Raw genomic sequence first — 55,348 nt, forward strand, 5'->3', positions numbered from 1 at the left:
GGTACTGCAGGGGGGACCCTGTGGGAGAGTAGGACGCCGCCGAACAATCATTGTGGGAAAGCCCCGCACCTTATGGTGCGGGGCTTTTCTGCGTTCTGGGCCCCTGCAGGTTCCTGTAGGGTCATGAGGCATCGTTCGTACGTTCAACAGTGGAGGCCCCCGGGTGGAGGTCCAGGAGACTCGGGTTCAGACGGACCGAATTTTCACCATCCCGAACATCCTGAGCATGGCTCGCCTTGCCGGCGTGCCCTTGTTCCTCTGGCTGATTCTGGAGGAGCACGACGGCTGGGCACTGGCCGTGCTCATGCTCAGCGGGGTCAGTGACTACCTCGACGGGAAGCTGGCGCGGCGCTGGAATCAGATCAGCAACCTCGGCCGGCTGCTGGATCCTGCCGCGGACAGGCTGTACATCCTCTCCACGCTCTTCGGCCTGACCTATCGAGACATTCTCCCGCTGTGGCTCACCGGGGCCCTGGTGGCCCGTGAGCTCATGCTGCTGGTCATGGTCTGGATCCTGCGCCGTCACGGCTATCCGCCGCCCCAGGTCAACTTCCTCGGCAAGGCCGCGACCTTCAACCTGATGTACGCCTTCCCCCTGCTGTTGCTCAGTGACGGTACGGGTTGGTTGGCCTGGATGGGGTCAGTTTTCGGATGGGCGTTCGCCGGATGGGGTACAACCCTCTACTGGTGGGCAGGAATCCTTTACGTGGTGCAAGTCCGCCGGCTTGTGAAGGCGGACGCCACGGCCGATTGAGCTCGCTCGGCGTGCGGCTGACGCGGAGGAGTTGCGGAGTCACCGTCCGAGACGGGTGAGGTCGGCGAGAACGTCGTCTCTCAAGGAGGACTCTCCCGACATGAAGGCCGTCGTGATGGCCGGTGGCGAAGGCACTCGCCTTCGCCCCATGACCTCGAGCATGCCCAAGCCGCTCCTGCCGGTGGCCAACCGGCCGATCATGGAGCACGTGCTCAGGCTGCTCAAGCGGCATGGGCTCAGCGAGACCGTTGTTACCGTCCAGTTCTTGGCGTCACTCGTCAAGAACTACTTCGGTGACGGCGAGGAGCTCGGAATGGAGCTCACCTATGCCAACGAGGAGAAGCCACTCGGCACTGCCGGCAGTGTGAAGAACGCCGAGGAGGCCCTGAAGGACGATGCCTTCCTCGTCATTTCCGGCGATGCGCTCACCGACTTCGACCTCACCGATCTCATTCGCTTCCACAAGGAGAAGGGCGCACTCGTCACGGTGTGCCTGACCCGGGTGCCGAACCCGCTGGAATTCGGCATCACCATCGTGGACGAGGAAGGCAAGGTCGAGCGCTTCCTCGAAAAGCCGACGTGGGGACAGGTGTTCTCGGACACCGTCAACACCGGTATCTACGTGATGGAGCCCGAGGTCTTCAATTACGTGGACCCGGATGTCCCGGTCGACTGGTCCGGCGACGTCTTCCCGCAGCTGATGAAGGAAGGCCGGCCCATCTTCGGCTATGTCGCCGAGGGCTACTGGGAAGACGTCGGCACGCACGAGAGCTACGTCAAGGCGCAGGCCGACGTACTCGAAGGCAAGGTCCAGGTCGAGATGGACGGCTTCGAGATCTCGCCCGGAGTGTGGATCGCCGAAGGCGCCGAGGTGAGCCCCGACGCCGTGCTGCGCGGGCCGCTCTACATCGGGGACTACGCCAAGGTCGAGGCCGGCGTGGAGATCCGCGAGCACACCGTCGTCGGGTCGAACGTCGTCGTGAAGAGCGGGGCCTTCCTGCACAAGGCGGTCATCCACGACAACGTCTACATCGGGCCCCACAGCAATCTGCGCGGTTGCGTCATCGGCAAGAACACCGACATCATGCGGGCCGCCCGGATCGAGGACGGGGCCGTCATCGGCGACGAGTGTCTGGTCGGTGAGGAATCGATCATCCAGGGGAACGTGCGCGTCTACCCCTTCAAGACGATCGAGGCCGGCGCCTTCGTCAACACGTCGGTGATCTGGGAGTCACGCGGTCAGGCACATCTGTTCGGCGCCCGTGGCGTCACCGGCATCCTGAACGTGGAGATCACCCCCGAGCTGGTGGTCCGGCTCGCCGGCGCGTACGCGACGACCCTGAAGAAGGGCGCCACGGTCACCACGGCCCGTGACCACTCCCGCGGCGCGAGAGCGCTCAAGCGGGCGGTGATCTCGGCGCTGCAGTGCAGCGCGATCAACGTGCGCGACCTGGAGAACGTACCGCTGCCGGTGGCGCGGCAGCAGACCGCGCGGGGTACCGCGGGCGGGATCGTGGTGCGGACCTCGCCCGGAGTGCCGGACTCGGTCGACATCATGTTCCTGGACGAACGGGGAGCGGACCTCTCGCTGCAGCAGCAGCGCAAGCTGGACCGCGTGTACGCGCGGCAGGAGTACCGGCGGGCGTTCCCGGGCGAGATCGGTGACCTCCAGTTCCCGGGCAGCGTATTCGACGCCTACACGGGTTCCCTGCTGAGGCGGGTGGACACGACCGGTGTCGCCGATTCCGGCCTCAAGGTGGTCGTGGACGCCTCCAACGGCAGTGCCGGACTGGTCCTGCCCAGCCTGCTGGGCAGGCTCGAAGTGGACGCGCTGACGATCAACCCGGGGCTCGACGAGTCCCGGCCGACGGAGACCGCGGAGTCCCGGCGGGCCGGGCTGGTGCGGCTCGGGGAGATCGTCGCCTCGGCACGGGCCGCCTTCGGGGTCCGGTTCGACCCGGTGGGAGAGCGGATCTCCCTCGTGGACGAGCGCGGTCGGATCATCGAGGACGACCGCGCGCTGCTCGTGCTCCTCGACCTGGTGGCCGCGGAGAAGCGCAGCGGCAAGGTGGCGCTGCCGGTGACCACGACCCGGATCGCCGAGCAGGTGGCGGCGTACCACGGGACGCAGGTGGAGTGGACGACGACCTCGCCCGACGACCTGACGCGCGTGGGCCGGGCCGAGAACACGATCTTCGGCGGGGACGGCCGGGGCGGCTACATCGTTCCGGAGTTCAGCAGCGTCTTCGACGGGTCGGCGGCGTTCGTCCAGCTGATCGGACTGGTGGCCCGGACACAGCTCACGCTGAGCCAGATCGATGCGCGCATACCGCGAGCCCATGTACTCAAGCGGGACGTGCCGACTCCGTGGGCGGTGAAGGGGCTCGTCATGCGGCGGGTCGTGGAGGCGGCCGGGGACCGGCAGGTGGACACCACCGACGGGGTACGGGTGGTCGAGGCCGACGGGCGGTGGGCGCTGGTCCTGCCGGACCCGGCGGAGGCGGTCACGCACCTGTGGGCCGAGGGGCCCGACGACGCGTCCGCGCAGGCGCTGCTGGACGAATGGGCGGCCGTCGTGGACGGCGCCGGGCACTGAGCGTCCGCGGCTGATGGCACGGTGTAGTGCGGTGGGCGGGGAGCGGCGGGCGTCGCTCCCCGTCCACCGGACGGGCGCATTCGGTGTGGGCGGCGCCGACATGCGACGATGAGCGGCATGTCGCAGCCGCCCCACAACCGGAGTTCGGCGCCGGCGCCTCCCGCGCGCCCGGACGCGTCCATGTCGCTGCTGACGCACGTGATGGACCACAGTCTCGACGAGGGCTATGCGCAAGCGTCGGCCCGGCGCGAGGCGGACGGCACTGCGGGTCTGCCGCGCACCCTGAAGGCCAAGCTGGCGCTCGCCGCCGGGCTCGTCCTCGCGGCCATGGTCGTCACGCTGGGTGCCGCCCAGGCGCGGATAGCCGCGCCGGTGCTGGCCAAGGAGCGGCAGGAGCTGATCGACCGGGTACAGCGGGCCGACGAGCACGCGGACGGCCTGGAGCGGGACATCGAGCGGCTGCGGGAGAACGTCGCGAGCCGCCAGCGTGCGGCGCTCAAGCAGCACGGCGGGGACCAGGGGCAGCTCGTGGCGCTGCTGTCCGGTGCGACGGAGGTCCAGGGGCCCGGTCTGAAGCTGGTCGTGGACGACGCCAAGGGCTCCTCTTCCGGGGGTGGGGGCAAGCCGCGCGAGAACGCCGGCTTCTCGGACACCGGCCGGCTGCGGGACCGGGACATGCAGAAGATCGTCAACGGGCTGTGGCAGTCCGGCGCCGAAGCCATCTCGATCAACGGGCAGCGGTTGACGGCTTTGTCGGCGATCCGGGCCGCGGGTGACGCGATACTGGTCGACAACAGGCCGCTGGTGCCGCCGTACGAGGTGCTGGCGGTGGGGGACAAGAAGCGGCTCGGTACGTCGTTCCAGGACTCCGCGGACGGCCAGTACCTGCACGCCCTGCAGGAGAACTACGGGATCCGCGCCACCTTGTCCCCGGCGGACGGGCTGCGGCTGCCGGCCGCGTCGAGCCTGACCGTACGTACAGCCACAGCAGAAGAGCCGAAGAAGGGTGCATCGTGATCGCGGTACTGGGCCTGGTGGCCGGAGTGGTGGTCGGGCTTCTGGTCCGGCCCGAAGTGCCGGCCGTCGTCGAGCCTTATCTGCCGATCGCCGTGGTGGCGGCGCTGGACGCGGTGTTCGGGGGCCTGCGCGCGATGCTGGACGGCATCTTCGTCGACAAGGTCTTCGTGGTGTCGTTCCTGTCGAACGTCGTGGTCGCGGCGCTGATCGTCTTCCTCGGCGACAAGCTGGGCGTCGGTTCGCAGCTGTCCACCGGTGTGGTCGTGGTCCTCGGCATCCGCATCTTCTCCAACGCCGCGGCCATCCGCCGGCACGTGTTCCGGGCGTGAGGCCGATGAGTACGAACGACAACCCGCCCGAGGAGCCGATGGGCTCGGAGCTGCCGCCGCAGGACAAGCCGGCGAAGCCCGCAGGGCCGGCGGCGACGGGCGGGGGAGCCGAGTCCGACCGGGCCGCCCAGCCGGCCCAGCCGGCCCGGGCCGCGCAGCCCGCCGAGCCCGCGCAGAGCGGTCGGCGGCGGCTGGTGGAGTCGGTGTGGCCGCCGCGCGTGAGCCGGGCCCAACTGATCGTCGCGCTGCTCCTGTTCGTCCTCGGGCTGGGCCTGGCCATCCAGGTGCGCTCGAACAGCGACTCCAGCGCGCTGCGCGGGGCCCGTCAGGAGGACCTCGTACGGATCCTCGACGAGCTCGACGGGCGGACCAAGCGCCTGGAGGACGAGAAGCAGCGGCTGGAGGACCAGCGCAAGGAGCTGGAGAGCAGCTCGAACCAGGCCGAGGAGGCCCGTCGCCAGACGGTCGAGAAGGAACGCCAACTCGGGATCCTGGCCGGTACGGTGGCGGCGCAGGGACCGGGCATCACGCTGAAGATCACCGATCCCAAGGGCCAGGTGCAGTCGGACCAGCTGCTGGACACCCTTCAGGAGCTGCGGGCGGCCGGGGCCGAGGCCATCCAGGTCAACGGGGTGCGCATCGTGGCGAGCTCGTTCTTCTCGGACGAGGGAGGCGGGATCGGCATCGACGGTAAGAAGATCACACAGCCTTATGAGTTCAAGGTGATCGGCAAGCCGCAGGATCTGGAGCCCGCCCTGAACATTCCCGGCGGTGTCGTGCAGACGCTGGAGAAGGAACAGGCCACCGTCGCCGTCACACGGTCGGCGAAGATCGTTGTGGATGCCTTGCGGGCTGCGAAGCAGCCTGACTACGCTCGGTCGTCATCGTCGTGACGCGGGACGGAGTGCGGACGGGCTCACGCGGGCTGATGCCTGCGGGGGGTCGGCGCACTGAAGTCGTGCCGCGTGGTGGAAACTGTCTGGTGGTTACGGACGTTGTGAGAATGTCCGGGTCGGCAGGTGTGTGCATTCGGAGTTCGTCCTGCCCCACGGGCGGGTCTGTTTCGTTCAAGGGGAATCGCCCGTGAAGTTGTTTGAGAAGTTGTTCGGCAAGAAGAACCGCGAGGAAAGCGGTGCGGCCAAGCACCGTGCGGGGCAGGGAGAGGTGGAAGGGCAGGGCGACCGGCCGCTCTTCCGTGACGAGGTCGCCGGCGCGGGGGATGTTTCGGGCGCGCCGGGCGCGTCGTCTGTTGACCCTGCCGGTTCCGGACGCATAGGTTTCGGTGAACCATCAACCTCAAGTTCGGGTGGAGGGTTTGCCCCCGACCCGTATGCCACCAATGCCTCCGCGGGGCAGCCGCGGCGCGAGGAGCCGTCCATGTCGGCCGAGCAGGTTTGCAGCAGGTGCGGACACCGCAGCGATGCGGCCAGCCGGTTCTGCTCCAACTGCGGCGCGCCGCTGCGGGCGGGCCTGACGCCGGAGCGTGCCTCGGAGACCACGTCCACCATCTCGATCTCGGGCCTCGAGGCCTACGAGGCCGAGGTGTCGGGACAACAGCACGTGTCGTCCTCGCTGTCCCCCGAGGCCCAGGCCGCGGTGGAAGCTCTGCCTCCGGGTTCCGCTCTGCTCATCGTGCGGCGCGGCCCCAACTCCGGAAGCCGCTTCCTCTTGGACGGCGAGCTGACCACGGCGGGCCGGCACCCGCAGAGCGACATCTTCCTGGACGACGTCACGGTCTCCCGGCGGCATGTCGAGTTCCGCAGGAGCCAGGACGGCGGATTCACCGTCGCCGACGTGGGCAGCCTCAACGGCACGTACGTGAACCGTGAGCCGATCGACTCGGTCGCCCTGCACAACGGCGACGAGGTGCAGATCGGCAAGTACCGGCTGGTCTTCTACGCGAGCCTGCGGGGCGTCTGACCTCCTCCGGACTCCGTCCGGGGGAAACCCCAGAGGGAAGGTCCCATGCTGCGTATCCCCACCGGCGGTGCCCCGAGGAGCGGCACCGCCGGCAGCGGCTCGGCCGGACGGCTGGTGAGCATCGGCACGGTGCTCACCCTGCTGCGCGACGAGTTCCCCGAAGTCACGATCTCGAAGATCCGCTTCCTGGAGGCGGAGGGGCTGGTCGAGCCCCGGCGCACACCTTCCGGATACCGCAAGTTCAGCACCGAGGACGTCGAGCGGCTGGCCCGGATCCTGCGGTTGCAGCGGGACCACTACCTGCCGTTGAAAGTCATCCGCGAGCAGCTGGACGCGCTCGCGCGCGGTGAACAGATCCGCATCCCCGCACCAACGGCGCACGGGGACTCCGTCGATCCCGCGAGCCCTTGTGCCGTCTACGGCGAAGTGGGCCGGGAGCGGGCCGCCGCGGCCCGCGTCGGGCGCGCCGAGCTGCTCGCCGCGGCGGAGGTGGAGGAGGCGCAGCTCGCCGAGTGGGAGTCGTACGGGCTGATCGGCGAGGCCCCGGGCGGCGGCTTCGACGCCGAGACGGTCACCGTGGCCCGCCTGGTGGCGGATCTGGGCCGGTTCGGGCTGGAGCCGCGGCACCTGCGCGCCATGAAGGCGGCCGCGGACCGTGAGGCGGGTTTGGTGGAGCAGGTCGTGGCACCTCTTCGGCGGCACCGCAACCCGCAGACCAGGGCGCATGCCGAAGCGACCCTGAAGGAGCTCGCGGGGCTGTCCGTACGGCTCCACGAGGCCCTGGTGCAGACCGCTCTCGGGGTCCGTCTGCACTGACCTCGGGGATCCCCGAGGGGGCCCGACTACCCAAACCTGCCGAGCAGGTCCTAGGGTTGCTGTGTGAACGAGCTCGACGTTGTGGGTGTCCGGGTGGAAATGCCCTCCAACCAACCGATCGTGCTCCTGCGTGAAGTGGGAGGCGACCGGTACCTCCCCATCTGGATCGGACCAGGGGAGGCGACCGCCATTGCCTTCGCGCAGCAGGGCATGGCCCCCGCCCGGCCGCTGACGCACGACCTGTTCAAGGACGTGCTGGAGGCGATCGGCGAGGAGCTCACCGAGGTCCGGATCACGGACCTGCGGGAGGGCGTCTTCTACGCGGAGCTTGTCTTCGCCAGCGGGGTCGAGGTGAGCGCGAGGCCTTCCGACGCCATAGCGCTCGCCCTGCGTACCGGAACGCCGATCTACGGGAGCGACGGCGTGCTGGACGACGCCGGAATCGCGATTCCGGACGAGCAGGAGGACGAGGTGGAGAAGTTCCGCGAGTTCCTCGACCAGATCTCCCCGGAGGACTTCGGTACCGGCCCGCAGTGAGCCGCGGCCGCGCCGTCCACGCCGCGTGTCCGCGGGGAGCATCAGCCCATTCGGTGAGCCATTCCCCGGCACAGGACACGGGAAACCACTCTCAGGGTGATTATCACTCGGCGTGCCGAGTGTGGCGATCGTTGACGCACCCCTGGTGACTGCCTACCTTCGAGGGGGCAGGTCAAGGACGGAGGGTCGGCGTGAGAGTCACGGGCGACGGTACGACCGGGGGCATCCCCGTGCGGAGTGACGGTGGGCCGTACCCGCTCCACGGCAGTGCGGCGGGTTCCCCGCGCCGTCAGCCGGACAGTGCGCCGGTCGCGCCTGTGGGCGCGGACGCGGCACCCGAGCAGGTCGGCTACCGGGGACCGACCGCGTGCGCCGCGGCGGGCATCACGTACCGCCAGCTCGACTACTGGGCGCGGACCGGGCTGGTGGAGCCCACGGTGCGCCCCGCGTACGGCTCCGGGACGCAGCGGCTCTACAGCTTCCGGGACGTCGTCGTCCTCAAGATCGTCAAGCGCTTCCTGGACACCGGGGTGGCGCTTCAGAACATCCGGACCGCCGTCCAGCACCTGCGCGACCGCGGATTCTCGGACCTGGAGCGCATGACGCTGATGAGCGACGGCGCCACCGTGTACGAGTGCACCTCGCCGGACCAGGTCGTGAGCCTGCTCCAGGGCGGGCAGGGCGTCTTCGGGATCGCGGTGGGCGTGGTCTGGCGCGACGTGGAGAACGCGCTGTCGCAGCTGCACGGAGAGCGGGTCGACACCGGCGAGACGGTGGTGGGCCACAACTCGACGGACGAGCTCGCCGCGCGCCGCAACCGGGCCGGCTGAGCACCCTTCCCGGCGCGGTCCGAGGACGCCGGGCCCGGGCCCGGCCGAATGTCAGTGGCATGAGGCAGCATCGGGGCTGTGAGATCCGCGCCGACCATCCTGCACCTGGACATGGACGCCTTCTACGCCTCCGTGGAGCAGGCGTCGAAGCCGAGCCTGCGCGGGAAGGCCGTGATCGTCGGCGGGCTCGGACCGCGCGGGGTGGTCGCCACCGCCTCGTACGAGGCCCGGCGCTTCGGGGTGCACTCGGCGATGCCGACGGCCCAGGCGCGCCGGCTCTGCCCGAACGGCGCCTACCTCATCCCGCGCTTCCGGCTGTACCAGGCGGTCAGCGAGGTCGTCATGGGGCTGCTGCGGGAGCTCTCCCCGCTGGTGGAGCCCCTCAGCCTGGACGAGGCCTTCGTGGACCTGGAGGCGGGCGGGACCGCCTTCGACTCCGAGAGCGCCCGGGAGACGGGGGAGCGGCTGCGGGCGGACATCCGGGCCGCGACGGGGCTCAGCGGCTCCGTGGGGCTCGCGGGCTCCAAGATGCTGGCCAAGGTGGCGTCCGAGGAGGCCAAGCCGGCCGGGCTGCTGCTGATCGAGCCGGGCACCGAGCGGGAGCTGCTCGCCCCGATGTCGGTGCGGACGCTGCCCGGGGTGGGGCCCGTCACGGGGGAACACCTGCGGCGCGCCGGGATCACCACGGTCGGCGAGCTGGCCGAGGCCGGCGAGGACGAGCTGGTGCGGATGGTCGGGCGCTCGCACGGGGTCGGGCTGTACCGGATGGCGCTGGGGCTGGACGACCGGCCGGTGGTCGCCGAGCGCGACGCGAAGTCCGTGTCGGTGGAGGACACCTTCGACGTGGACCTGCACGACCGGGTGCGGATCCGGACCGAGGTGCAGAGGCTCGCCGACCGGTGCGTGCAGCGGCTGCGGGGCTCGGGGCACTCGGGGCGCACGATCGTGCTGAAGGTGCGGCGGTACGACTTCTCGACCCTGACCCGCTCCGAGACGCTGCGGGGGCCCACCGACGACCCCGCGGTGGTGCGGGAGGCAGCGGCGCGACTGCTGGAGGGGGTGGACACCACGGGCGGGGTCCGGCTGCTGGGAGTGGGCGTGACGGGCCTCGCCGACTACACGCAGGAGGACCTGTTCGCGCAGTCGATGGCGGCGGAGGCGGAGGCGGCCGCCGAGGCGGCTGCGGAGGGCGCGGCCGCCGAGCCCCGTGGTGCCCCGGAGACCGCGGGGGCGGGAGCGGCCGGAGGGCCTGGAGGGCCCGCAGAGGCCGCGGAGCCCGTCGGGCCGGCAGGGGAGCCCGACCCGGCCCCGGAGCGGCGCTGGGCGGCCGGGAGTGACGTACTGCACGCCGTGTACGGGCCGGGGTGGGTGCAGGGCAGCGGGGTCGGGAGGGTGACCGTGCGGTTCGAGCAGCCCGGATCGGCGCCGGGCAGGGTGCGCACCTTCCGGGTGGAGGACCCCGAGCTGGAGCCTTCCGATCCGCTGCCCCTCGTGGGGCGGGAGGATCCGGAGGCGGCCTAGGCCGCCCTGCGGGGACCGCGGGGCAGACGGGACTTCGCGGATCGCCCTAGGGCGTGTCCGCAAAGTCCCGGACCGCCCTCCGGGCGGACGGCGCTACTTTGCGGACACCCACTAGGGAGTGTCGTCCCCGTTCGCCAGGCGGCCGAAGTCCCGCTGGATGTCCGACGGGAGGGAGACGTCCAGTCCGTAGTGGTGGTAGAGCTGCAGCTCCTGTTCGGGGGAGAGGTGGCGGCCCACGCCGAAGTCCGGGGCGTCCTTGATGAGGGAGCGCTCGAAGGGGACCCGCAGGGTGTCGTCGACGACCTCGCTCGGCTCCAGCGGGACGAAGGCGTCCCGGCTGAACAGGCCGGTCCGGACGGCGGCCCATTCGGGCACGCCCGTGGCATCGTCGAGGTAGACCTCGTCGACGGTGCCGATCTTGGTTCCGTTGCGGTCGAACGCCTTGCGGCCGATCAGGCTGCGCGGATCGATGTCGGTCTGCACGGTCCCTCCATATGGTCGCAACTCCTCCGTAATGACAACAGAAGGGCATTTCCGGAGTGCAGGCCACTCGAGGCAGGTGCGGGAACCTCGCTGGTAGGCTGGGTGACGGCTGTTGACCCTGTGCGGGAGAGTCCTCCGAGTGAGCACGACGGAGGCGCCGAAGGAGCAAATCCTCCCCGGAATCTCTCAGGCATACGTACCGCACGTGAAGAGGCCACTCTGGAAAGCAGGGGCGGGTACCGGGCGCGCAGTGCCGGTTCCCCTCCTCACCGACGGTGAAAGCCGGAATCCGCGGGCCACCCCCGCTGGCTCCGGTGAAGCTCTCAGGTTGAGATGACAGAGGGGGAGGCCGTCCGGGTGCCCGCGCCGTGGTGCCCCTCGCAGGTCGTACGACCCAGGAGGCCTCCGTACATGACCGCCAACCGCATTCCGCTCTCCCAGCTGGAGCGAGGCATCCCCTTCGAGCAGCGCCACATCGGCCCGGATGCCGAGGCGCAGGCGAAGATGCTCGCCCACGTGGGCTACGGCTCGCTGGACGAACTGACCGCCGCCGCGGTACCGGATGTGATCAAGAGCGCCGAGGCGCTGGATCTGCCCGAGGCGCGGACCGAGGCGGAGGTGCTCGCCGAGCTGCGCTCGCTCGCCGACCGCAACCAGGTCCTGACCCCGATGATCGGTCTCGGCTACTACGGGACCTTCACCCCGCCGGTGATCCTGCGCAACGTCATGGAGAACCCGGCCTGGTACACGGCGTACACCCCGTACCAGCCCGAGATCTCGCAGGGCCGCCTGGAGGCGCTCCTCAACTTCCAGACCGTCGTCGCGGACCTCACCGGCCTGCCGACCTCCGGCGCCTCCCTGCTCGACGAGGGCACCGCGGCCGCCGAGGCCATGACGCTGGCCCGCCGCGTCGGCAGGTCCAAGGGCAACATCTTCCTCGTCGACGCCGACGCGCTGCCGCAGACCATCGCCGTGATCGAGACCCGCGCCGAGCCGATCGGCATCGAGATCGTCGTCGCCGACCTCTCCGAGGGCATCCCGGCCGAGGTCGCCGAGCGCGGCGTCTACGGCGTGCTCCTGCAGTACCCGGGCGCCTCCGGTGCCGTACGGGACATCAAGCCGCTCATCGACCAGGCGCACGGCCTCGGCGCGATCGTCGCCGTCGCCGCCGACCTGCTCGCGCTGACCCTGCTCACCTCCCCGGGCGCGCTCGGCGCGGACATCGCCGTCGGCACCACCCAGCGCTTCGGCGTCCCGATGGGCTTCGGCGGCCCGCACGCCGGCTACATGGCCGTCCAGGACAAGCACGCCCGCTCGCTGCCGGGCCGCCTCGTCGGCGTCTCCGTGGACGCGGACGGCAACAAGGCCTACCGCCTGGCGCTGCAGACCCGCGAGCAGCACATCCGCCGGGAGAAGGCCACCAGCAACATCTGTACCGCGCAGGTGCTGCTCGCCGTCATGGCCGGCATGTACGCCGTCTACCACGGCCCGGACGGCCTGCGGACGATCGCCCGCCGCACCCACCGCTACGCCGCCCTGCTCGCGGCCGGTCTGCGGGCCGGCGGGGTCGAGATCGTGCACGGCTCGTACTTCGACACCGTCACCGCCCGGGTGCCCGGCAAGGCCGCCGAGGTCGTCGCCGCCGCCCGCGAGGGCGGGGTCAACCTGTTCCAGGTCGACGCCGACCACGTCTCCGTCTCCTGCGACGAGACCACGCTGCGCGCCGGCGTCGAGGCCGTCTGGGCCGCCTTCGGCGTGAGCGCGGACCTCGAGGCGCTGGACGGGACCACCGCCGACGCGCTGCCCGAGGGCCTGCTGCGCTCGGACGACTACCTGGCGCACCCGGTCTTCCACCAGCACCGCAGCGAGACCGCGATGCTGCGCTACCTGCGCAAGCTGTCGGACAAGGACTACGCGCTGGACCGCGGCATGATCCCGCTGGGCTCCTGCACCATGAAGCTCAACGCGACCACCGAGATGGAGCCGGTCACCTGGCCCGAATTCGGCCAGCTGCACCCGTTCGCCCCGGTCGAGCAGGCCGAGGGGTACCTCACGCTCATCACCGAGCTGGAGGAACGTCTCTGCGAGGTCACCGGCTACGACAAGGTCTCCATCCAGCCGAACGCCGGCTCCCAGGGTGAGCTCGCCGGCCTGCTGGCCGTCCGCGCCTACCACCGGGCCAACGGCGACGAGCAGCGCACCGTCTGCCTCATCCCGTCCTCCGCGCACGGCACCAACGCCGCGAGCGCCGTGATGGCCGGCATGAAGGTCGTCGTCGTCAAGACCGCCGACGACGGCGAGGTGGACGAGGCCGACCTGCGCGCCAAGATCGAGCAGTACCGCGACGAGCTCGCCGTGCTGATGATCACGTACCCCTCGACCCACGGTGTGTTCGAGGAGCACGTCGCCGACATCTGCGCCCAGGTGCACGACGCCGGCGGCCAGGTCTACGTGGACGGCGCCAACCTCAACGCCCTCGTGGGCCTGGCCAAGCCGGGTCACTTCGGCGGCGACGTCTCGCACCTCAACCTGCACAAGACCTTCTGCATCCCGCACGGCGGCGGCGGCCCGGGCGTCGGCCCGGTCGGTGTCCGGGCGCACCTGGCCCCCTACCTGCCGAACCACCCGCTCCAGCCGACCGCGGGCCCGGAGACGGGCGTCGGTCCGATCTCGGCGGCGCCGTGGGGCTCGGCCGGCATCCTGCCGATCTCCTGGTCGTACGTGCGCCTCATGGGCGGCGAGGGCCTCAAGCGCGCCACCCAGGTGGCGGTGCTCGGCGCGAACTACATCGCCAAGCGCCTGGAGCCGCACTACCCGGTGCTCTACACGGGCCCGGGCAACCTGGTCGCGCACGAGTGCATCATCGACCTGCGCCCGCTGTCGAAGGCGACGGGCGTCAGCGTGGACGACATCGCCAAGCGCCTGATCGACTACGGTTTCCACGCGCCGACCATGTCCTTCCCGGTGGCCGGCACGCTGATGATCGAGCCGACGGAGTCCGAGGACCTCGCCGAGATCGACCGTTTCTGCGACGCGATGATCGCCATCCGCGCCGAGATCGACCGGGTCGCGGGCGGCGAGTGGCCGGTGGACGACAACCCGCTCGCCAACTCCCCGCACACCGCGGCGGCGCTGGGCGGCGAGTGGAGCCACCCGTACAGCCGCGACGAGGCCGTCTTCCCCGGCGGGGTCACGGCGGCGGAGAAGTACTGGCCGCCGGTGCGCCGCATCGACGGCGCCTTCGGCGACCGCAACCTGGTCTGCTCCTGCCCGCCGCTCGACGAGTACGACAACTGACATGTTCGTATGACGTGATGGCATGACGGAGGGGCCGGTCCGGGAGAATCATCCCCGGGCCGGCCCCTCGTCGTTCTCTTCTGCTCCGTTCCCGTTCAGTGTTGTCGCCGGCTAGGCCGCCTTCATCACATGCGCCGCCGCGAGCGGGCGGTGCGGGGCGATGATCTGGCCGTCCGGCAGCAGCTCACCGGTGTCCTCGAAGAGCAGGACGCCGTTGCACAGCAGGCTCCAGCCCTGTTCCGGGTGGTTCGCCAACGGCTTGGCGGCCTCCCGGTCGGCGGAGTCGGCTGACGGGCACGCTGGCTGGTGCTGGCACATGGATGCGTTCTTTCGCTGCGGTGTGGTCTGTGTGCTGCGGCTCGATGCTTTGTTCATGGCCGCCCCCCGTATCAACGTCTTGGTTTGGTCAGGGTCCCAGTGTTGCCCTCCGGAGTTGCGTCCGCAGGGATTTCCCGGCAGCTGTCCTCATACATTGATGACGCATCACCCGTGCGGGCGGTTCAAGTCAACTCCCCTGTCATTTCGGGTGGTTCGGGGGTGACCCGACTGGGCTAGGCCGAATGGGCAGTACGGACCAGCAGCAGGGAACGCGCCTGCTCAGACCCGCCGCACCGAGGCCCGGACCCCGCTCAGGCGGCCGGCGCGGCCAGCGACGGCGGGACCGGCGGGCTCGGAGGAGTGAGCCGGTGCGTCATCACGGGCAGCAGTTCGGACACCGGGTGCGGCCGGTACGGGGCGATCCCGGGCGGGGCCGGAGCCAGCGGAACCAGCAGATCTGCGGCGGCGGGCAGCCCCGCGGAGGCATCGGCCCCGACCGCCCCGTGCAGCCACAGCGTCAGCATGTACAGCTCCGGTACGGAGAGCAGCCGCGGCTGGTAGTTCTTGCCGAGCGATTCCGCCTGGCGCAGGGCGCGTTCGGTGGCCGCAACGTAGGGACCCTCGAAGAAATGGGAGAAGACCCAGCCGTCCGGCGTCAGCCGGGTGTCCGCGGCGGCGACGTAGCGGTCGCCGCTGCGGATCAGGAACCGCCAGGCGGTCAGCCGGGTGCGGGGCGGGCGGCCCCCCGCTGCCAGCTGGGAGATGTTCAGCCGGTCCAGGACGTGGACGGGCAGCGGCAGTTCGGCGGTCATCGGGCCCTGCAGCGCGCGCAGGGCCGGAGTGTGCGCCTCGTGGACGGCGGTGGGGGAACCGAGTGCCGCGAGGACGCTGCGCAGGGCGGGCGCGGGAGCCGGAGGGACATGCAGCGGCATGGTGGGTCGCCTCTCACTTGGGAGACCTGTGGAACGGGGCAGGTGCGGACGGCGCTGTCGCATTCTGGGGCCAGAGGGGGGCTGAGGGGCAATGGCCGCGCGCCAACTCTCTGCCTCGTTTGCGGAGTTTATACGACATGTGTTCACGCAGTGTTTCGGCTAGCTGTCCCGCCTATTGCCGACAAGGCGCTTACCGGTCCCGCTGACATGGCTTTCATGCCGGTTGCGCGCGAACATGTCGCGCTGACCTCGGAGGTTACCGGACGGGGGCTCGGCTGGAAAGCGCCCATTATCCGGAACCGGCAAAACCGATGCGGAATTTGCATACGACATCTTGCCAGGTGAATGTGCCATAGCGCCCTTCGGCCAAACCGGCGCGCGCTCCCCGCCACGCGCGCCCCCTCGGGCGTTATCGATCTCGCCTCCGGGGCATCATCGACCGTACACGCGCGCCTGGGTGGCATGGGCCAGGCGCAAATCGAGGAGGGACGCTCCGATGGGGGAGAAGGTCGTGGCGGGCGGATTCGACCTGTCCGATCGGCAGAAGTATCGGAGGAAGCTCCACGAGTGCCTGGAGGGGCTGGAGCGGCTTCTGGCGGAGAAGAGGTTCGATCGACCCAAGAACATGATGGGACTGGAGATCGAGCTGAATCTGGCGGGTTCCGACGGGTTGCCGAGAATGGTGAATGCCCAGGTTCTGGAGCGGATAGCGAGCCAGGATTTCCAAACGGAACTGGGAATGTTCAACCTTGAGGTCAACGTACTTCCGCACCGGCTCGGCGGCCGGGTATTCGACCGGCTCGCCGAGGAACTGAGCGCGGGGCTCGGCTATGCCCACCGGCAGGCCGCGGAGATCGACGCCGGCGTGGTGATGATCGGCATCCTGCCGACGATCACCCGTTCCGACCTGGTCACCGCCAACCTGTCCGCGGTGGACCGCTACTCGCTGCTGAACGAGCAGATCCTGATGATGCGCGGCGAGGACTTCCTGCTCGACATCGACGGGGTCGAGCGGCTCACCTGGAGCACCGGGTCGATCGTCCCGGAGGCCGCCTGCACCTCCGTACAGCTGCACCTGCAGGTGACGCCGGCCCGGTTCGCCGACGTGTGGAACGCGGCGCAGGCGGTGACCGCCGTACAGATAGCCGTCGGCGCCAACTCGCCGTTCCTGTTCGGGCGCGAGCTGTGGCGGGAGTCGCGGCCGCCGCTCTTCACGCAGGCCACCGACACCCGGCCGCCGGAGCTGCAGGCCCAGGGGGTGCGGCCGCGGACCTGGTTCGGGGAGCGCTGGGTGGAGTCGGCGTACGAGCTCTTCGCGGAGAACGTCCGGTACTTCCCGGCGCTGCTGCCCATCTGCGACGAGGAGGAGCCGCTGCGGGTGCTCGCCGAGGGCGGGGTGCCGAGCCTGCAGGAGCTGGTCCTGCACAACGGAACGGTCTACCGGTGGAACCGGCCCGTGTACGGGGTCGCCGACGGGATCCCGCACCTGCGGGTGGAGAACCGGGTGCTGCCGGCCGGGCCGACGGTCGCCGACGTGGTGGCGAACGCCGCCTTCTACTACGGGCTCGTCCGGACGCTCGCCGACGAGCAGCGGCCGGTGTGGACGCGGCTGCCGTTCGCCGAGGCGGAGGCCAACTTCGACGCGGCCTGCCGGTACGGGATCGACGCCCGGCTGCGCTGGCCGCGCCGGGGCCGGGGCGGCGGCCTCGCCAGCGTGTCCGCCGTGCGCCTGGTCCTGGACGAGCTGCTGCCGATGGCGGCGGCAGGGCTGGACGCCTGGGGCATCGAGCCCGCCGACCGGGACCACTACCTCGGCATCATCGAGGAGCGCTGCCAGCGCCGGGTCAACGGGGCGACCTGGCAGGTGGACACCTACCACCGCGCGCTCGCGTCCGGAATGGGAAGGGACGAGGCGCTGGCCGCCATCACCCGGCGCTACAGCGAGCTGATGCACAAGGGCGACCCCGTGCACACCTGGCCGGTCGGACTGGCGGACGAGGAGGTGAGCGCGGCGGTTCCGGTACGGCGCTGACCGGCGGCTCCGCCCGCGTTCCGGGTCCGGTGATCCCCTTCCCCGTCCGAAGAGGCAGTATGGGGTGGACGAAGCGGAACGGCGGGACGGGAGTCGGACGTGCGGGCGGATCCGGAGCCGGTGGTCAAGGCGTTGCACGAGGACGGGCGGGGGGTCCTGCGCACCGAGACGCTGCTCGTGCTGGCGCTGTCGCTGGGGGCGAGCGCCGTCTCCTCGCTGATCAGCTTCATCGGCTCGCTGACCAAGCCGGGCGGGCTCAAGGACCAGGCCGCCACGCTCAACGGCTCGTACGCCCCCGGCCGGCCCTGGCTGGACCTGGCCTGGCAGCTGTTCGGCATCGGCACCGCGCTGGTGCCGGTGCTGCTGGTCGCGCACCTGCTGACCCGGGAGGGCGTGCCGGGGCTGCGGGCCCTGGGCTTCGACCGCACCCGGCCCGGCTGGGACCTGGGGCGCGGAGCCCTGGTCGCGGCCGGGATCGGGAGCGCGGGGCTGGCCTTCTACCTGGCGGCGCGGGCGAGCGGCTTCAACCTCACGGTGGTGCCGGAGGCGCTGCCCGACGTGTGGTGGAAGTTCCCCGTGCTGATCCTCTCCGCCCTGCAGAACGCGGTGGTCGAGGAGATCATCGTGCTGGCCTACCTGCTGCGCCGGCTCGACCAGCTGGGCTGGTCGCCGGCGGCCGCGCTGCTGGCCAGCTCGGTGCTGCGCGGCTCGTACCACCTGTACCAGGGCATCGGCGGCTTCCTCGGCAACATGGTGATGGGCGTCGTCTTCGTCCTGGCCTACCGCCGTTGGGGCCGGGTGGCCCCGCTCGTCGTCGCGCACGCGCTGCTCGACATCGTGGCCTTCGGCGGGTACGCGCTGCTCGCGGGCAAGGTCGGCTGGCTGCCGACCCCGTAGGCGGACCCTTCCGCACACCGCCTAGGGGCGCGCCAGCAGTTCGCCGTCGATGACGGTGACCGCGTTGCCGGTCAGGAGCGTCCGGTCGCCGGCCAGCCGGACCGCGACGCGGCCGGTGCGCGCCCCGCCCTGGAGGCCGACGAGCGAGGTACGGCCCAGCCGGGCGGCCCAGAACGGGGCCAGCGCGGTGTGGGCGCTGCCCGTGACCGGGTCCTCGTCGATCCCGAAGGCCGGGAAGAAGCCGCGGGAGACGAAGTCGTACCCGCGTGAGGGGTCCTCGGCGGCCGCGGTGACGATCACCCCGCGGCGGGCGTGGCCGCGCAGAGCGGCGATGTCGGGGGTGAGCTCCCGTACGGCCCGTTCGTCCGCCAGCTCGACGAGCAGGTCGCCGATGTGCTCGGACGTGTCGTGGACCGACCTGATCTCCGCGCCGAGGGCGCCGAGCACGGCGGGCTCCGCCTCCACCGGGGTCAGCGAGGACGTCGGGAAGTCCATGGTGATCGTGCCGTCCCCGGCGGCCCGGGCGGTGAGGATGCCGCACCGTGCGGAGAACCGGATCAGCCCCGTGGCCAGGCCGCTCGTCGCGAGCACGTGCGCCGTGGCGAGCGTGGCGTGGCCGCACATGTCGACCTCGGCGGTCGGGGTGAACCAGCGCAGGGCCCAGTCGGCGTCCCCGCCGGGCGGCAGCGGGCGGGCGAAGGCGGTCTCGGAGAGGTTGACCTCGGCGGCGACCTGCCGGAGCCAGGCGTCCGGGGGGAACTCCCCGTCGAGGAGGAGGACTCCGGCGGGGTTGCCGCGGAAGGGGCGGTCGGTGAAGGCGTCGACGATTCGGAGGCGCATGGACCGACGGTAGGACCGTTTCTTGAACGTCGACAAAGGCCAATCGCGGATGACTGGCCTGGTCACGCACGTGTTCGGTACGAGTTTCCGATATATCGTTGACGCATCGCGATGGGTCAACGATAGTAGAGGCATCGCAAGAGCGATGACGTGAAACCGGAAGACGAAAGGAGCGCAGTCATGCGTTCACACGGACAGCACGAACACGAGCACGGACGGGGCCACGGCCACTGCGGGCCCGATCGTCGGGAGGAGTTCAAGGGGCGGCGCGCCGCCTTCGGCCCGTTCGGACCGCCCTTCGGCGGCGGCCCCTGGGGCGGGCGGGGCGGGCGCGGTGGACCGCGCGGCCGGGCCCGGCGCGGAGACGTGCGCGCCTCGATCCTGGCGCTGCTGAAGGACCGGCCGATGCACGGCTACGAGATGATCCAGGAGATCGGCGAGCGCAGCGGCGGGGCCTGGAAGCCCAGCCCGGGATCGGTCTACCCGACCCTCCAGCTGCTCGAGGACGAGGGGCTCATCTCCAGCGAGAGCGAGGGCGGCAAGAAGCTGTTCACGCTCACCGACGCCGGCCGCACCGAGGCCGAGTCCGGCCCGGAGGCCCCCTGGGCCGACGCCGGGCGCGGGTTCGACTTCGAGGCGATGCACGAGGTCCGCACGGCCGGGATCGGCCTGTTCGAGGCCTTCGGGCAGGTCTTCAAGACCGGCTCGCCCGAGCAGCGCGAGAAGGCCCTCGCGGTCATCAACGACGCCCGCAAGAAGCTCTACCTGATCCTGGCCGACGAGCACTGAGCCGGCCGGCCGCAAGAAAACGGCGCGCCCCGCGAGTCCTCTCGCGGGGCGCGCCGCCGTATCCGGGTACCCGCCGGGGGCGGTATGTCAGACGACCAGGCCGGCGAGCTTGCGGAGCGACTCGTTCAGGGCCGCGGTGGCCGAGTCCTTGAGCTTGCCCGCCATCAGGGAGACGGCGGCCCCGTTGAACTCCCCGTCGATGCGGACCGTGGTGGCCGCGCCGTCGGGTACGAGGGTGTACCGGGTGAGGATGGCCACGCCCATCGGACCCTTGCCCGTGATGGCGAAGAGGCGCTCGTCCTCCAGCTCCGAGACGGTCCAGCCGACCTCGGCGGGAAAGCCCATCATCTTCATGTTCTCCACGAAGGTCGCCCCGACCGCGAGGGTCTCGGGTCCGCCCTTGGGGAAATTGGTGTGGGTCATGCTCCACTCGCCGTACGCCGCCCAGTCCGTCAGCTGGGCCCAGACCTTCGCGGCGGAGGCCTCGATGCGTGATTCCGCGGTCACTTCGGCCATGGGGCCACCCCTTCTCGTCGGGTACGTGCGGCGGAAGGTAGCCCCGGCGGGCACAACATTCAATACTGACGACCTGTCAGAAACCATCGGCCCGGTCACGCCCGGTCTCGGATCCGTCTCAACAGGCGTCACGCCTGTGACGGTGCTGACCGACCCTGCCATGATGGCCCGATGCAAGCGTCAGGGAGAAACGCCGGACTGGGCCTCGCCCTCGTCTCGGCGGTCGCGTTCGGTGGTTCCGGTGTGGCGGCGAAGCCGCTGATCGAAGCGGGTCTGGACCCGCTCCACATGGTCTGGCTCAGGGTGGCCGGGGCGGCGCTCGTGCTGTCCCCGCTCGCCTGGCGCCACCGCCGGCTCCTGGTGCGCAAACCCCTGCTGCTCGCCGGCTTCGGCATCGTCGCCGTCGCGGGCGTGCAGGCCTTCTACTTCGCCTCCCTGTCGCGGATCCCGGTCGGCTGCGCCCTGCTGCTGGAGTACCTCGGTCCGGCGCTGCTGCTCGGCTGGATCCGCTTCGTACAGCGCAAGCCGGTGACCCGGGCCGCCGCGGCCGGCGCCGCCGTCGCCGTCGTGGGACTGGCCTGCGTGGTGGAGATCTGGTCCGGGCTGAGCCTGGACCCGCTCGGCGTGCTGCTCGGCCTCGCCGCCGCCTGCTGCCAGGCGTTCTACTTCGTGTTCGCCGACCACGGCGCCGACGGCGGAGCCGAGGACGACGTGCCCGACCCGATCGGCGTGATCGCGTACGGCATGCTCATCGGCGCCCTCGTGATGACGGTGATCGCCCGGCCGTGGCAGATCGACTGGCAGGTGCTGGGCGGGCATGCCGCGATGGGGGACCTGAGGGTGCCCGCATGGGCCCTGCTCGGCTGGGTGGTGCTGATCGCGACGGTCTTCGCGTACCTGACCGGAGTCGTCTCGGTGCGCAAGCTCTCGCCGCAGGTGGCCGGGGTCGTCGCCTGTCTGGAGGCCGTCGTGGCCACCGTGTTCGCCTGGATCCTGCTGGGCGAGCACCTCTCGAGCCCGCAGATCATCGGCGGTGCGCTGGTGCTGGGCGGGGCCTTCATCGCGCAGTCGGCGCGGCCCACCCCGCCGGGGGCGGCCGATCCGGACGCGGTCGTTCTGGACCGCGAGACGACGAAAGCCTAGGGTGGCGATCGTGCATTCGACCGTCCTTCCGCCTCCCGCCGCGTAGCCGCGGGCAGCCGCCCCTGCGAAGAGGATCCGGCCCTGGGGAGTTCCCGGGCGGATCCGCGCTGCCCGCGAAGCGATGACCTTCCCTTTCATCCTTCACGCATGCGCGGAGCACACTCGTGTCGAATCATTCGCCCGCCTCAGGGCGCAGTCTGCTGTACCTCGTCGTCGCCGGAGCCGCCTGGGGCACCGCCGGGGCGGCCGCTTCCCTCCTCTTCCTGGCCAGTGACCTCGGCCCGCTCGCCCTGTCGTTCTGGCGGTGCGCCGGCGGGCTGGTGGTGCTGCTCGGAGTGCTCGCCGTACGCCGGCCCGGGGGCGCGGCGGCTGCCGCCCGGGCCGCGGCGCGGCCGTCGGCGGCCTCGCTCATCGGGACCGGGCTGATGTTCACGCTCTTCCAGTCCGCGTACTTCGGCGCCGTGCGCGAAACCGGCCTGGCGGTCGGCACGGTGGTCACCCTGGGTGCTGGGCCTGTGCTGATCGCGGTCGGCGCGCGGTACTGGATGGGCGAGCGGCTCGGCCGGGGCGGCGTGGCCGCCGTCCTCGGGGCGCTCGCCGGGCTCGCCGTACTCGTCCTCGGCGGCGGGGGCGGCGAGGTGCGGCCGCTCGGCGTGGGCTGGGCCCTGCTGTCTGCCGCCGGGTACGCCGGGATGACCCTGCGGGCCCGCTGGCTGGGGCGGCGCGGGGCGGGCGGGGACCCGCTGGTCACCACCGCCTGGTCGGTCGCGGTGGGCACGGTGTGCCTGCTGCCGCTGGCCGCGGCGGAGGGGCTGCTGCCGCACACCGCGGAGATCGGGCGGGTGCTGTGGCTGCTGGTGTACGTGGCCACGGTGCCGACGGCGCTGGCGTACGCGCTGTACTTCACCGGGGCCGCCGCGGTGCGGGCCGCGACCGTGTCCGTGATCATGCTGATCGAGCCGGTCAGCGCGGCGGTGATCGCCGTTCTGGTGCTCGGGGAGCGGCTGACCGGCGCCGTGGTGCTGGGCACCGTACTGCTGCTGACCGCGGTGGGTGCGCTGATCGCGGCGGAGGCGGGCAGGGCCGGGGAAGGTACCGCGGGCGGGCCGGGGGTCCGGCCCGCCCGGGAGTCGGGTGCGTTGCGGGAGCCGCGCGAGCTGGTCGAGCCGCGCGAGCTGCCTGAGCCGCGTGAGTCCGGTGGGCCTCGCGGGGCTCAGAGCGCGGCGAGGTAGTCCGGCGTGGCGATCCCGGGGGCCAGGTCGTCGGCCGGGATCGGGGTGCCGTGCACCGGCGCGACGGGGACCACGCCCGACCAGTAGGGCAGGGTCATGTCCTCGGGCTCGTCGTTGGGGCCGCCCGTACGGAGCTTCGCCGACACCTCGTTCAGGTCCAGGCGGATCACCGCAGTGGCGGCGAGCTCCTTGGCGTTGGCGGGCCGGGAGTCGGCCGAGCGGCCCGGGACCACGTGGTCGACGAGGGCGTCGAGGGCCATCCGGCGCTCGGCCTCGTCGGTCACCTGGTACGCGGTGCCGTGCACGATCACCGAGCGGTAGTTGATGGAGTGGTGGAAGGCGGACCGGGCCAGCACCAGCCCGTCCACGTGCGTCACGGTCAGGCAGACGGGCAGACCCGGGTCGGCCTGGCCGGCGGCCAGCAGCGGGCGCGAGCCGGTCGAGCCGTGGACGTAGAGGGTCTCGCCCACCCGCCCGTACAGGGTCGGCAGGACCACCGGGGCGCCGTCGCGGACGAAGCCGAGGTGGCAGACGTAGGCCTGGTCGAGTATCGAGTGCACCGTCTCGCGGTCGTAGCGCGCCCGCTCGCGGGAGCGGCTCGGGACGGTGCGGTCGGTGGGCTCGTAGCCGCCGCCGGTCGCCCCGGTCGCCCCGGTCGCCCCGGTCGCCCCGGTCGCCCCGTTCGTCTCGGGCATCTCTTGCGTGTCGGTCGTGGCGGTCATGGTGCGTTCTCCGTTGTACTAGTGCATACTCGGCTTTGTGCTAGGAGAGTATCGGATCACAGGCCGTCGCGCATCGGATATCGCGGCGAGTGTCGAGGCGGGCGTCGGATCGGGCGCGCTCGCGCCCGGAGCGCTGCTGCCGCCGATGCGGGAGCTCGCGGGCGTGCTCGGGGTGAACCCGAACACCGTGGCCGCCGCGTACCGGACGCTGCGCGAGCGCGGGGTCATCGAGACCGACGGCCGGCGGGGCAGCCGGGTCCGGGGGCGGCCGGCGAGCGCCCCGCGCGACGAGCTGCGGGTGGCGGTGCCTCCGGGCGCGCGCGACGTGGCGTCAGGGAATCCGGACGTGCGGCTGCTGCCCGCGCTGGACGCGGCCCTGGCCGGGGCCGCCCGGCGGTACGCGCAGGCGCCCACGCTGTACGGGGACGACCCTGTGGTGCCGGAGCTGGAGCGGCTGGCCCGGGCGGACTTCGACGCCGACGGTGTTCCCGCCGGGCCGGTGGGCGTGACCTCGGGCGCACTGGACGGGATCGAGCGGGTGCTGGCCGCGCACCTGCGGCCGGGGGACGCGGTGGCGATCGAGGATCCGGGCTGGGGGTCCGTACTGGACCTGGCGGCGGCGCTGGGGCTGCGGGTGGTCCCGGTGGCGGTGGACGACGACGGACCGGTCGTCTCCGCGGTGGAGCGGGTACTGGCGGAGGGCGCGCGGGCGCTGCTGGTCACGGCGCGGGCGCAGAACCCGACCGGGGCGGCCGTCAGCGCGGGGCGGGCGGCGGAGCTGCGCGCGGTGCTGGCGCGCCATCCCGAGGTGCTGGTGGTCGACGACGACCACGGCCACGCCATCGTGGACCTGCCCCTGCACTCGCTCGGCGGGGTGACCCGGCACTGGGCACTGGTCCGGTCCACGGCGAAGGCGTACGGGCCGGACCTGCGGCTGGCGGTGCTGACCGGCGACGCGGTGACCCTGGACCGGGTGCGGGGACGGCAGCGGCTGGGCCAGGGGTGGGTGAGCCGGCTGCTCCAGTACACGGTGGTCGAGCTGTGGACCGCGGAGGCGGTGGACCGGACCGCGGTCGCGCGCTCCTACGCGGAGCGGCGGGACGCGCTGGTCGCGGCGCTGCGCGAGCGGGGCGTGCCGGCGTACGGGCGCAGCGGGATGAACGTGTGGGTGCCGGTCGCCGACGAGACGGGCGCGGTGACGCGGCTGCTGGCGGCCGGCTGGGCGGTGGCCCCGGGCAGCCGGTTCCGGGTGGAGTCGGGGCCGGGCGTACGCATCACGGTGTCGGCCGTCCGGCCCGCCGAGGTGCCGGGCCTCGCGGCGGCGGTGGCGGCATCGGTCCGCCGCACGCCGGGCGGCCGCCTCGACTGAACCGCCCACCCGGAACCGCCCCGCGCCGACCCGGCACACCAGCTCGTTCCAGAACGTGAGTCTGGAGAGCCGCGAGCACGTTGCCACCAGGAACCACGGTGAGCAGCGCATCCACATCGTCCGACCGCACCCGAATTGGTACCGATGGACATTTCTTCCGACGCCTCGCCCGCCCTCTCGCAAGGCCGCTCGGTCACGCCCGGCATGGTGATCACGGCAATGCTCGTGCCGGTCGTGGCCGTGCTCGGCGTGCTCTCCTCACTGCACGTCGAGGACATGGACATGGCCTGGGTGCACCGGCAGCAGGAGGCCTGCCGGCTCATGCCCTTCCCGAAGGCGGAGTACGTCTTCGCATGGGCGGGGCCGGTCCTCGGGCTGTCGGCCATGGTCGTCTGCATGCTGCTCGCTCGGTGGATCCGGCGTCGTTGCGGGGTCCGGATCTGGGACACCTGGCCGGGGATCCTGGCCTTCGTCGTCGCCTCGCTCAACGTCGTGGCGATCCTGCTGGAGCTGTTCATGCTGTGGACCACCAACACGCCCGACGGGTCGGGGCCGATCCTCGGTGACTGCGGTTAGAGGGGCGCCCTAGCGGCGCCGCGTCTGGGTGAGGGCCGCGCCCGCCAGGACGATCGCCGCGCCCACCGGGGTGTTCCAGTGGAGCTGTTCGCCGAGGATCAGGACGCCGGCCGTGGTGGCGATGACCGGGATGAAGTACGTGACCATCTGGGCCGTGGTCGGGCCGACCTCCGTCACCAGGCCGTACTGCATCTGCAGGGCCATCCCCGTGCCCAGGGCGCCCAGCGCGACCACCGACAGGGTCGGCCAGAGCGGGAACGAGGTGGGGGCCGAGGTGAACACGGCGCTGACCACCAGCAGCTGGAGCGTGGAGAGCATGAGCTGCGCGCCGGTCAGCGCCACCGGCGAGCCCGGGACCGAGGCCAGCGTGCGGCGGACGTAGATCCAGCCGACCGGGTAGGAGAGCGAGGCGAGCAGGGCGAGCGCGGTGCCCTTCGCGTCGATGCCCGAGAAGCCCTGCCAGGCGCCGAGGACCGTCAGGACGCCGAGGAAGCCCAGGCCCAGGCCGGCGAAGCGGCGCCGCGTGGGCCGGTCCTCGGACAGGGCCACCAGCGACAGCGCCATGCCCCACAGCGGCGAGGTGGCGTTGCAGATCCCGGCCAGGCTCGACGGGATGGTCAGCTCGGCGTACGAGAACAGCGAGAAGGGGACGGTGTTGAGCAGCAGCGCCGCCACGAACAGGTGGCCCCAGGTACGGCGGCCGCGGGGGAGCGGCTCGCGGCGGACCAGGAGCACGGCCAGCAGGGCGAGCGCTCCGGACAGTACCCGGCCCAGGGCCACCTGGAAGGGGGCGTAGGCCTCCGTGCCCACCTTGATCAGCAGGAAGCTGAAGCCCCAGACCACCGAGAGGACCGCGAAGCGGATCCGCCAGTCCACCCGGGCGGTGCGGGCGGCGGTGACCGGCGGGGAGAGGACGGGGGCGGGGCGAGGGGTGGCGGGTGCGCTCATGAGGAGAACTCTGCTCCGCTCAACTACGTAGGACAAGCGAGATTTCTTCGCGGTGACGGCGTAGCATCGCTTACATGTTGAACTTGGAGCGCCTGCGCACCCTCGACGCCCTCGCCCGCCACGGCTCGGTCAGCGGAGCGGCGGACGGGCTCCACGTCACCACCTCCGCGGTCTCCCAGCAGATGGCCAAGCTGGAGCGGGAGGTCGGCCAGCCGCTGCTGGCCAAGAACGGGCGCGGGGTCCGGCTCACGGACGCCGGACGGCTGCTCGCCGACCATGCGGCCCGGATCATCTCCCAGGTCGAGCTCGCCCAGGCCGACGTGGAGGCCCAACGGGGCTGCGCCGTCGGCGAGCTGCGGATCGGCGCCTTCCCCACCGCCATGCGCGGGCTGCTGCCCCAGGCGCTGACCGCCCTGCGCGCCGGTCACCCCGAACTGCGGACCCGGGTACGGGAGCAGGAGCCGGAGGACAGCATGGCGGCGGTCGTCCGCGGGGACCTCGACCTGGCGCTGGCCATCGACTGGCACAACAAGCGGATGCCGGTCCCCGCCGAGCTCACGCGGGCGCACCTGCTCGACGACTCCTGCGACATCGCCGTGCCGGCCGGCCACCGGCTGGCCGACCGGGACCGGATCTCGCTGGCCGAGTTCGCCGACGACGACTGGATCTCCTGGAACGAGGGCCAGTTCTGCCACGAGTGGCTCGTGTACACGCTGCGCGGAACCGGCATCGAGCCGCGCATCGCGCACATCGCCGAGGAGCACCACACCCAGCTGGCCTTCGTGGAGGCGGGGCTCGGGGTGTGCGTGGCGCCCCGGCTCGGGCGCGGACCGGTGCCGGCCGGGGTGCGGCTGCTGCCGGTGAGCGATGCCGTCCGGCGGCACGTGTACGTCGTCTGGCGGGCGGACGCGGACCGGCGGCCCTCGATCCGGGCCGCCGTGGAGGCGCTCGGGCAGGCCGCCCTCGCGGTGGAGTAGGACGCCGGCACGTCAGAGCTTGCGGAAGTCCCAGGAGACGATCGACTCCGGGGTGAGGCGGATCCAGGCGTGGCGGCCGTCGTGCGGCATCTCCTCGATGCCGAAGTTCTTGGCCGGAAAGAGCCGTTCCGCCTCGGCCAGCTCGGGACAGGGCTCGCCCGTGCGCGGGGCCTCGCCCACGAAGACGGCGCTGCCCGAGAGTTCGACCCCGCGCAGCTCGTCGTACGCCTCGCCCGCGTCCACGACCACCGAGATCCGCGGGTCCTTCCGCAAGTCCGACCAGCGCCGGCTGCGCGTGATCGAGTACAGCCACAGCGAGGCGCCGTCCCAGGCGAACCACAGGGCGCCCACGTGCGGACGGCCGTCCGCCGAGACGGTCGCGACCCGGCAGGTGCGCTGCTCGCGCAGGAAGGCGTCCACTTCCGCGTCGGTCATCATGATGCGGCGGCCCCGCCGCTGTGATCCGTCCATCCGTCCCGCACCCCTTCACATCTGACTGAGTGTCAGGAATCATGCGGGATCGATCGCCGCCACGCCAGGGGGAGCCATGCCGGAACTCGATCCCGCCACCACCGCACTGCTCACCGTCGAATGCCAGAACGGCGTCGTCGGCGAGGAGAGCGCCCTGCCCGAGCTCGCCAAGGAGGCCCGGGACTCGGGGATGCTGGGGCGGGTGGCCGCGCTGGTGGACGCCGCGCACGCGGCCGGCGTACAGGTGCTGCACGCCGTCGCCGAGCGGCGGCCCGACGGGCTGGCGGCCAACGACAACGCGCGGCTGTTCCGGGCCGCCGGGAAGCTGCCCGTCCGCCAGCTGTCCGGGAGCCGGGCCGTGGAGGTGGCGGCCCCCGTCGAGGTGGCCGAAAACGACCTGGTGGTCCGAAGGCTGCACGGGCTCTCCCCGATCGCCGGCACCGACGTGGACGCGCTCCTGCGCAACCTCGGCATCCGCACCCTCGTCGTCGCCGGGGTCTCCTCGAACATCGCGATCCCGAACACCGTCTTCGACGCCGTGAACCTCGGCTACCGCGTCGTCGTGCCCTCCGACGCCATCGCCGGGGTGCCCGCCGCCTACACCGCCGAGGTGATCCGCAACACCCTGGCGCTCGTCGCGACGATCACCACGGCCGACGCCCTGCTGCGGCAGTGGGCCCGCCCCTGAAAAAACGGGCGTCCCGCGCGCCGGCCCCCGTAACCTGGGCGGATGCTGTCCGAAGTGATCGCGACCCGTTACGTCACGCCCTTGCGTGAGGGCGGCTCGCTCCCGGGGATCGTCGAAGCCGACGACCTCGGTACCTACGTCATGAAATTCACCGGAGCCGGCCAGGGGCGCAAGACCCTGGTCGCCGAGGTCGTCTGCGGGCGCCTGGCCCAGCGGCTGGGCCTGAGGGTCCCGCGGCTGGTGCAGATGCAGCTCGACCCCGTGATCGGGCTCGGCGAGCCCGACCAGGAGGTCCAGGAGCTGCTCAAGGCCAGCGGCGGGCTCAACCTCGGGATGGACTACCTGCCCGGGTCGATCGGCTTCGACCCGCTCGCGTACGAGGTGGACCCGGCCGAGGCGGGGCGCGTGGTCTGGTTCGACGCGCTGATCAACAACGTCGACCGGTCCTGGCGCAACCCGAACATGCTGGTCTGGCACGGGGACCTGTGGCTCATCGACCACGGCGCCACCATGATCTGGCACCACAACTGGCCCACCGCCCAGAGCGCCGCGGCCAAGCCGTACAACGCCTCCGACCACGTCCTGGCCCCCTTCGGCCCGGACGTCGCGGCGGCCGCCGCGGCGCTCGCGCCCCTGGTGACGAGGGAACTGCTCGAAGAGGTCGTCGCCGACGTGCCCGACGAGTGGCTGGTCGACGAGCCCGGCTTCGACTCCACCGACGCGCTGCGCCGCGCCTACGTGGACGTGCTGCTGCCGCGCGCGGCCACGATCCACGAGAGGATCTCCATGGAGGCCGAGGTGAAGCCCCGGTCGGGCCCTCCCGGCTGGATCGCCGACCGCCTCGACCCCCGCCCCCGGAAGAACAAGAGCGACAACGAGTGACCAAGCGGGACGTGTTCGAGTACGCGCTGGTGCGCGTGGTGCCCCGGATGGAGCGCGGCGAGTGCTTCAACGCCGGCGTGATCGTCTACTGCCGGGCCCGCTCGTACGTGGCCGCGCGCACCCACCTGGACGAGGCCAAGCTCCTCGCCCTGGACCCCAAGGCCGACGTGGCGGGCGTACGGGCGGCCCTGCGCGCCGTGGCGGGCGTGTGCAGCGGGGGAGAGCGGGCGGGCCAGGCGGCGGGCGACGACGCGGGCCGCCGGTTCCGCTGGCTGATCGCCCCGCGCAGCACGGTGGTGCAGCCCGGCCCGGTGCACACCGGCCTGACCGCCGACCCGGAGGCCGAGGTGGAACGGCTGCTCGATCTGCTGGTCCGCTGATCGTACGGCCATCCGCGCGGTGATCCGGACGACGGCCGCCACGCCCTGTGGAGCCCTGACACCCAGTGCCGTTGACACCGGGTGCCAGGGCTCCTAGCGTCTCCTCAGCTGAAGCTACTAAGCGGTTGCTCACCCATGGGGAGCCGCTGACGAGGATTCCGAGGGCGAGGAGATCCACCATGTCCACCACCGAGCAGCGCGTCGCGATCGTGACCGGGGCGGCCCGGGGCATCGGCGCGGCCACCGCCGTGCGCCTGGCCGCCGAGGGCCGGGCCGTCGCCGTACTCGATCTCGACGAGGCGGCCTGCAAGGACACCGTCGAGGCGATCACGGCAGCCGGCGGGAAGGCCCTGGCGGTCGGCTGCGACGTCAGCGACGCGGCGCAGGTGGAGGCCGCCGTCGAGCGCGTCGCGAGCACCCTGGGCGCGCCGACCGTCCTGGTCAACAACGCGGGCGTGCTGCGCGACAACCTGCTCTTCAAGATGAGCGAGAACGACTGGGACACCGTCATGAACGTCCACCTGCGCGGTGCGTTCCTGATGTCGAAGGCCTGTCAGAAGTACATGGTCGAGGCCAAGTTCGGCCGCATCGTCAACCTCTCCAGCAGCTCGGCGCTGGGCAACCGGGGCCAGGTCAACTACTCCGCGGCCAAGGCCGGTCTGCAGGGCTTCACCAAGACCCTGGCCATCGAGCTCGGCAAGTTCGGCGTCACCGCCAACGCCGTCGCCCCCGGCTTCATCGTCACGGAGATGACCGCCCAGACGGCCGCGCGCGTGGGCATGGGCTTCGAGGAGTTCCAGGCCGCCGCGGCCACCCAGATCCCCGTCCAGCGCGTCGGCCGTCCGGACGACATCGCCAACGCGATCGCCTTCTTCACGGGCGAGGCCGCCGGCTTCGTCTCCGGCCAGGTCATGTACGTGGCCGGCGGCCCGCTCAACTGACGAGAGGCAGGAGCAGGTCATGACGGACAGCAGCACGGAGCGGGCGGCGGACAGCGGCAAGGTCGCGCTGATCACCGGAGGAAGCCGGGGCATCGGCTACGGAATCGCCGAGGCGCTCGTCGCCCGCGGCGACCGGGTGTGCATCACCGGGCGCAACGAGGACGCCCTGAAGGAGGCCGTCGAGGCGCTCGGCGCGGACCGGGTGATGGGGGTCGCGGGCAAGGCCCACGACGAGGCCCACCAGGCCATCGCGGTCGAGCGGACGATGGAGGCCTTCGGGCGCGTCGACTTCCTGATCAACAACGCGGGCACCAACCCGGTCTTCGGTCCGATCGCGGACCTGGACCTCGGCGTCGCGCGCAAGGTCTTCGAGACCAACGTGATCTCGGCGCTCGGGTTCGCCCAGCGGACCTGGCACGCCTGGCAGAAGGACAACGGCGGCGCGATCGTGAACATCGCGTCCATCGCCGGCGTCTCCGCCTCGCCCTTCATCGGCGCGTACGGGATGAGCAAGGCCGCCATGGTCAACCTCACCCTCCAGCTCGCGCACGAGATGGCCCCCCGGGTCCGGGTCAACGCGATCGCGCCCGCGGTGGTCAAGACGAAGTTCGCGCAGGCGCTCTACGAAGGCCGGGAGCAGGAGGCCGCGGCGGCCTATCCGCTCGGCCGGCTGGGGCTGCCGGAGGACATCGGCGGGGCGGCCGCTTTTCTTACATCTGCACAAGCGGAATGGATCACCGGCCAAACTCTGGTCGTTGACGGGGGAATGTTCCTCAATGCCGGAGTGCACTGATCGATAATCGGACGCATTTGCCTCCCAGGGGGAGGCAAATGCGTACCTAACGTGCACGAAATCGGTCAAGTGTCACATGAAACCTGCCCATTGGATTTGTGAGGCACTGCGGTAGGGTCTGCCGCACCCCTGGCTGATCGAGGAGCGTGCACGTGTTCATCCGGACCAGATGCCTGCAGATCACTGCAGCCCTTGCGTCCATATCCCTGCTCGCCGGATGCGGTCTGCTTTCGGACGACAGCAGTGACGCCGCGAAGAGAATCGTCGTCGGCACGACGAGCGCCCCGAGCACCCTCGATCCCGCCGCGGCCTGGGACGGTTCCTGGGAGCTGTACCGGAACGTCTACCAGACCCTGCTGGCATTCCCGACGGGCTCCACCAAGCCCCAGCCCGACGCCGCCCAGACCTGCGAGTTCACGGATTCCGCGAACGAGTCGTACCGCTGCACGCTGAAAAAGGGCCTGAAGTTCTCGGACGGCGAGCCGCTCGACGCCAAGGCGGTCAAGCACTCCCTCGACCGGATCCGGACGATCAACTCCCAGACCGGCCCGAAGGACCTCTTCGGCAGCCTGGACAAGATCGAGACCCCGGACGCGCTGACGGTCGTCTTCCACCTGAAGACGCCGGACGCCACCTTCCCCTTCGTCCTCGGCTCGCCGGCCGCCTCGCTGGTCGCGCCCAAGGACTACCCGGCCGACAAGGTCCGCGAGGACGACAAGATCACCGGCTCCGGCCCGTTCGTGCTCGACTCGTACAAGGAGGGCGGCGAGGCGGTCCTCGGCAAGAACGCGTCCTACAACGGCTTCGCGAACCGGCGCAACGACGGCGTGACCATCCGCTACTTCGCGGACTCCACCAAGATGGTCGCCGCGCTCAAGGCCAAGGAGATCGACGCCACCTACCGCGGTCTCTCCGCCCCCGAGATCAAGGACCTGCAGACCCCCGCCGCGCACTCGGAGGGCGTCCAGGTCGTCGAGAACGTCGGCGCCGAGATCCGCTACCTGGTCTTCAACCCCAAGGACCCGCAGGTCGCCAAGTTGCCCGTGCGCCAGGCCATCGCCCAGATCGTCGACCGCGGCGCGATCGTCTCCAAGGTCTACCAGGGCACCGCCGAACCGCTGTACTCGATGGTCCCCAAGGGGGTCGTGGGCCACAAGACGCCCTTCTACGACAAGTACGGCCAGGCCGACGTCAAGAAGGCCCAGAAGCTCCTCAAGGACGCCGGGATCCCCACGCCGGTGGACCTGACCTTCTGGTACACCACCGACCGTTACGGCGCCTCCACCGCCGACGAGTTCACCGAGCTCAAGCGCCAGCTGGACGAGAGCGGCCTCTTCCGGGTCACCCTGCGCGGCCAGCCCTGGAAGGTGTTCCAGGTCGGCTACAAGAACGGCGAGTACCCGGTCTTCGGCCGCGGCTGGTTCCCCGACTTCCCGGACCCGGACAACTTCATCGCGCCGTTCGTCGGCAAGGAGAACGCGGTCGGCACCCCGTACGAGCCCAACGAGATCCTCACCGACCTGCTGCCCAAGTCCCGCCGCGAGAGCGACCGCTCGGCCGGCGTGCGCGAGTTCGAGCAGGCCCAGCAGATCTTCGCCGAGGACGTCCGGCTGCTGCCGCTGTGGCAGGGCAAGCTGTACGTCGCCGCCCGCGAGGACATCGCCGGCGCCGAGCGGGCCCTCGACCCGCAGACCGCCATGCAGATGTGGGAGCTCTACCGCAAGACGAGCTGGTAGCCGGCCCGCCCTCCCGGCGCCCGCCGTACCCACGCCGCATCCGCGGGCGCCTCCGGGAGCCCGCGGATGCGGCGTTGTCAGTGGCCCCCGGTAGGTTCTGGAGCTGTTGCACGACGCAGTTGCGCGAAACTTGTACCGGAGGTTGTAGACGTGACCCAGATGCTGCCCGAGTCCTGGCTCCCCGTCCTCGGCGACGAGCTGGAGAAGCCCTACTTCGCCGAGCTCACCGAGTTCGTCGAGAAGGAGCGGGCGAACGGGCCGGTCTACCCGCCCCGCGAGCAGGTCTTCGCCGCCCTGGAGGCCACCCCGTTCGACCAGGTGAAGGTCCTGGTCCTCGGCCAGGACCCCTACCACGGCGCCGGCCAGGGCCACGGCCTGTGCTTCTCCGTGCGGCCCGGGGTCAAGACCCCGCCCTCCCTGCGCAACATCTACAAGGAGATGCAGGCGGAGCTGGGCACCCCCATCCCGGACAACGGGTACCTGATGCCGTGGGCCGAGCAGGGCGTCCTGCTGCTCAACGCGGTGCTCACGGTCCGCGAGGCCGAGCCCAACTCGCACAAGGGCAAGGGCTGGGAGAAGTTCACCGACGCGGTGATCCGCGCCGTGGCCGACCGCCCCGACCCGGCCGTCTTCGTCCTGTGGGGCGCCTACGCGCAGAAGAAGCTCCCGCTCATCGACGAGGAGCGGCACGCGGTCGTCAAGGGCGCCCACCCCTCCCCGCTGTCGGCCAAGAAGTTCTTCGGCTCCCGACCCTTCACGCAGATCAACGAGGCCGTCGCGGCGCAGGGCCATGAGCCGATCGACTGGACGATCCCGGACCTGGGCTGACGTCCCACCGCGCCTCGGCGCCAGAATCGGCGCCTCCGGCTAGCGTCGTGACGATCAGACCGGAGCAGGTCTGGCAGAGCAGGCCGGAGGCCGCCGTGACGGAGCAGCAGGAGGCGTCGGAGGACGCCGTCATGACCAGGATCGGCCAGGCCGTCATCCTGCTGCACGCCGGTGACCGCGAGGAGGCCCGCAACCGCCTCGGCGAGATCTGGACCGAGATCGGCGAGGAGGGCGACTCGCTCCACCGCTGCACGCTCGCGCACTACATGGCCGACGCGCAGGACGATCCCGCCGACGAACTGGCCTGGGACCTGCGGGCCCTGACCGCCGCCGACGGGCTCGGGCGGGGACTGCGCGACGGTCTGCCCGCGCAGCACGAGCCCCATCCGGCGGTGCGCGTGTTCTATCCGTCGCTGCACCTCAACCTGGCCGCCGACTACGTGAAACTCCAGCGGCACGAGGCGGCCCGGCTGCACCTGGCCCGGGCCAGGGCCGCCACCGGGGCCCTGGCCGACGACGGGTACGGGAACGGCGTGCGCGCGGCCATCGCCCGGCTGGAGCGGCGCCTGGCCGCGGAACCGGGCGGGGGCCACCGTCCGTTCCCGGAACAGCACCCTTAGCGGCCCGGAGGCCCGGAGGCCCGGCAGCCCGACGGCCGCTCGGCCCGACGGCCGCTCGGCCCGACGGCCGCTCGGCCCGGCGGCCGCTCAGCCGTCGTGGACGTTCGCGCAGATACGGGCCTCCGGGCTGTCGGGGTGCCACCGCCCGTGCCGGCGGCCCAGCGCGCACACGTCGGCGGGCCGGACCGGCAGCTCCTTCGCCAGCTCGCGCGGCACTTCGGCCTCCGCCCCATGGCGCTCCGCGCGGCCCCCCTTGCCCCCCGGGGTGCGCCGGGAGGGCCGGTGCGGCTCGGGGATGTCCGGCACCGGCGGGACGGCCCGTGAGGCCTCCCCGGCGGTCGCGCCCGGCACGACCGCCGCGCCTGCCGGGACCGCCGCCCCGCGCGGCGCGGGCGCTCCGCCCGCGACGGGGGCCGCCGACCCCGCGGACTGCCCCGGAACCGCCTTCAGGGCCTCCAGGGCGGGCGCCTGGACCTCCACCGGCACGGCTGCCGGTCCGCCGCGCGGCTCGTGCCGCGGCGGCGCCGCCGCGGTCCCGGGAGCGGCCGCCGGCTGCATCGGGGCGGGTGTCACATTCACGCAGCCGGAGACGGCCGAGACGGCGCAGGCGACTCCGAGCAGCAGCTTCGTCGTGGTTCGCGTTGGATGCACTCGCGCAACTCTGCTGTGCGAGGACCCCGTTGTGAAAACCCGGAGCCGAAATTGACCCCGCACGGGTGACGGACATCCCCCGGACACCCGCCCGTCACCTGCGCGCCGCGCTCGCTGCGGGGCCCGCCGCGCCGCCGGCGTGCGGCGGGCGTCCGGCCCGCGTCAGTCGCCCGTCGCGCCGTCGATCTGCTCGCGCAGCAGGTCGGCGTGCCCGTTGTGGCGCGCGTACTCCTCGATCATGTGCGTGTAGACCCAGCGCAGGCTGAACGTCTCGCCGCGGTGGTGGCTCTCGGCATCCGACACCAGGTCCAGTGAACGGCCCGCCGCGGCCTGCCGCGCCAGCTCGACCTCGGTCTGCCAGGTCCGCTCGGCCTCGGCCCAGGTGTCCCCGGGACCGAAGTGGAAGTCCCCGTCCGGATCCTCCTGCGTGCAGTACAGCTCGGGGAGGTCCTCACCCAGCATGATCTCCCGGAACCAGTACCGCTCCACCTCCGCCATGTGCCGTACGAGGCCCAGCAGGCTCAGCTCGGACGGGGGGAGCGGGGCGCGGCCCAGCTGTTCGTCCCCGAGGCCCTCGCACTTCCAGACGAGCGTGGCGCGGTGGTAGTCGAGCCAGCCGTCCAGCATCTCCCGCTCGGTCGCGGTGGTGGAGGGCTCGGTGCGGTGGGATCCGGTGGTGGTGGTCATGACGCCATCCTCGGCGAATGAAGCCCCTGCCACCAGGGATTAAGCTGCGCAGGTCCCAGAAGGATCTACCAGGAGGTTCCCGGTGAAGGTCGGCGTCATCGGACTCGGCGACATCGCCCAGAAGGCGTACCTGCCCGTCCTCACCGCCCGCCCGGGCGTGGAACTGCACCTGCAGACCCGGACCCCGGCCACGCTGGAGCGGATCGGGGAGATCCACCACATCCCGGCCTCCCGCCGCCACACCACCCTCGACGGACTGCTGGCCGAGGGCCTCGACGCGGCATTCGTCCACGCCCCGACGGCCGTTCACCCCGAGATCGTGACGCGGCTGCTCGAAGCGGGCGTGCCGACGTACGTGGACAAGCCGCTCGCCTACGCGCTCGAGGACTCGCGCGGGCTCGTGGAACTCGCCGAGGAACGCGGGGTCTCGCTCGCCGTCGGCTTCAACCGCCGCCACGCTCCCGGCTACGCCCAGTGCGCCGAGCACCCGCGCGAGCTCATCGTCATGCAGAAGAACCGGGTCGGTCTGCCCGAGGACCCGCGCACCCTCGTCCTCGACGACTTCATCCACGTCGTCGACACCCTGCGCTTCCTGCTCCCCGGCGAGGCCGATCACATCGACGTCCGTGCCCAGGTCCGCGAAGGCCTCATGCACCAGGTCGTCCTCCAGCTGTCGGGGCCCGGCTTCACCGCGCTCGGGATCATGAACCGGCTGTCCGGTTCCACCGAGGAGGTCCTCGAAGTCTCCGGGCAGGACACCAAGCGGCAGGTCGTCAACCTCGCGGAGATCATCGACCACCGCGGGCAGCCGACCGTGCGGCGCCGCGGGGACTGGGTCCCGGTCGCCCGCCAGCGCGGCATCGAGCAGGTCGTGGACGCCTTCCTGGAGTCCGTCGCGGCGGGCCGGACGCTGAGCGCCCGAGACGCACTGCTCACCCACGAGCTGTGCGAGCGGGTGGTGGCGTCGGCTCTGGAGCAGGCTTCCTGAGCCCGAGCGTCCTGACGCCCTCGATGGCGCAGTACGCGGCCAGCAGGGCCAGAGCGGCGCCCACGGGCCAGTCCCCGAAGCGGACGTAGTACGTCGAGCCGCGGGCGAGCGGGACCTCGTACACGTGCGCCGCGCGCGCGGAGGTGGGCAGCGCCGGGCCGATCCGCTCCCCGGAGGGGCCGTGCACCTCGCTGATCCCGGTGAGGGTGGCGTGCACCATCGGCCGGCCGTCCTCGGCGGCGCGCAGCGCGGCGAGCGAGGCGTGCTGCGCCGGCGCCCAGCTGCGCTGGAAGCTGGAGGTGGCCGACTGGGCGATCAGCAGCGCGGCCCCGTCGCGGGTCAGGCGCCGGCTCATGTCGGGGAAGGCGGACTCGAAGCAGACGAGCGGGCCGATCCGGACTCCGGGCCGGCCCGGCAGGTTCATCAGGACCGGCTCCGCGCCGCTCCGGCGGTCCTCGCCGGCGGCCTTGCCGACCGAGGTGGCCCAGCCGAGCAGCGAGCGGGCCGGTACGTACTCGCCGAAGGGAACCAGGCGCATCTTGTCGTACCGGTCGCCGGTGGGGCCGCCGGGGCCGACGAGGACGGAGCTCTTGTAGATGCCGCCCCCGGGAGCGGTGGCCGCGGCGGCGACCGGGCCCACGGCCGGACCCGGGACCGGGCCCACGGCCGGACCCGGGACCGGGCCCACGGCCGGACCCGGGACCGGGACCACGGCCGGGCCGGCCGGCCGCCGGGCGTCGACGTTGACCAGCAGCGGCGCCCCGACCTCGGAGGAGAGCACGGCGAGGCGCCGGGCCAGGTCCGGGCGCGCGGCCAGGTCCGCCCCGACGCTGCTCTCGCCCCACACCACCAGGTCCACCCGCTGCCCGGCCAGCGTCCGCGTCAGCCGCTCCCCGGCGGTGAACCGCTGCTCCGCGCTGTCCGGGCCGTCCGCCACCATGCCTGGCTGTACGACGGCCACGCGCAGCGCCCCCGACACCTCGGGCCGCGGCACCCACAGCCACACCGCCCCCGTCAGCACCACACACCCCGTCACCCCGGCCACCGCCGGGACCCGGGCCGCCGGGGCGGAGATCAGCAGCACCAGCGCGCAGTTCACCGCCACCACCAGCAGGCTCACCAGCCACACCCCGCCCACCGAGGCGAGCCGCAGGGCGGGCGGCACCTGCCACTGGCTGGCCCCCAGCAGCCCCCACGGCCCGCCGAGCCCCTGCCAGGACCGGGCCAGCTCGGACAGCAGCCAGCCCGCCGGTACGAGGAGCAGCGCGGCCGCCGCACGCCCCGGATCCGGGACCCCGCCGAGGAACTCCCGCACCAGCAGGGCCCAGGGGATCCACAGCAGCCCCACCAGGGCCGCCACCGGGAGCAGGAACACGTGCAGGCTGGGCAGCAGCCAGTGGTGGACGGCGACGATGAAACCGGCGCCCCCGAGCCACCCCTCCAGGGCCGCGCGCCGCCCGGTCGGCGCCGACCTCAGCAGCAGCATCCAGGGCACGAGGGCGACGTACGCGAACCACCAGAGCGCGGGGGCGGGGAAGGCGAGGCAGGGCAGCGCTCCCGCGGCGACGGCGGCCGCCGCCCGCCGGTACCGGATCCGCTTCGCGACCATGACGCGCCTCCGCTTCCAGTGTGGAACAGGGCCGTCCGGACGGCCTTCCGGGACAGCTCACCCCGCCTGCACGCTCATGTGCCGCCACTTCTCGCGGACGGTGACGCCGGTGAGCAGCCAGCCGCCGCCGGTCGTGCGGGCGAGGCCGAAGGTGTAGCGGCCGGCGGCCACGAAGTTCGGCGCGGTCACCGTCCCGTCGAACTCGGGCCCGGCGAGCCGCATGGGATTGAGGAAGTCCGCCCGGACCTCGGCCCGGTCGCCGGGCCAGCCGCCCCGGTCCTCCAGCCGGATCAGCCGGTTGACGATCAGGTGCTGGCGCACCGGGAAGAGCTTCATCGTCTGCGCGAGCCAGTCCGCGACCTCCGCGGCCGGGCCCTCGATCCCGCCCGCCGAGCTGTAGTCGGCCCGCCCCTCGGAAGTGAACAGCGCGCGGTACGCCGCCCAGTCGCCGTCGTCCACGGCCACCGCGTACCCCGTGACCACCTCGTCGATCGCCATCCGGTCCATGACCGTGGCGAGATCCACACGCTGCGTCATCGGGTCAGTGTGGGGGCGCGCGGCGGCGAGGCCAAGGGGCGTGCGCCGTCCGGATCCGCGCGCGGTGGATCAATGACCGGAATGCGCCTCCCGCTGCCGCACCACGACGAGGAACGCGTCGGTGGCCAGGTCCATCACCACCTCGGCGGGCACGCCCTCGCGCATCCGCTCCGCCGCGTACTCCTCGGCGGGCCAGCTTCCCCTCGGACTTCCGGCCGGAAACCGCTCCAGCACCACTCGACCCATGGGACACCCCCTGCTGTTTGCCTTCAGGTCGCTTCAGGTCTCTTCAGGCACAACGACGCGGAGGCCGCCCGGGAACGTTCCCGAGCGGCCTCCGGTTCACGCGAAGCGGTGAGCGGCGGCGGTGTCAGCCGGCCGACTCGGCGGCGAAGGGGCTGAGCACGCCCATGCCGATCAGCACGAACAGCGCGATGCCCAGGGCGATCCGGTAGATCACGAACGGCATGAAGCTCTTGCTGGAGATGAACTTCATGAACCACGCGATGACGGCGTAGCCCACGAAGAACGCGATGACCGTCGCGAAGATCGTCGGCCCCCACGTGATGTGACCCGGGCTCTCGACCACGTCCTTGATCTCGAACGCGCCCGACGCCAGCACGGCCGGAATGGCGAGCAGGAACGAGTAGCGGGCGGCTGCCTCACGCGTGAAGCCCAGCAGCAGACCGCCGGAGATCGTCGCACCGGAGCGGGAGACGCCCGGGATCAGGGCCATCGCCTGGCAGAGACCGAAGATCAGGCCGTCCTTGACGCCCAGTTCCTTGAGCGTCTTGCGCTCGCGGATGGCACGGTGCCGGCCCCCCTCCTCGTCGCGGGCGGCCAGCCGGTCCGCGATGCCGAGGACGACGCCCATCACGATCAGCGTGGTCGCGGTCAGCCGCAGATCACGGGCGGGGCCGGTGATCTGGTCCTTGAACGCGATGCCGAGGACACCGATCGGGATCGATCCGACGATCACCAGCCAGCCCATCTTGGCGTCCTGGTCCGAGCGCAGCGACGCCGTGAACAGCGAGCGGAACCAGGTGGAGATGATCCGCGCGATGTCCTTGCGGAAGTAGATCAGCACGGCGGCTTCGGTGCCGATCTGCGTGATCGCGGTGAAGGCCGCGCCCGGGTCCTGCCAGCCGGCGAATGCCGCGGTCAGCCGGAGGTGGGCGCTGGAGGAGATCGGGAGGAACTCCGTAAGCCCCTGGACGAGACCGAGGATTAGGGATTCGAACCAGCTCATGTCGGGGTGCGCTCGTCCTTGTGATCGTCGGGCAGTTCGGGTCCGATGCTAGGGCCCGTGGGGAGCGGCGCTGACCACAGGGGGGTGCTCGGGCACCGGATCGCGCGTTTCGCACGCCGGTACGGGCGCCAGCCGGTGCCGTTTGCGCCATCCGACGACCGCGGCCGCGACAGCGGAGACGGCGATGAAGCCGAAGGAGGCGAGGAAGGCGGGGGAGTCCGGGGAGGAGGCGCTCGCGCCCGCGACCACGTACGCGGCGGTGTTCGGGACGACGCCGATCGCCGTCGCGAGGAGGAAGGGCAGCCAGCCGCAGCGGGACACCGCCGCAAGGTAGTTGGCGGCCGCGAAGGGCAGGCCGGGGAAGATCCGGACCGCCAGCATCGAGCGGAAGCCGTGCCGGGCCAGCTGGTCGTCGGCCGCCTGGAGCCAGCGGCCGCGCAGCAGTGGCCGTACGGCTTCCCGGCCCAGCAACCGGCCCAGCCCGAAGGAGATTCCGGCGCCGATGACGGAGCCGCCGACCGCCGCGGCCAGACCGAAGGGGATGCCGAAGACGGCACCCGCCGCCAGGTTGAGCAGCGGGCGCGGCACCAGGGCCGCCGTGCCCGCGCCGTACGCGGCCGCGAACAGCAGCACGGCCGCGCCGACCGGGAGCCCCGGTGGCCACCCCTCCGAGAGGATGCGCTGGGGCTCGTACAGCACGACGCAGACGCCGGCCGCCAGCAGCAGCACGACGAGAAGCGACAGCCGGGTCCACGGCGCGAGGAGGAGGGACATCCGGGGAGACTAGCCGACCAATGCGGCGTCGCGCCGTAATCTGGGCCTCATGCGGCCGAACGACCAGCGACCCCCGAAGGTCCCGCGCAGCGAGCTCGCGGACACCCTCGTGGACCGCCTCACCACGGCGTACGGAGCGGCCGCCGACCCGGAGCGGGCCCGGTCCATGGCGGCCTACATGAAGGACGTCGCGCCCTTCCTCGGCATCCGCACCCCGCTGCGGCGCGAGCTGTCGAAGGCCGTGACCGGGCAGGGCGCCAAGCCGGCGGAGGCGGACGTGACGGCGCTCGTGCTGCGGTGCTGGGAGCTCCCGGAACGCGAGTACCACTACTTCGCGGTGGACTATCTGCGCCGCCACGTCCGGGTCTGCTCCTCCGGCTTCCTGCCGGTGGTGCGGCGGCTGATCGTCACCGCCTCGTGGTGGGACACCGTCGACCTCCTCGCGGCGCACGCGGTCGGTCCGCTCGTGGCCGCCTATCCGAAGCTCACGGCCGTGATGGACGAATGGATCGGGGACGAGGACCTCTGGCTCGCCCGCACCGCCCTCCTCCACCAGCTGCGCTACAAGTCCGCGACGGACACCGGACGCCTCTTCGCCTACTGCCGCCGCCAGTGCGGCCACCCGGACTTCTTCATCCGCAAGGCCATCGGCTGGGCGCTGCGCGAGTACGCGAAGACGGACCCGGACGCGGTCCGCGCCTTCGTCGCGGCGGAAGGCGGCCGGCTTTCCCCGCTGTCGGTGCGCGAGGCGCTCAAGAACCTCTGACCGCGCGGTAATTCATTCGACGCGGCGCGGGCGGTCCGGCAGGATCCGGTACATGTCCCGGTACGCCTTCACCGCAGCGCCGTCCGCAGTCGCGGACGCGCCGAAGGCTGCCGCTTTCCCCTTCGAGGGCTTCGAAGCCCTCGAGGTCTTCGAGGCAACCGCCTTCGCCGCATTCGACGGCGCACGAAGCTGACCCTTCCCGGATCGTCCGGCGGACCCCACAGGGGGAGGGTCGGCTCGCTCCAGGGGTCCCGTCACCGGCTTCGCAGGACATTCGGGAAGACATCATGGCCAAGACGGCCTTCGTGCGCACCAAGCCGCACCTCAACATCGGCACCATGGGTCACGTCGACCACGGCAAGACCACCCTCACCGCCGCCATCACCAAGGTCCTCGCCGAGCGCGGCGGCGCCTCCTTCGTGCCCTTCGACCGCATCGACCGGGCCCCCGAGGAGGCCCGCCGCGGCATCACCATCAACCTCACGCACGTCGAGTACGAGACCGACACCCGGCACTACGCCCACGTGGACATGCCCGGGCACGCCGACTACGTCAAGAACATGGTCACCGGCGCCGCCCAGCTCGACGGGGCGATCCTCGTCGTCTCCGCGCTCGACGGGGTCATGCCGCAAACCGCCGAGCACGTGCTCCTGGCCCGCCAAGTAGGCGTCGACCACATCGTCGTCGCCCTCAACAAGGCGGACGCCGGGGACCCCGAGCTCACCGACCTGGTCGAGCTGGAGGTCCGCGAGCTGCTCACCGCCAACGGCTACGGCGGGGACGGCGCCCCGGTCGTACGGGTCTCCGGACTCGGTGCGCTGGAGGGTGACCCGCGCTGGACCGGGGCGATCGAGGCGCTGCTCGACGCCGTGGACACGTACGTGCCGATGCCCGTGCGCTACACGGACGCGCCGTTCCTCCTGCCCGTCGAGAACGTGCTGACCATCACCGGGCGGGGCACCGTCGTGACCGGCGCCGTCGAGCGCGGGAGCGTCCGCACGGGCGACCGCGTGAGCGTCCTCGGAGGCGACGGCGAGCCCGTCGAGACCGTGGTGACCGGCCTGGAGACCTTCGGCAAGCCGATGGAGTCCGCCGAGGCCGGGGACAACGTCGCGCTGCTGCTGCGCGGGGTGCCGCGCGACGGCGTACGGCGCGGGCAGGTGGTCGCCGCTCCGGGGAGCGTCGTGCCCAAGCGCCGCTTCAGCGCGCGGGTCTACGTGCTCTCCGCCCGGGAGGGCGGCCGTACGACCCCTGTGGCCTCCGGTTACCGGCCGCAGTTCTACATCCGCACCGCCGACGTGGTGGGGGACGTGGACCTGGGGGCGGCCGGGGTGGCGCGGCCGGGGGAGACGGTCGAGATGACCGTCGAGCTCGGGCGGGACGTGCCGCTGGAGTCGGGGCTCGGCTTCGCGATCCGCGAGGGCGGGCGGACCGTCGGCGCGGGGACGGTCACGGCCGTGCTCGGCTGAAGCGCCCTCGGCGCCCGCGCCGGCCTCCTGACGCCCCGCCGTGGTGGCGGCGGCCGGCTTGCGCCAGACTGCCGTCACCACGGGCGTACGAAGAGGGGCGGGCCGGCATGGGCGGCGATACGGCACTGGTGCTGGGCGGCGGGGGACTCACCGGCGTCGGCTGGGAGGCGGGCATCCTGTACGGGCTCGCGCGGGCGGGTGTGGACCTGACCGCCGCCGACCTCGTCGTCGGCACCTCCGCCGGCTCGGTGGTGGGGGCCCAGCTCACCTCCGGGCTGCTCAGCCCGCAGGAGCTGTACGAGCGCCAGCTCGGCGACCCCGCCGGCGAGGTCGCCGCCCGGCTCGGTACGGGGCTCATCGCCCGGTACGCCGTCGCGATGGTGCGCTCGCGGGATCCGGAGGCTTACCGCAGGCGGGTCGGCGCCCTCGCGCTCGCCGCCGACACCGGCGAGGAGGCGGAGCGGCGCAAGGTGCTGGAGGCCCGGCTCGTCTCGCACGCGTGGCCCGAGCGCAGGCTGGTCGTCACCGCCGTCGACGCGCTCACCGGCGAGCTCGCCGCCTTCGACCGGGAGAGCGGGGCCGGGCTGGTCGACGCGGTCTCGGCGAGCTGTGCGGTGCCCGGGGTGTGGCCGCCGGTCACGGTCGGCGGGCGACGGTTCATCGACGGCGGGATCCGGTCCGCGACCAACGCCGACCTCGCCTCCGGCTGCGCACGGGTGGTGATCCTCGCGCCGATGTCACTCGGATCCGGACTCGTCCCCTCGCCGGCCGCCCAGGCGGCCCGGCTGCGCGAGGCGGGCGCGCGGGTGCTGCTGATCACCCCGTCCGCGCAGGCCCGCAAGGTCTTCGGGCGCAACGTCCTGGACCCGGCGCGGCGCGACCCGGCGGCGCGGGCCGGGCTCGCGCAGGCCGCGGAGCACGCCGCCGAGGCGGCCGCCGTCTGGGCGGGCTGACCCGCCGGCTGCCGGACAATGGTGCGGTGAGCGACGAACAGATCCCGGTCGTCCGGGACGTGGGCCAGGGCACCGCCAAACTGATGCCGGACGTGGACCGGGAACGGGCCTGGCTGCTGACCGTCGACGGCGCGCCGCAGTCGTACGTGGACCTCGACGATCCCGGGCACCTGGAATTCGAGTACGTACGCCGGCTCGGGCACGTACTCGACAGCGTGGCGGAGCCGGGGGCCGCGCTGGACCTGCTGCACCTCGGCGGCGGCGCGCTGACGCTGCCCCGGTACGCGGCGGCGACCCGGCCGGGTTCCCGGCAGACGGTCGTGGAGTTCGACGCCGCACTGGTGGAGCTGGTCGCGGAGCACCTGCCGCTGCCGGCCGGATCGGATGTCACCGTGTGCGCCGCCGACGCGCGGGCCTGGCTGGAGGGCGCCGCCGCGGACAGTGCGGACGTGCTCGTCGCCGACGTGTTCGGCGGCTCGCGGGTGCCGGCGCAACTGACCTCCGTGGAGTACGCGCGGGAGGCGGCGCGGGTGCTGCGGCCGGGCGGGGTCTACGCGGCGAACCTGGCCGACGGGGCGCCGTTCGACTTCCTGCGGGCCCAGCTCGCCAATTTCGGCGCGGTGTTCGGGGAGCTCGCGCTCGTCGCGGAGCCGGGGGTGCTGCGCGGCAGGCGGTTCGGCAACGCCGTGCTGCTCGCCTCGGACGCGCAGCTGCCGGTCGCCGCGCTGTCCCGGCGGTGCGCCGCGGACGCGTTCGCGGCGCGGGTCGAGGAAGGCGCGGCCCTGGCCCGGTTCATGAAGGGGGCGGCGCCGGTGGCCGACGCGGACGCCGTCGCCTCGCCGGAGCCGCCGGAGGGCGCGTTCAGCCTGGGCTGACGCCGCTGGACTCGGCCGCCGGGGCGGGAGCGGCGGCGGCCGGGATCACGACGGCCTTCGCAGGCGCGGGCTTGCGGGTCATCCGGCGGACGTCCGGGACGAAGAGGACCGCCGCGGTGCCCAGCACCACCAGAGCGGCGCAGCCCCACAGGGCGGAGGTGCGGCCGAAGGCCGACTCGACCGGGCCGGCCACGGCGGTCGCCAGCGGGAGCATCGACACCGAGCCGAACCAGTCGTACGCGGAGACCCGGGAGAACTTCTCCTCCGGGATCTCCTGGTGCATGGTCGTCATCCAGTTCACGCCGAACACCTCGATGGCGGTCCCGCTGACGAACATCACCGCGCACAGCCCCCACACCGGCAGCGGGACCGCCAGACCCGCCGAGGGCAGGGCCAGCGGGAACACGCACAGGGTGCCGACCAGCAGCAGCCGGCGAGGTTTCCACAGCATCATCAGGACGGCGCCGGCGATGGTGCCGATGCCGAAGAAGCCCAGTGCCAGGCCCCAGGGGGCCGACCCGCCCAGCCGGTCCCGGGCGACCAGAGGCCCGTACACCGCCTCCGCGGCGCCGACGACGGCGACGACCACGGAGAACTGGAGCACGATGCTCCACAGCCAGGGCCGGGTCCGGAACTCCACCCAGCCCTCGCGCAGGTCCGCCAGCAGACCGCCGCCGGGAGCCCGGTCGGCCACGTGGCCGACGTCGAGGAAGGCGCGCATCGCCCCCGCGACGGCGAAGGCCGCCGCGTCCACGGCCAGGACCCAGCCGGGGCCGATCGCGGCGATCATGGCGCCGCCGAGGGCCGCACCGCCGATGCCGGCGCCGTTCATGGCCATGCGGAACAGGGCGAAGGCGCGGTTGGCGTGCGCCGCGGGGACGCTGGCGAGCAGCATGCCCTCGGCGGCCGGGTTGAAGAAGGCCTGGCCCGTACCGCAGAGCGCGGTGAGCAGCATCATCTGCCACAGCTGCGGATGCCCGGTCAGGACGAGGACGGCGAAGGCGGCCTGCGAGACGCAGTTGAGGGCGTTGGCCGCGACCATCACGCGGTGGCGCGGCATCCGGTCGGCGAGCGCCCCGCCTATGAGCAGGAAGAGGACGAGCGGCAGCGTGCGGGCCGCCGCCACCAGGCCCACGTCGCCGCCGGAGCCGCCCGCCTCCAGGACGGCGAAGGCGGAGGCGATGAGCGCTCCGTGGCTGCCGAGGTTCGTCACGACCGCGGCGCCCGTGAGCAGGGTGTAGTTGCGGCCGGCCCAGGCGGGCCGGCGGCGGTGTGCGGTCGTACGGGGCGGGGCGGTGGGGGGAGAGCTCACCCCCGGACTATCCACGCCCCGGGCCGAGAATCCAAACGGATTAGGGTCCGGGGCGTGGGGTGGGACGAATGGTGCCGAAGGGTTCGGCCGGCGGGTCAGCCGTTGCTGGCGGTGCCGTTGAGGCGCACCGAGCTGAGGATCTTGTCCATCGTCTCCTGCGGGACCTCGCCCTGGACGCCGGCGGCGCTGTAGAGGATCCAGCTGGAGAAGTCACCGTTGGCGGTCTTGAAGCTGAAAGCGATGGACTTGCCGTCGGAGGAGCACTTGTTCTCCTTGGGCACGCCGATCGCCGTCGCGGTCGCCATGTGGCCCTTCAGGCCGGAGGAGGTGGTGTACTCCTTCGGTTCCGAGACCTTCACGGTGCCCTTGGGCGCCTTCTGCGCGTAGGCGGCGTACGCCCAGTTGCCGGCCTCGTTCTTCACCGCCTCGGCGGTGTCCTTGGCGCCCTGGCCGCCCTTGGTGCCGGTGCCGGCGAGTCCGGTCGACTCCTCACGGCCGTCCTTGTTGGAGTCGATCTTGCACCAGTCCTCCTTGAGGAAGGCCGGTGCGGAGAAGCTGATCATCGGCATGCCGTCGTTCTTGCTGTCGTCCGTGAAGCCCGAGATGACGCCGGCGCTCGCGACGTTCCACTCCGGCGGGACGTCGAAGGCGGTGCCGTACTTGGGGTTGAGGACGACCTTCCAGCCCGGGATCACGGGCTTGACGTCGTCACCGGAGCGCGGGTTGGCGCCGGGCGAGGCCGGGGCCTGGGACGCGGCGGGGGCCGAGGAGGACGCGGCGGGCTTGTTGTCGGCCACGTCGTTCTTCTTGTCGTCCCGGGTCAGGACGAACGCGCCGGTGCCGGCCGCCGCCACGACGACCGCGGACGCCGCGACGATGGCCACGGTCTTCGTCGAGAACGGGCTCCCGCCGCTCTTCGGCGGCTGCACGGGCTGCTGCGGCTGGCCCCAGGGCTGGGTCGGCGGTTGGGGCTGGTAGCCGGCCTGCGGGTATCCGTAGCCGGGCTGCTGCTGGTAGGGGTTCGGCTGCTGTCCCGGCTGCGCCGGCTGCCCCTGCTGCTGGTACGGGTTCTGATGCGCGTCCTGAGGGTTCTGCTGTCCCCCGGGCGGCTGCTGCTGTCCTGGCCACATGGCCGGTAACGATAGTGGGAGTGGATGTCGGGAGGCACGTCCGCCCCGTGTGAAGGTCTGGCCAGGGTGTCTACTCGCGGGTAACATCGCGTCCCATGAGCGCAGACCAGATGAACGTGGGCGAACTGCTCGCCGCGACCGTGCCGATGGCCCGGACCCTGAACCTCCAGTTCCTGGAGACCACCCCGGAGCGTGCGGTCGTCCGGCTGCCGGACCAGCCCGATTACCACAACCACGTGGGCGGCCCGCACGCCGGCGCCATGTTCACCCTCGCCGAGTCCGCGAGCGGCGCCATCGTCCTGGCCGCCTTCGGCGACCAGCTCTCGCGCGCCGTGCCCCTCGCCGTCAAGGCCGAGATCGGCTACAAGAAGCTCGCCAAGGGCGTCGTGACGGCCACCGCCACCCTCGGTCGCCCGGCCGCCGAGGTCATCGCCGAACTCGACGCGGGCGGCCGCCCCGAGTTCCCCGTCACCATCGCCATCCAGCGCGAGGACGAGGCCGTGACCGGCGAGATGACGGTCGTCTGGACCCTGCGCCCGAACGCGTAGGCGCGCGCCCGCCGGCAGCCGCCGGCCCCGGACCCGCCCGAGGACGAGAGCACCGCGTCCCGGGCGGGTTCCGTATTTTCGGGGGTTTCGGGGGTTTCGGGGGTGGCGGCGCGGGCAGGGCTGCAGTCCGCGCGCGACGAACCGGAGGTGGCCGTGGCCAAGGTCGACATCAAGCTCGACGCCGAGCTCGTGGTGGAGGTGATGGTCCTCGCCGGGATCGGGTCGCCCAGGACGCCGTGGAGGCCGTCGTACGGGACTACATCGCGCGCGGGCACCGCACCGAGGCGCGGGTACGGGCGCAGGACGGCGGGCCCCGACGCGAGGCCGACGCCCCGGAGCAGCCGCCGCAGGGCTGAACTCGGCGCGGCGGTGGCGCGTCCGGCCGGGCCCGGGCGGGGCGGCGGCGCACAGTGGACGGCGGGAGCGGTCCGGCGCGGGCCGCTCCCGCCGACCCGAGCCCGCAGCCGCAGGGAGCGCCCATGAGCGAGGCCGTGTCCAGACGCCGCGCGATCGGGCTGCTCGCGGCGATGGGCACCGCCCTGGGGGCCGGAGGCTGCGTGGCCGCGGTACCGCCCGGCGGCCCGGGCCCCCGCAAGACCCCGGCATCCGCCGCGGCGACCGGGGCCGCCGCGGGCCGGCCCGGCAGCGCCGCCCGCATCGACGCCCTGCTCGAGCGGCTCACCCTGCAGGAGAAGACCGCCCTGCTGCACGGCGGCCCGGACCCCGCGCCGCTCGGGCAGGCCGGGTACGTACCCGGCGTACCGCGCCTCGGCATCCCGCCGCTGCGGCTCGCCGACGGCCCGGCCGGGGTGCGGGTCGCGCGGCCCGCCACCGCACTGCCCGCCCCCGTCATGCTGGCCTCCGCCTTCGACCCGGCCCTGGCCCGCGAGTACGGCAGGGTCATCGGCCGCGAGGGCCGGGCGCTCGGCCAGGACGTACTGCTCTCCCCGATGGCCAACCTGATCCGCACCCCCTACGCCGGGCGGAACTTCGAGACCTTCGCCGAGGACCCCCGGCTGACCGCGGACCTCGTCGCGGAGGTGGTCCGCGGCATCCAGGACGAGGGGCTCATCGCCACCGTCAAGCACTTCGCCCTGAACAACCAGGAGCAGGGCCGCGACACCGTCGACGCCATCGCCGCCGAACAGACCCTGCACGAGACCGAGCTGCGCGGGTTCGAGGCGGCCGTCGCCGCCGGGGCCGGCGCGGTGATGGGCGCGTACAACAAGGTCAACGGCACGTACGCCTGCGAGAACAAGCCCCTGCTCGACGAACTGCTGCGCGGGAGCTGGGGGTTCGGCGGCTGGGTGATGTCCGACTGGAACGCGGCCCACAGCACGGTCGCCGCCATCGGCGCCGGCCTCGACATGGAGATGCCCGGCGGCACCCACTTCGGCGCCCCGCTCCAGCAGGCGGTGCGCGGCGGAACCGTCCACGAGGACACCGTGGACCTCTCGGTACGCCGGATCCTGGCCACCATGGACCGGTTCGGGCTGCTCGCCGCGCGCCCGCCGGCCCGGCCCGCCCGCGACGCCGCCGCCGGGGCCCGCGTCGCCCGCAAGGTCGCGGCCGCGGGCGCCGTACTGCTGCGCAACGAGCACGCGACCCTGCCGCTGACCGGCGACTCGGCGCGCTCGATCGCCGTGATCGGCCCCACCGGACAGGTGCCCTTCGTCAGCGGCGGGGGCAGCGCACACGTCCGCACCGACCGGGCGCCCAGCCCGGTCGACGCCATCAGACGGCGCGCCGGCAACGGCAGTACGGTGCGCTACGCGCTCGGCGAGGACCTGTACGGCCGCCCGCTCCCCGCGAGACTGCTCGACCCGCCCGCCGACCTGGCCGACCGGCACGTGGAGGCCGGGCGGAACTGGAGCCACCAGGGCGAGTTCACGCTCGCCGCGGACGAGGAGTGGACGCTCCTCGTCCACTACACCGGGAAGCGGCCCGGCGTACGCCTGGACGGCGAGGAGCTCTTCCCCGTCAGGCCCGGCGCGGCCGAGCAGTTCGCCGGCGGACTCCTGGGCGCAGCGCCCGACGGGCTCGCCGTCCGCCGCCGCACCCTCTCCCTCACGGCGGGCACCCACCGGCTCGCCGTCTTCGCCGAGGGCGGGGCCGAGGGCCAGCGCTTCCGGCTGCGGCACACCACGAACGCGAGCCGCGCCGCCGACCTCGCCGAGGCCGTGAAGGCCGCCGAGCAGGCACACAGCGTGGTGCTGTTCGCCTACGAGGACGCCACCGAGGGCGCCGACCGGACCTCGCTGGGGCTGCCGGGCGGGCAGGCGCGGCTGATCGAGGCCGTCGCCGCCGCGAACCCCCGCACCACGGTCGTGCTGAACACCTCCTCCAGCACGACCATGCCGTGGCTCTCCCGCACCGGGGCGGTCCTCCAGATGTACTACCCGGGCCAGGAGGGCGCCGCCGCCACGGCCGACCTCCTCTTCGGGGACGTGGACCCGGGCGGCCGGCTCACCCAGACCTTCCCGGCCGACGAGCGGGCCACCCCGGTCGGCGGTGACCCGCTGCGCTACCCGGGGGTGGGCGGGCGGCAGGAGTACGCCGAGGGCGTGCACGTCGGGCACCGCTGGTACGACGCGCAACGGGTGGCCCCGCTGTTCCCGTTCGGGCACGGGCTCTCGTACACGACCTGGGAGTACGAGAACCTGACCGTCCGGCCGGAGCGCGGCGGGCTGCGGGTCGGCTTCACGGTCCGCAACACCGGGCACCGCAAGGGCACCGAGGTGGCCCAGGTGTACGTCGGCCCCTCCGCGGAGCTGAAGCTCGACCAGCCGGTGCGCGCGCTGGCCGGCTACCGGCGCCTCACCCTGGCGGCCGGCGAGGCGCGGCAGGTGGTCCTGGACATCGACGCCCGCGCACTGTCCTCCTGGGACCCCGAAGCACACGCCTGGGTGCTGGGTTCAGGCCGTCGTGAAGTGTTCGCGGGCCGTTCCTCGCGCGAACTCCACCTGAGGGCAAAGGCTGTGGTCACGAGCAGATAGGCTGCCCGTTCGGCGTGTCACAGGGGACGCGCCGCCGCGACTCGGGAGGACGTACCGGTGCACATCCAGGAATGGCTGGAGACGATTCCGGCGGTCAGCATCTATCTCCTGGTCGGTCTGGTCATCGGGCTGGAGAGCCTCGGCATCCCGCTGCCGGGAGAGATCGTCCTGGTCAGCTCGGCGCTGCTGGCCTCGCAGCACGGCGAGATCGACCCCGTGGTCCTGGGGATCTGCGCGTCCACCGGCGCGATCATCGGCGACTCGATCGGCTACGCGATCGGCCGCAAGGGCGGCAAGCCGCTGCTCGAGCGGCTCGGGCGGCGCTTCCCCAAGCACTTCGGTCCGGATCACGTGGCCCAGGCGGAGCGCGCCTTCGAGAAGTGGGGCATGTGGGCCGTCTTCTTCGGACGGTTCGTGGCGCTGCTGCGCATCTTCGCCGGTCCGCTGGCCGGCGTCCTGCACATGCCGTACTGGCGCTTCCTCGTCGCGAACATCCTCGGCGGGATCCTCTGGGCGGGCGGCACCACGGCCGTCATCTACTCGATCGGCATCGTCGCGGAGCCCTGGCTGAAGGGCTTCTCCTGGGTCGCGCTGGCGCTGGCCCTGGTGCTCGGCCTCACGGTGACGATGGTGCTGCGCAGCCGCATGAAGAAGGCGGCCGCGGCCGCCGACGCAACGGAGACGGCGGCCGCCGCGGCCGAGTAGCCGGCCGCGGGGCACGGACGCCCGCGCGGGGCTACTGCGGGGGCTGGACGGCGGCGCGGTGCTGCTTGGCCAGGTCCGCGTACATCAGGGCGTTGACCTTGATGCCCTCGCGCTCCTCGTCGGTCAGCTCGCGCCGCACCTTCGCCGGCACGCCCGCGACCAGCGAACCGGGCGGGACCACCATGCCCTGCGGGACCAGTGCCTGTGCGGCGACCAGCGAGCCGGCTCCGATCACCGCGCCGTTCAGGACGGTGGCGCCCATGCCGATCAGGCAGTCGTCCTCGACGGTGCAGCCGTGCACCACCGCGTTGTGGCCGATGGAGACGCGCTCGCCGATCGAGACGGGGAACCCGGGGTCGACGTGCAGCGTGCAGTTGTCCTGCACGTTGCTGTCCGCGCCGATCGAGATCGGGCCGCAGTCGGCGCGCAGCACCGCCGAGTACCAGAGGCTCGAGTTCGGGGCCATCGTGACCTCGCCGAGCACGACCGAGGTCGGTGCGGTGAAGGCCGTGGGATCGATCCGCGGGCTCTTGCCCCCCACGCCCGCGACGAGTGCCTGGCCCCGGTCCGCCTGATCCGTCATGTTCTCTTCCTCAGTCCTGTGTGCTGGAGTGCCCTGCCTGTCGCGCTACCGGCACGGTAGGGCACGGCCCCGGCCGACCGGCGATGGGGTGAAGATCACGGCGCGCTCCGGGCACTCGGCGCGTTACGGTGACCCGGTGCCGAAGAACCAGAACACGTTCTCATCGCAGACGGCCCTGACCGCCCTGGCCGCCCTGCGCCGCAGGCTCGCCAACCGGGCCGTCCACGCCGGCTGGCGCTGGATGCAGCAGGCCGGTGCGGTCACCGCGCAGACGCCCGGCAGGCTGCGCTTCGGCGCGATCGGGCACGGCACCCGCCTCGCCTTCCCGCAGGGCACGGTCTTCGGCGAACCGTGGATCCGCCTCGGCGACCACTGCATCATCGGCGAGCAGGTCACGCTCACCGCCGGGATGATGCCGGGCCTCGACCTCGGAACCGAGCCGGTGCTCGTCCTCGGCAACGGCGTGGTGCTCGGCCGGGACACCCACGTCATAGCCGACACCCGGATCACCATCGGCAACGACACCTTCTGCGGACCCGGGGTGTACATCACCTCCACCAACCACAGCTACGACGATCCGCACGAGCCCGTCGGCAAGCAGTGGCCGCGCAGCGCCCCGGTGGAGATCGGCCCGGGCTGCTGGCTCGGCACGGGCGCGGTGATCCTGCCGGGGGCGCGGCTGGGCCGCAACGTCGTGGTGGCCGCGGGGGCCGTCGTACGGGGCGAGGTGCCGGACCACGCGGTGGTGGCCGGGGCGCCCGCGCGGATCGTGCGCCGGTGGCAGCCGGAGACGGGCTGGCAGCCGCCGCTGCGCACCCCGGCGCCGGTCCCGATCCCGGAAGGGGTGACGCCCGAGCAGCTGCGCGCGGTGGCGCTGCTGACGGAGGCCGAGCAGTCCTGAGGGCCTGTCCCGCGAAGGCGCCGGGGGTCAGCCCGCGGCGAGCAGAACCGTTCCGGCGAGGGCCAGCCCGGCGCCGGCCGCCTGGACCGTCCGCAGCCGCTCCTTGAGGACGACGAAGGCGGCGAGCGCCGTGATCACGGGGTAGAGCGAGGACAGCACGGCGGCCACGGTCACCGGTCCGTTCTGGGCGGCGACGGAGTACGTGCCGTTCGCCGCCACGTCGGCGAGGCCGACGAAGGCGAGCGCGGGCAGCAGACCCCACAGGATCCGCGGACCCGTCCCCGCCGGCAGGGCCGCGGCGCCGCGACGGGTCCGCACCCACAGGGCCGCGCCGCCCGCGGCCACGTTGGTGACCCGCTGGACGAACAGGGCGAGGAACAGCCCGGTGACGCTGCTCGACGCCTGCGCGATCAGGGCCATCACGGCGCCGAACCCGAAGGCCGCGGTCAGCGTGAGCACGACCGCCCGGCGCTGTACGGGCGCACCGCGCAGCTCCGGGCCGCCCGCCAGGACGATGCCCACGACGGCCACCGCGATCCCGGCGAACTGCCCGGGCCCGGGCCGCTCGCCCAGCGCCAGCCCCGCCGCGACGGGCACGACCACCCCGAGCGAGCCGAGCGGCGAGACCACGCCCATCGGCCCGAGCGCCAGCGCCTTGTAGAAGCTGAGCATCGCCACCGGCCCGACCAGGCCCGCCGCGACCGCGAACCACAGCTGCGGCCCGGCCTCCCGCCAGGCCCCCGTGCCCAGGACGACCGCACCGAGCGCGATCACCGCGAGGACCTGGGAGGCGACGACCACGGTCAGAGCCGGCAGCCGGCGGGTCAGCAGCCCGCCGCCGAAGTCGGCGAGACCCCACAGCAGGGCCGTGGCCAGGGCGAAGAGGGCGGTCATGGCAGGGGCCTCGCAGTACGGGAAGTGCAGTCGGAACACCCAGCACGGTAGTTCAGGTGCGCCCCGCCCCCGCGGACGGGGCGCACGGACGCCTCAGAGCGCCGGGATCTCGATGGCCGGGCAGACGTCCATCACCATGTCCAGGCCCGCCCCGCGGGTTCGGGCGCAGGCGGCCTCGTCGACCACGCCGAGCTGGAACCAGACGGCGTCCGCCCCCGCGGCGACCGCCTCGTCGGCGACGGCCCCGGCCAGGTGGCTGTTGACGAAGACGTCCACCACGTCCACCTTGAACGGGATCTCCGCCAGCGAGGCGTACCCCTGCTCGCCGTGGACCGTCTCCGCCTTCGGGTGCACGGGCACGACCCGCTTCCCGAACCGCTGGAGCGTGCGGGCCACGCCGTAGGCCGCCCGCTCACGGTTGTTGGACAGCCCCACCACGGCCCAGGTGTCGCCGAGCTCGGTGAGGATCTTGCGGATGGTTGCCGGGTCGCCGTACACGGATGCCGCCTCCTGTTGCCTTCCGGTGCGGCCCGCCACCGCGGCCCGCACCTGTGATCAACCGACGGCCCGCACGCCCGATTCCCGCCGGCCCCTGCGGCCGCCGGCGCGGGCCGGGGCGGTCCCGGGCACGGCTTAGGGTGGAGCGGTGAAGGCAGACCAGTACGTGACGGTGGCCCGGGAGGGCGTGCACGAGGCGGAGATCAACCGCTCCCGGTTCCTGTGCTCGCTCGCGCCCGCCGCGACGGAGCAGGAGGCGCAGGAGTTCATCGCGCGCGTCCGCAAGGAGCACCCCACCGCCACGCACAACTGCTTCGCCTACGTCGTCGGGGCCGACGCCTCCGTCCAGAAGGCCAGCGACGACGGGGAGCCCGGCGGCACCGCCGGGGTGCCCATGCTGCAGATGCTGATGCGCCGGGACGTGCGGTACGCCGTCGCCGTCGTCACCCGGTACTACGGCGGCGTGAAGCTCGGCGCCGGCGGGCTCATCCGC

The 55,348-nt window shown here is 72.4% G+C and carries 58 protein-coding genes, 1 pseudogene and 1 riboswitch (1 of these 60 cut by a window edge); of the genes and pseudogenes, 39 read left to right on the forward strand and 20 right to left on the reverse strand.

The genetic code is table 11. From position 1 onward, the window contains the following. Positions 1-163 precede the first annotated feature (163 nt). From ACFY1T_RS13795 to ACFY1T_RS13840, 10 genes are all read left to right on the forward strand, one after another. Complete coding sequence (locus tag ACFY1T_RS13795) at positions 164-754, forward strand: CDP-alcohol phosphatidyltransferase family protein (protein WP_030873853.1); 591 nt, start codon at positions 164-166, stop codon at positions 752-754. A 100-nt stretch (positions 755-854) separates the two neighbouring features. After that, on the forward strand, positions 855-3,350 hold the full coding sequence (locus ACFY1T_RS13800) for a sugar phosphate nucleotidyltransferase (protein ID WP_390788306.1): 2,496 nt from the start codon (positions 855-857) through the stop codon (positions 3,348-3,350). A gap of 108 nt (positions 3,351-3,458) precedes the next feature. Next, positions 3,459-4,367, forward strand: coding sequence for a DUF881 domain-containing protein (locus ACFY1T_RS13805; RefSeq protein WP_390788307.1), 909 nt, complete (start codon positions 3,459-3,461; stop codon positions 4,365-4,367). Continuing rightward, positions 4,364-4,696, forward strand: a complete 333-nt coding sequence (locus ACFY1T_RS13810) for a small basic family protein (protein ID WP_030158423.1) — start codon at positions 4,364-4,366, stop codon at positions 4,694-4,696. Before ACFY1T_RS13805 ends, ACFY1T_RS13810 begins: the two co-directional genes overlap by 4 nt. A gap of 5 nt (positions 4,697-4,701) precedes the next feature. Next, the gene (locus tag ACFY1T_RS13815) at positions 4,702-5,589 is read left to right on the forward strand and encodes a DUF881 domain-containing protein (RefSeq protein ID WP_390788308.1); all 888 of its coding nucleotides are present in this window, start codon (positions 4,702-4,704) and stop codon (positions 5,587-5,589) included. A gap of 130 nt (positions 5,590-5,719) precedes the next feature. Next, positions 5,720-6,616: an FHA domain-containing protein gene (locus ACFY1T_RS13820; protein WP_078861325.1), complete on the forward strand. Its 897-nt coding sequence runs from the start codon at positions 5,720-5,722 to the stop codon at positions 6,614-6,616. A gap of 45 nt (positions 6,617-6,661) precedes the next feature. After that, on the forward strand, positions 6,662-7,432 hold the full coding sequence (locus ACFY1T_RS13825) for a MerR family transcriptional regulator (RefSeq protein WP_390788309.1): 771 nt from the start codon (positions 6,662-6,664) through the stop codon (positions 7,430-7,432). Between the two features lie 63 nt (positions 7,433-7,495). Beyond that, entirely contained in the window at positions 7,496-7,969 is a 474-nt protein-coding gene (locus tag ACFY1T_RS13830; RefSeq protein WP_030009777.1) for a bifunctional nuclease family protein, read from the forward strand. A 191-nt stretch (positions 7,970-8,160) separates the two neighbouring features. Continuing rightward, positions 8,161-8,799: a MerR family transcriptional regulator gene (locus ACFY1T_RS13835; RefSeq protein WP_390788310.1), complete on the forward strand. Its 639-nt coding sequence runs from the start codon at positions 8,161-8,163 to the stop codon at positions 8,797-8,799. Between the two features lie 78 nt (positions 8,800-8,877). Beyond that, positions 8,878-10,320, forward strand: coding sequence for a DNA polymerase IV (locus ACFY1T_RS13840; RefSeq protein ID WP_390788311.1), 1,443 nt, complete (start codon positions 8,878-8,880; stop codon positions 10,318-10,320). A 111-nt stretch (positions 10,321-10,431) separates the two neighbouring features. Here ACFY1T_RS13840 and ACFY1T_RS13845 read toward each other — a convergent pair whose 3' ends face one another. Continuing rightward, positions 10,432-10,803 (reverse strand): PRC-barrel domain-containing protein, encoded by a 372-nt coding sequence (locus ACFY1T_RS13845; RefSeq protein ID WP_037637096.1) that lies wholly within the window; start codon positions 10,801-10,803, stop codon positions 10,432-10,434. 113 nt (positions 10,804-10,916) lie between these two features. Beyond that, positions 10,917-11,015, forward strand: a riboswitch (glycine riboswitch). Positions 11,016-11,214: 199 nt separating this feature from the next. Here ACFY1T_RS13845 and gcvP point away from each other — a divergent pair. Continuing rightward, entirely contained in the window at positions 11,215-14,100 is a 2,886-nt protein-coding gene (gene gcvP / locus ACFY1T_RS13850) for an aminomethyl-transferring glycine dehydrogenase (RefSeq protein ID WP_390788312.1), read from the forward strand. A gap of 111 nt (positions 14,101-14,211) precedes the next feature. Here the strand turns inward: gcvP and ACFY1T_RS13855 are convergent, their stop codons facing one another. Beyond that, complete coding sequence (locus ACFY1T_RS13855; RefSeq protein ID WP_030158404.1) at positions 14,212-14,418, reverse strand: DUF5999 family protein; 207 nt, start codon at positions 14,416-14,418, stop codon at positions 14,212-14,214. Positions 14,419-14,729: 311 nt separating this feature from the next. Beyond that, the gene (locus ACFY1T_RS13860) at positions 14,730-15,350 is read right to left on the reverse strand and encodes a hypothetical protein (RefSeq protein ID WP_030860823.1); all 621 of its coding nucleotides are present in this window, start codon (positions 15,348-15,350) and stop codon (positions 14,730-14,732) included. 496 nt (positions 15,351-15,846) lie between these two features. Between ACFY1T_RS13860 and ACFY1T_RS13865 the strand changes: the two genes are divergently transcribed. Both ACFY1T_RS13865 and ACFY1T_RS13870 read left to right on the forward strand, forming a co-directional pair. Then, positions 15,847-17,382, forward strand: coding sequence for a glutamate-cysteine ligase family protein (locus ACFY1T_RS13865; RefSeq protein ID WP_030860820.1), 1,536 nt, complete (start codon positions 15,847-15,849; stop codon positions 17,380-17,382). Between the two features lie 99 nt (positions 17,383-17,481). After that, positions 17,482-18,279 (forward strand): CPBP family intramembrane glutamic endopeptidase, encoded by a 798-nt coding sequence (locus tag ACFY1T_RS13870; RefSeq protein ID WP_390788313.1) that lies wholly within the window; start codon positions 17,482-17,484, stop codon positions 18,277-18,279. Between the two features lie 21 nt (positions 18,280-18,300). Here ACFY1T_RS13870 and ACFY1T_RS13875 read toward each other — a convergent pair whose 3' ends face one another. After that, positions 18,301-19,119, reverse strand: coding sequence for a PhzF family phenazine biosynthesis protein (locus ACFY1T_RS13875; protein WP_390788314.1), 819 nt, complete (start codon positions 19,117-19,119; stop codon positions 18,301-18,303). Between the two features lie 180 nt (positions 19,120-19,299). On the opposite strand from ACFY1T_RS13875, the gene ACFY1T_RS13880 reads away from it, so the two are divergent. Then, entirely contained in the window at positions 19,300-19,908 is a 609-nt protein-coding gene (locus ACFY1T_RS13880; RefSeq protein ID WP_030860815.1) for a PadR family transcriptional regulator, read from the forward strand. Positions 19,909-19,995: 87 nt separating this feature from the next. Here ACFY1T_RS13880 and ACFY1T_RS13885 read toward each other — a convergent pair whose 3' ends face one another. After that, on the reverse strand, positions 19,996-20,424 hold the full coding sequence (locus tag ACFY1T_RS13885) for an SRPBCC family protein (protein ID WP_390788315.1): 429 nt from the start codon (positions 20,422-20,424) through the stop codon (positions 19,996-19,998). 171 nt (positions 20,425-20,595) lie between these two features. Between ACFY1T_RS13885 and ACFY1T_RS13890 the strand changes: the two genes are divergently transcribed. Both ACFY1T_RS13890 and ACFY1T_RS13895 read left to right on the forward strand, forming a co-directional pair. Next, complete coding sequence (locus ACFY1T_RS13890) at positions 20,596-21,567, forward strand: DMT family transporter (protein ID WP_390788316.1); 972 nt, start codon at positions 20,596-20,598, stop codon at positions 21,565-21,567. Positions 21,568-21,731: 164 nt separating this feature from the next. Then, on the forward strand, positions 21,732-22,799 hold the full coding sequence (locus tag ACFY1T_RS13895) for a DMT family transporter (protein ID WP_390788317.1): 1,068 nt from the start codon (positions 21,732-21,734) through the stop codon (positions 22,797-22,799). Here the strand turns inward: ACFY1T_RS13895 and ACFY1T_RS13900 are convergent. After that, positions 22,781-23,494, reverse strand: a complete 714-nt coding sequence (locus ACFY1T_RS13900) for a pyridoxamine 5'-phosphate oxidase family protein (RefSeq protein ID WP_390788602.1) — start codon at positions 23,492-23,494, stop codon at positions 22,781-22,783. The two genes, ACFY1T_RS13895 and ACFY1T_RS13900, sit on opposite strands and share 19 nt — an antisense overlap. 64 nt (positions 23,495-23,558) lie before the next feature. Between ACFY1T_RS13900 and ACFY1T_RS13905 the strand changes: the two genes are divergently transcribed. After that, on the forward strand, positions 23,559-24,890 hold the full coding sequence (locus ACFY1T_RS13905) for an aminotransferase class I/II-fold pyridoxal phosphate-dependent enzyme (protein WP_390788318.1): 1,332 nt from the start codon (positions 23,559-23,561) through the stop codon (positions 24,888-24,890). A gap of 144 nt (positions 24,891-25,034) precedes the next feature. Next, positions 25,035-25,466, forward strand: coding sequence for a hypothetical protein (locus ACFY1T_RS13910; protein ID WP_390788319.1), 432 nt, complete (start codon positions 25,035-25,037; stop codon positions 25,464-25,466). Positions 25,467-25,475: 9 nt separating this feature from the next. Here ACFY1T_RS13910 and ACFY1T_RS13915 read toward each other — a convergent pair whose 3' ends face one another. After that, positions 25,476-26,414, reverse strand: a complete 939-nt coding sequence (locus ACFY1T_RS13915) for a DMT family transporter (RefSeq protein WP_390788320.1) — start codon at positions 26,412-26,414, stop codon at positions 25,476-25,478. 74 nt (positions 26,415-26,488) lie between these two features. Between ACFY1T_RS13915 and ACFY1T_RS13920 the strand changes: the two genes are divergently transcribed. Next, entirely contained in the window at positions 26,489-27,391 is a 903-nt protein-coding gene (locus ACFY1T_RS13920) for a LysR substrate-binding domain-containing protein (RefSeq protein ID WP_390788321.1), read from the forward strand. A gap of 12 nt (positions 27,392-27,403) precedes the next feature. On the opposite strand, the gene ACFY1T_RS13925 is transcribed toward ACFY1T_RS13920, so the two are convergent. After that, positions 27,404-27,862 carry a pyridoxamine 5'-phosphate oxidase family protein gene (locus tag ACFY1T_RS13925; protein WP_390788322.1) on the reverse strand — a complete coding sequence of 153 codons (459 nt, stop codon included), beginning with the start codon at positions 27,860-27,862 and terminating at the stop codon, positions 27,404-27,406. A 76-nt stretch (positions 27,863-27,938) separates the two neighbouring features. On the opposite strand from ACFY1T_RS13925, the gene ACFY1T_RS13930 reads away from it, so the two are divergent. The 8 genes from ACFY1T_RS13930 (at position 27,939) to ACFY1T_RS13965 (ending at position 34,730) form a co-directional block, all read left to right on the forward strand. Continuing rightward, the gene (locus ACFY1T_RS13930) at positions 27,939-28,550 is read left to right on the forward strand and encodes a cysteine hydrolase (protein WP_390788323.1); all 612 of its coding nucleotides are present in this window, start codon (positions 27,939-27,941) and stop codon (positions 28,548-28,550) included. Positions 28,551-28,592: 42 nt separating this feature from the next. Continuing rightward, positions 28,593-29,432, forward strand: coding sequence for a HipA family kinase (locus ACFY1T_RS13935; RefSeq protein ID WP_351775132.1), 840 nt, complete (start codon positions 28,593-28,595; stop codon positions 29,430-29,432). Further along, the gene (locus ACFY1T_RS13940; protein ID WP_030860788.1) at positions 29,429-29,812 is read left to right on the forward strand and encodes a DUF3037 domain-containing protein; all 384 of its coding nucleotides are present in this window, start codon (positions 29,429-29,431) and stop codon (positions 29,810-29,812) included. The genes ACFY1T_RS13935 and ACFY1T_RS13940 overlap by 4 nt, the downstream gene beginning before the upstream one ends. 179 nt (positions 29,813-29,991) lie before the next feature. Beyond that, positions 29,992-30,753 (forward strand): 3-oxoacyl-ACP reductase FabG, encoded by a 762-nt coding sequence (fabG, locus tag ACFY1T_RS13945; protein ID WP_030860786.1) that lies wholly within the window; start codon positions 29,992-29,994, stop codon positions 30,751-30,753. 19 nt (positions 30,754-30,772) lie between these two features. After that, positions 30,773-31,546, forward strand: a complete 774-nt coding sequence (locus ACFY1T_RS13950) for an SDR family oxidoreductase (RefSeq protein ID WP_390788324.1) — start codon at positions 30,773-30,775, stop codon at positions 31,544-31,546. Between the two features lie 152 nt (positions 31,547-31,698). Continuing rightward, the gene (locus ACFY1T_RS13955) at positions 31,699-33,282 is read left to right on the forward strand and encodes an ABC transporter substrate-binding protein (protein ID WP_030860783.1); all 1,584 of its coding nucleotides are present in this window, start codon (positions 31,699-31,701) and stop codon (positions 33,280-33,282) included. A 159-nt stretch (positions 33,283-33,441) separates the two neighbouring features. Next, positions 33,442-34,110, forward strand: coding sequence for a uracil-DNA glycosylase (locus ACFY1T_RS13960; protein ID WP_030860781.1), 669 nt, complete (start codon positions 33,442-33,444; stop codon positions 34,108-34,110). Positions 34,111-34,205: 95 nt separating this feature from the next. Further along, the gene (locus tag ACFY1T_RS13965) at positions 34,206-34,730 is read left to right on the forward strand and encodes a hypothetical protein (protein WP_390788603.1); all 525 of its coding nucleotides are present in this window, start codon (positions 34,206-34,208) and stop codon (positions 34,728-34,730) included. Positions 34,731-34,817: 87 nt separating this feature from the next. On the opposite strand, the gene ACFY1T_RS13970 is transcribed toward ACFY1T_RS13965, so the two are convergent. Both ACFY1T_RS13970 and ACFY1T_RS13975 read right to left on the reverse strand, forming a co-directional pair. Beyond that, the gene (locus ACFY1T_RS13970; protein ID WP_390788325.1) at positions 34,818-35,381 is read right to left on the reverse strand and encodes a hypothetical protein; all 564 of its coding nucleotides are present in this window, start codon (positions 35,379-35,381) and stop codon (positions 34,818-34,820) included. Positions 35,382-35,543: 162 nt separating this feature from the next. Next, positions 35,544-36,068 carry a DinB family protein gene (locus ACFY1T_RS13975; protein ID WP_390788326.1) on the reverse strand — a complete coding sequence of 175 codons (525 nt, stop codon included), beginning with the start codon at positions 36,066-36,068 and terminating at the stop codon, positions 35,544-35,546. 82 nt (positions 36,069-36,150) lie between these two features. On the opposite strand from ACFY1T_RS13975, the gene ACFY1T_RS13980 reads away from it, so the two are divergent. Further along, positions 36,151-37,056 carry a Gfo/Idh/MocA family protein gene (locus ACFY1T_RS13980; RefSeq protein WP_390788327.1) on the forward strand — a complete coding sequence of 302 codons (906 nt, stop codon included), beginning with the start codon at positions 36,151-36,153 and terminating at the stop codon, positions 37,054-37,056. Here ACFY1T_RS13980 and lnt read toward each other — a convergent pair. The 5 genes from lnt to ACFY1T_RS14005 form a co-directional block, all read right to left on the reverse strand. Next, entirely contained in the window at positions 37,001-38,665 is a 1,665-nt protein-coding gene (gene lnt, locus ACFY1T_RS13985) for an apolipoprotein N-acyltransferase (RefSeq protein ID WP_390788328.1), read from the reverse strand. The genes ACFY1T_RS13980 and lnt overlap by 56 nt on opposite strands. Positions 38,666-38,722: 57 nt before the next feature. Then, positions 38,723-39,202 (reverse strand): nuclear transport factor 2 family protein, encoded by a 480-nt coding sequence (locus ACFY1T_RS13990; protein WP_390788329.1) that lies wholly within the window; start codon positions 39,200-39,202, stop codon positions 38,723-38,725. 69 nt (positions 39,203-39,271) lie between these two features. After that, positions 39,272-39,448 (reverse strand): hypothetical protein, encoded by a 177-nt coding sequence (locus ACFY1T_RS13995; protein WP_099893904.1) that lies wholly within the window; start codon positions 39,446-39,448, stop codon positions 39,272-39,274. Positions 39,449-39,572: 124 nt separating this feature from the next. Further along, positions 39,573-40,451 (reverse strand): undecaprenyl-diphosphate phosphatase, encoded by an 879-nt coding sequence (locus tag ACFY1T_RS14000; RefSeq protein ID WP_030860765.1) that lies wholly within the window; start codon positions 40,449-40,451, stop codon positions 39,573-39,575. 48 nt (positions 40,452-40,499) lie between these two features. Then, entirely contained in the window at positions 40,500-41,225 is a 726-nt protein-coding gene (locus ACFY1T_RS14005) for a TVP38/TMEM64 family protein (protein WP_037845547.1), read from the reverse strand. Positions 41,226-41,274: 49 nt separating this feature from the next. Here ACFY1T_RS14005 and ACFY1T_RS14010 point away from each other — a divergent pair, with 49 nt between their 5' ends. The 5 genes from ACFY1T_RS14010 to ACFY1T_RS14030 all read left to right on the forward strand — a co-directional run bounded on the left by ACFY1T_RS14010 (position 41,275) and on the right by ACFY1T_RS14030 (position 45,288). Next, on the forward strand, positions 41,275-41,991 hold the full coding sequence (locus tag ACFY1T_RS14010) for a DNA alkylation repair protein (RefSeq protein ID WP_390788330.1): 717 nt from the start codon (positions 41,275-41,277) through the stop codon (positions 41,989-41,991). A gap of 52 nt (positions 41,992-42,043) precedes the next feature. Beyond that, complete coding sequence (locus ACFY1T_RS14015; protein ID WP_390788331.1) at positions 42,044-42,184, forward strand: hypothetical protein; 141 nt, start codon at positions 42,044-42,046, stop codon at positions 42,182-42,184. Positions 42,185-42,278: 94 nt separating this feature from the next. Next, entirely contained in the window at positions 42,279-43,460 is a 1,182-nt protein-coding gene (gene tuf / locus ACFY1T_RS14020; protein WP_390788332.1) for an elongation factor Tu, read from the forward strand. A gap of 107 nt (positions 43,461-43,567) precedes the next feature. Continuing rightward, on the forward strand, positions 43,568-44,413 hold the full coding sequence (locus ACFY1T_RS14025; protein ID WP_390788333.1) for a patatin-like phospholipase family protein: 846 nt from the start codon (positions 43,568-43,570) through the stop codon (positions 44,411-44,413). Between the two features lie 83 nt (positions 44,414-44,496). After that, the gene (locus tag ACFY1T_RS14030) at positions 44,497-45,288 is read left to right on the forward strand and encodes a spermidine synthase (protein ID WP_390788604.1); all 792 of its coding nucleotides are present in this window, start codon (positions 44,497-44,499) and stop codon (positions 45,286-45,288) included. Here the strand turns inward: ACFY1T_RS14030 and ACFY1T_RS14035 are convergent. Both ACFY1T_RS14035 and ACFY1T_RS14040 read right to left on the reverse strand, forming a co-directional pair. Beyond that, entirely contained in the window at positions 45,275-46,600 is a 1,326-nt protein-coding gene (locus ACFY1T_RS14035; protein WP_390788334.1) for an MFS transporter, read from the reverse strand. The genes ACFY1T_RS14030 and ACFY1T_RS14035 overlap by 14 nt on opposite strands. A 95-nt stretch (positions 46,601-46,695) precedes the next feature. After that, entirely contained in the window at positions 46,696-47,730 is a 1,035-nt protein-coding gene (locus tag ACFY1T_RS14040) for a hypothetical protein (RefSeq protein WP_390788335.1), read from the reverse strand. A gap of 95 nt (positions 47,731-47,825) precedes the next feature. On the opposite strand from ACFY1T_RS14040, the gene ACFY1T_RS14045 reads away from it, so the two are divergent. The 4 genes and pseudogenes from ACFY1T_RS14045 to ACFY1T_RS14060 all read left to right on the forward strand — a co-directional run bounded on the left by ACFY1T_RS14045 (position 47,826) and on the right by ACFY1T_RS14060 (position 51,979). Further along, positions 47,826-48,278, forward strand: a complete 453-nt coding sequence (locus ACFY1T_RS14045) for a DUF4442 domain-containing protein (RefSeq protein ID WP_181382609.1) — start codon at positions 47,826-47,828, stop codon at positions 48,276-48,278. Positions 48,279-48,431: 153 nt separating this feature from the next. Beyond that, a pseudogene (locus tag ACFY1T_RS14050) lies at positions 48,432-48,634 on the forward strand (DUF2191 domain-containing protein). A gap of 123 nt (positions 48,635-48,757) precedes the next feature. Continuing rightward, on the forward strand, positions 48,758-51,274 hold the full coding sequence (locus ACFY1T_RS14055) for a beta-glucosidase (RefSeq protein WP_390788336.1): 2,517 nt from the start codon (positions 48,758-48,760) through the stop codon (positions 51,272-51,274). Between the two features lie 57 nt (positions 51,275-51,331). Then, the gene (locus ACFY1T_RS14060) at positions 51,332-51,979 is read left to right on the forward strand and encodes a DedA family protein (protein ID WP_390788337.1); all 648 of its coding nucleotides are present in this window, start codon (positions 51,332-51,334) and stop codon (positions 51,977-51,979) included. Positions 51,980-52,010: 31 nt separating this feature from the next. Here the strand turns inward: ACFY1T_RS14060 and ACFY1T_RS14065 are convergent, their stop codons facing one another. Continuing rightward, positions 52,011-52,562: a gamma carbonic anhydrase family protein gene (locus ACFY1T_RS14065; RefSeq protein ID WP_390788338.1), complete on the reverse strand. Its 552-nt coding sequence runs from the start codon at positions 52,560-52,562 to the stop codon at positions 52,011-52,013. Between the two features lie 136 nt (positions 52,563-52,698). Here ACFY1T_RS14065 and ACFY1T_RS14070 point away from each other — a divergent pair, with 136 nt between their 5' ends. Beyond that, positions 52,699-53,463: an acyltransferase gene (locus ACFY1T_RS14070; protein WP_390788339.1), complete on the forward strand. Its 765-nt coding sequence runs from the start codon at positions 52,699-52,701 to the stop codon at positions 53,461-53,463. 27 nt (positions 53,464-53,490) lie between these two features. Here ACFY1T_RS14070 and ACFY1T_RS14075 read toward each other — a convergent pair whose 3' ends face one another. Together ACFY1T_RS14075 and ACFY1T_RS14080 are read right to left on the reverse strand one after the other, a co-directional pair. After that, on the reverse strand, positions 53,491-54,357 hold the full coding sequence (locus tag ACFY1T_RS14075) for an EamA family transporter (protein ID WP_390788605.1): 867 nt from the start codon (positions 54,355-54,357) through the stop codon (positions 53,491-53,493). A 93-nt stretch (positions 54,358-54,450) separates the two neighbouring features. Then, positions 54,451-54,855 (reverse strand): CoA-binding protein, encoded by a 405-nt coding sequence (locus ACFY1T_RS14080; RefSeq protein ID WP_390788340.1) that lies wholly within the window; start codon positions 54,853-54,855, stop codon positions 54,451-54,453. Between the two features lie 148 nt (positions 54,856-55,003). Between ACFY1T_RS14080 and ACFY1T_RS14085 the strand changes: the two genes are divergently transcribed. Then, positions 55,004-55,348: the 5' portion of a YigZ family protein gene (locus tag ACFY1T_RS14085; RefSeq protein WP_384701660.1), read on the forward strand. Its footprint extends 282 nt past the window's final position; the window shows 345 of its 627 coding nt (coding positions 1-345); it begins with the start codon at positions 55,004-55,006; its stop codon lies off the right edge, out of view.

The sequence above is a fragment of the Streptomyces sp. NPDC001194 genome (genome assembly GCF_042896985.1).
In the GTDB taxonomy this organism is placed as follows: domain Bacteria; phylum Actinomycetota; class Actinomycetes; order Streptomycetales; family Streptomycetaceae; genus Streptomyces.

Coding starts and splice junctions, on each gene's coding strand:
- ACFY1T_RS13800 (WP_390788306.1), top strand. CDS start 855: ATGAAGGCCGTCGTGATGGCCGGTGGCGAAGGCACTCGCCTTCGCCCC.
- ACFY1T_RS13805 (WP_390788307.1), top strand. CDS start 3,459: ATGAGCGGCATGTCGCAGCCGCCCCACAACCGGAGTTCGGCGCCGGCG.
- ACFY1T_RS13815 (WP_390788308.1), top strand. CDS start 4,702: ATGAGTACGAACGACAACCCGCCCGAGGAGCCGATGGGCTCGGAGCTG.
- ACFY1T_RS13825 (WP_390788309.1), top strand. CDS start 6,662: ATGCTGCGTATCCCCACCGGCGGTGCCCCGAGGAGCGGCACCGCCGGC.
- gcvP (WP_390788312.1), top strand. CDS start 11,215: ATGACCGCCAACCGCATTCCGCTCTCCCAGCTGGAGCGAGGCATCCCC.
- ACFY1T_RS13855 (WP_030158404.1), bottom strand. CDS start 14,418: ATGTGCCAGCACCAGCCAGCGTGCCCGTCAGCCGACTCCGCCGACCGG.
- ACFY1T_RS13860 (WP_030860823.1), bottom strand. CDS start 15,350: ATGCCGCTGCATGTCCCTCCGGCTCCCGCGCCCGCCCTGCGCAGCGTC.
- ACFY1T_RS13865 (WP_030860820.1), top strand. CDS start 15,847: ATGGGGGAGAAGGTCGTGGCGGGCGGATTCGACCTGTCCGATCGGCAG.
- ACFY1T_RS13875 (WP_390788314.1), bottom strand. CDS start 19,119: ATGCGCCTCCGAATCGTCGACGCCTTCACCGACCGCCCCTTCCGCGGC.
- ACFY1T_RS13880 (WP_030860815.1), top strand. CDS start 19,300: ATGCGTTCACACGGACAGCACGAACACGAGCACGGACGGGGCCACGGC.
- ACFY1T_RS13885 (WP_390788315.1), bottom strand. CDS start 20,424: ATGGCCGAAGTGACCGCGGAATCACGCATCGAGGCCTCCGCCGCGAAG.
- ACFY1T_RS13890 (WP_390788316.1), top strand. CDS start 20,596: ATGCAAGCGTCAGGGAGAAACGCCGGACTGGGCCTCGCCCTCGTCTCG.
- ACFY1T_RS13900 (WP_390788602.1), bottom strand. CDS start 23,494: ATGCCCGAGACGAACGGGGCGACCGGGGCGACCGGGGCGACCGGGGCG.
- ACFY1T_RS13910 (WP_390788319.1), top strand. CDS start 25,035: ATGGACATTTCTTCCGACGCCTCGCCCGCCCTCTCGCAAGGCCGCTCG.
- ACFY1T_RS13915 (WP_390788320.1), bottom strand. CDS start 26,414: ATGAGCGCACCCGCCACCCCTCGCCCCGCCCCCGTCCTCTCCCCGCCG.
- ACFY1T_RS13920 (WP_390788321.1), top strand. CDS start 26,489: ATGTTGAACTTGGAGCGCCTGCGCACCCTCGACGCCCTCGCCCGCCAC.
- ACFY1T_RS13925 (WP_390788322.1), bottom strand. CDS start 27,862: ATGGACGGATCACAGCGGCGGGGCCGCCGCATCATGATGACCGACGCG.
- ACFY1T_RS13930 (WP_390788323.1), top strand. CDS start 27,939: ATGCCGGAACTCGATCCCGCCACCACCGCACTGCTCACCGTCGAATGC.
- ACFY1T_RS13935 (WP_351775132.1), top strand. CDS start 28,593: ATGCTGTCCGAAGTGATCGCGACCCGTTACGTCACGCCCTTGCGTGAG.
- fabG (WP_030860786.1), top strand. CDS start 29,992: ATGTCCACCACCGAGCAGCGCGTCGCGATCGTGACCGGGGCGGCCCGG.
- ACFY1T_RS13950 (WP_390788324.1), top strand. CDS start 30,773: ATGACGGACAGCAGCACGGAGCGGGCGGCGGACAGCGGCAAGGTCGCG.
- ACFY1T_RS13960 (WP_030860781.1), top strand. CDS start 33,442: ATGCTGCCCGAGTCCTGGCTCCCCGTCCTCGGCGACGAGCTGGAGAAG.
- ACFY1T_RS13975 (WP_390788326.1), bottom strand. CDS start 36,068: ATGACCACCACCACCGGATCCCACCGCACCGAGCCCTCCACCACCGCG.
- lnt (WP_390788328.1), bottom strand. CDS start 38,665: ATGGTCGCGAAGCGGATCCGGTACCGGCGGGCGGCGGCCGCCGTCGCC.
- ACFY1T_RS13990 (WP_390788329.1), bottom strand. CDS start 39,202: ATGACGCAGCGTGTGGATCTCGCCACGGTCATGGACCGGATGGCGATC.
- ACFY1T_RS13995 (WP_099893904.1), bottom strand. CDS start 39,448: ATGGGTCGAGTGGTGCTGGAGCGGTTTCCGGCCGGAAGTCCGAGGGGA.
- ACFY1T_RS14000 (WP_030860765.1), bottom strand. CDS start 40,451: ATGAGCTGGTTCGAATCCCTAATCCTCGGTCTCGTCCAGGGGCTTACG.
- ACFY1T_RS14005 (WP_037845547.1), bottom strand. CDS start 41,225: ATGTCCCTCCTCCTCGCGCCGTGGACCCGGCTGTCGCTTCTCGTCGTG.
- ACFY1T_RS14010 (WP_390788330.1), top strand. CDS start 41,275: ATGCGGCCGAACGACCAGCGACCCCCGAAGGTCCCGCGCAGCGAGCTC.
- ACFY1T_RS14015 (WP_390788331.1), top strand. CDS start 42,044: ATGTCCCGGTACGCCTTCACCGCAGCGCCGTCCGCAGTCGCGGACGCG.
- tuf (WP_390788332.1), top strand. CDS start 42,279: ATGGCCAAGACGGCCTTCGTGCGCACCAAGCCGCACCTCAACATCGGC.
- ACFY1T_RS14025 (WP_390788333.1), top strand. CDS start 43,568: ATGGGCGGCGATACGGCACTGGTGCTGGGCGGCGGGGGACTCACCGGC.
- ACFY1T_RS14030 (WP_390788604.1), top strand. CDS start 44,497: ATGCCGGACGTGGACCGGGAACGGGCCTGGCTGCTGACCGTCGACGGC.
- ACFY1T_RS14040 (WP_390788335.1), bottom strand. CDS start 47,730: ATGTGGCCAGGACAGCAGCAGCCGCCCGGGGGACAGCAGAACCCTCAG.
- ACFY1T_RS14045 (WP_181382609.1), top strand. CDS start 47,826: ATGAGCGCAGACCAGATGAACGTGGGCGAACTGCTCGCCGCGACCGTG.
- ACFY1T_RS14055 (WP_390788336.1), top strand. CDS start 48,758: ATGAGCGAGGCCGTGTCCAGACGCCGCGCGATCGGGCTGCTCGCGGCG.
- ACFY1T_RS14065 (WP_390788338.1), bottom strand. CDS start 52,562: ATGACGGATCAGGCGGACCGGGGCCAGGCACTCGTCGCGGGCGTGGGG.
- ACFY1T_RS14075 (WP_390788605.1), bottom strand. CDS start 54,357: ATGACCGCCCTCTTCGCCCTGGCCACGGCCCTGCTGTGGGGTCTCGCC.